This is a genomic window from Saccharothrix obliqua (assembly GCF_019375475.1).
Lineage (GTDB): Bacteria > Actinomycetota > Actinomycetes > Mycobacteriales > Pseudonocardiaceae > Actinosynnema > Actinosynnema obliqua.
In genome coordinates this window covers 287,736-345,406 of the sequence record NZ_JAHXGQ010000008.1, presented here as the reverse complement: position 1 = coordinate 345,406, position 57,671 = coordinate 287,736, and the positions used below count along the sequence as shown (strand labels likewise).

49 protein-coding genes and 1 pseudogene (2 of these 50 cut by a window edge) are annotated in these 57,671 nt (G+C 73.5%); 23 read left to right on the top strand and 27 right to left on the bottom strand.

The features are described 5' to 3' along the window. Window positions 1–448: the 5' end (the start) of a DHA2 family efflux MFS transporter permease subunit gene (locus KZQ38_RS25210; RefSeq protein ID WP_219445074.1), read on the bottom strand. Its footprint begins 1,016 nt before the window's first position; the window shows 448 of its 1,464 coding nt (coding positions 1–448); it begins with the start codon at window positions 446–448; its stop codon lies beyond the left edge, outside the window. Window positions 449–821: 373 nt separating this feature from the next. Between KZQ38_RS25210 and KZQ38_RS25205 the strand changes: the two genes are divergently transcribed. Together KZQ38_RS25205 and KZQ38_RS25200 are read left to right on the top strand one after the other, a co-directional pair. Then, a complete protein-coding gene (locus tag KZQ38_RS25205; RefSeq protein ID WP_308258584.1) occupies window positions 822–1,772 on the top strand; it encodes an Acg family FMN-binding oxidoreductase in 951 nt (316 codons plus the stop codon). A 50-nt stretch (window positions 1,773–1,822) separates the two neighbouring features. Next, window positions 1,823–2,500 carry a hypothetical protein gene (locus KZQ38_RS25200; protein ID WP_219445071.1) on the top strand — a complete coding sequence of 226 codons (678 nt, stop codon included), beginning with the start codon at window positions 1,823–1,825 and terminating at the stop codon, window positions 2,498–2,500. 4 nt (window positions 2,501–2,504) lie between these two features. Here KZQ38_RS25200 and KZQ38_RS25195 read toward each other — a convergent pair whose 3' ends face one another. The 4 genes from KZQ38_RS25195 to KZQ38_RS25180 form a co-directional block, all read right to left on the bottom strand. Beyond that, a complete protein-coding gene (locus tag KZQ38_RS25195) occupies window positions 2,505–3,092 on the bottom strand; it encodes a TMEM165/GDT1 family protein (protein WP_219445069.1) in 588 nt (195 codons plus the stop codon). Between the two features lie 457 nt (window positions 3,093–3,549). Next, window positions 3,550–4,011, bottom strand: a complete 462-nt coding sequence (locus KZQ38_RS25190; RefSeq protein ID WP_219445067.1) for an SRPBCC family protein — start codon at window positions 4,009–4,011, stop codon at window positions 3,550–3,552. 24 nt (window positions 4,012–4,035) lie between these two features. Further along, window positions 4,036–4,278 (bottom strand): hypothetical protein, encoded by a 243-nt coding sequence (locus KZQ38_RS25185; protein ID WP_219445065.1) that lies wholly within the window; start codon window positions 4,276–4,278, stop codon window positions 4,036–4,038. Beyond that, entirely contained in the window at window positions 4,275–5,645 is a 1,371-nt protein-coding gene (locus tag KZQ38_RS25180) for a HAMP domain-containing sensor histidine kinase (RefSeq protein ID WP_219445064.1), read from the bottom strand. The genes KZQ38_RS25185 and KZQ38_RS25180 overlap by 4 nt, the downstream gene beginning before the upstream one ends. Window positions 5,646–5,848: 203 nt before the next feature. On the opposite strand from KZQ38_RS25180, the gene KZQ38_RS25175 reads away from it, so the two are divergent. Beyond that, window positions 5,849–7,303 (top strand): peptide MFS transporter, encoded by a 1,455-nt coding sequence (locus KZQ38_RS25175; RefSeq protein WP_219445063.1) that lies wholly within the window; start codon window positions 5,849–5,851, stop codon window positions 7,301–7,303. On the opposite strand, the gene KZQ38_RS25170 is transcribed toward KZQ38_RS25175, so the two are convergent. From KZQ38_RS25170 to KZQ38_RS25160, 3 genes are read right to left on the bottom strand one after another with little or no spacing between them, the layout of a single operon-like run. Then, window positions 7,207–7,758 (bottom strand): SRPBCC family protein, encoded by a 552-nt coding sequence (locus KZQ38_RS25170; protein WP_219445062.1) that lies wholly within the window; start codon window positions 7,756–7,758, stop codon window positions 7,207–7,209. The genes KZQ38_RS25175 and KZQ38_RS25170 overlap by 97 nt on opposite strands. Window positions 7,759–7,768: 10 nt before the next feature. Further along, window positions 7,769–7,984: a hypothetical protein gene (locus tag KZQ38_RS25165; protein WP_219445061.1), complete on the bottom strand. Its 216-nt coding sequence runs from the start codon at window positions 7,982–7,984 to the stop codon at window positions 7,769–7,771. Window positions 7,985–8,004: 20 nt separating this feature from the next. Next, on the bottom strand, window positions 8,005–8,688 hold the full coding sequence (locus tag KZQ38_RS25160; protein WP_219445060.1) for a response regulator: 684 nt from the start codon (window positions 8,686–8,688) through the stop codon (window positions 8,005–8,007). A gap of 378 nt (window positions 8,689–9,066) precedes the next feature. On the opposite strand from KZQ38_RS25160, the gene ehuB reads away from it, so the two are divergent. The 5 genes from ehuB (at window position 9,067) to KZQ38_RS25135 (ending at window position 12,809) form a co-directional block, all read left to right on the top strand. Beyond that, window positions 9,067–9,966: an ectoine/hydroxyectoine ABC transporter substrate-binding protein EhuB gene (gene ehuB, locus KZQ38_RS25155; RefSeq protein ID WP_219445059.1), complete on the top strand. Its 900-nt coding sequence runs from the start codon at window positions 9,067–9,069 to the stop codon at window positions 9,964–9,966. A 12-nt stretch (window positions 9,967–9,978) separates the two neighbouring features. Continuing rightward, window positions 9,979–10,647 carry an ectoine/hydroxyectoine ABC transporter permease subunit EhuC gene (ehuC, locus tag KZQ38_RS25150; protein WP_219445058.1) on the top strand — a complete coding sequence of 223 codons (669 nt, stop codon included), beginning with the start codon at window positions 9,979–9,981 and terminating at the stop codon, window positions 10,645–10,647. After that, window positions 10,644–11,303, top strand: a complete 660-nt coding sequence (ehuD, locus tag KZQ38_RS25145; protein ID WP_219445057.1) for an ectoine/hydroxyectoine ABC transporter permease subunit EhuD — start codon at window positions 10,644–10,646, stop codon at window positions 11,301–11,303. Before ehuC ends, ehuD begins: the two co-directional genes overlap by 4 nt. Further along, window positions 11,300–12,079, top strand: a complete 780-nt coding sequence (gene ehuA / locus KZQ38_RS25140) for an ectoine/hydroxyectoine ABC transporter ATP-binding protein EhuA (RefSeq protein WP_219445055.1) — start codon at window positions 11,300–11,302, stop codon at window positions 12,077–12,079. The genes ehuD and ehuA overlap by 4 nt, the downstream gene beginning before the upstream one ends. A 358-nt stretch (window positions 12,080–12,437) precedes the next feature. Further along, window positions 12,438–12,809 carry an ATP-binding protein gene (locus tag KZQ38_RS25135; protein WP_219445053.1) on the top strand — a complete coding sequence of 124 codons (372 nt, stop codon included), beginning with the start codon at window positions 12,438–12,440 and terminating at the stop codon, window positions 12,807–12,809. 20 nt (window positions 12,810–12,829) lie between these two features. Here the strand turns inward: KZQ38_RS25135 and KZQ38_RS25130 are convergent, their stop codons facing one another. From KZQ38_RS25130 to tatA, 4 genes are all read right to left on the bottom strand, one after another. Beyond that, a complete protein-coding gene (locus tag KZQ38_RS25130; RefSeq protein ID WP_219445051.1) occupies window positions 12,830–13,621 on the bottom strand; it encodes a GNAT family N-acetyltransferase in 792 nt (263 codons plus the stop codon). Window positions 13,622–13,634: 13 nt separating this feature from the next. Further along, window positions 13,635–14,036, bottom strand: coding sequence for a DUF6010 family protein (locus tag KZQ38_RS25125; RefSeq protein WP_219445049.1), 402 nt, complete (start codon window positions 14,034–14,036; stop codon window positions 13,635–13,637). A gap of 248 nt (window positions 14,037–14,284) precedes the next feature. Further along, the gene (locus tag KZQ38_RS25120; RefSeq protein WP_219445047.1) at window positions 14,285–15,883 is read right to left on the bottom strand and encodes an LCP family protein; all 1,599 of its coding nucleotides are present in this window, start codon (window positions 15,881–15,883) and stop codon (window positions 14,285–14,287) included. An 82-nt stretch (window positions 15,884–15,965) separates the two neighbouring features. Then, a complete protein-coding gene (gene tatA / locus KZQ38_RS25115; protein ID WP_219445045.1) occupies window positions 15,966–16,154 on the bottom strand; it encodes a Sec-independent protein translocase subunit TatA in 189 nt (62 codons plus the stop codon). Between the two features lie 466 nt (window positions 16,155–16,620). Here tatA and KZQ38_RS25110 point away from each other — a divergent pair, with 466 nt between their 5' ends. Then, window positions 16,621–17,292, top strand: a complete 672-nt coding sequence (locus KZQ38_RS25110) for a papain-like cysteine protease family protein (protein WP_372452280.1) — start codon at window positions 16,621–16,623, stop codon at window positions 17,290–17,292. Window positions 17,293–17,306: 14 nt separating this feature from the next. Beyond that, window positions 17,307–18,086 (top strand): hypothetical protein, encoded by a 780-nt coding sequence (locus tag KZQ38_RS25105; RefSeq protein ID WP_219445043.1) that lies wholly within the window; start codon window positions 17,307–17,309, stop codon window positions 18,084–18,086. A gap of 145 nt (window positions 18,087–18,231) precedes the next feature. Here KZQ38_RS25105 and KZQ38_RS25100 read toward each other — a convergent pair whose 3' ends face one another. The 4 genes from KZQ38_RS25100 to KZQ38_RS25085 all read right to left on the bottom strand — a co-directional run bounded on the left by KZQ38_RS25100 (window position 18,232) and on the right by KZQ38_RS25085 (window position 23,546). Next, window positions 18,232–19,203 (bottom strand): XRE family transcriptional regulator, encoded by a 972-nt coding sequence (locus tag KZQ38_RS25100; RefSeq protein WP_219445042.1) that lies wholly within the window; start codon window positions 19,201–19,203, stop codon window positions 18,232–18,234. 99 nt (window positions 19,204–19,302) lie between these two features. Further along, window positions 19,303–20,160, bottom strand: coding sequence for an SDR family oxidoreductase (locus tag KZQ38_RS25095; RefSeq protein WP_219445041.1), 858 nt, complete (start codon window positions 20,158–20,160; stop codon window positions 19,303–19,305). 285 nt (window positions 20,161–20,445) lie between these two features. Further along, the gene (locus tag KZQ38_RS25090; RefSeq protein ID WP_219445040.1) at window positions 20,446–22,329 is read right to left on the bottom strand and encodes a multicopper oxidase family protein; all 1,884 of its coding nucleotides are present in this window, start codon (window positions 22,327–22,329) and stop codon (window positions 20,446–20,448) included. 317 nt (window positions 22,330–22,646) lie between these two features. Further along, window positions 22,647–23,546 carry an SDR family oxidoreductase gene (locus KZQ38_RS25085; RefSeq protein ID WP_219445039.1) on the bottom strand — a complete coding sequence of 300 codons (900 nt, stop codon included), beginning with the start codon at window positions 23,544–23,546 and terminating at the stop codon, window positions 22,647–22,649. Window positions 23,547–23,765: 219 nt separating this feature from the next. Here KZQ38_RS25085 and KZQ38_RS25080 point away from each other — a divergent pair, with 219 nt between their 5' ends. Next, a complete protein-coding gene (locus tag KZQ38_RS25080) occupies window positions 23,766–25,217 on the top strand; it encodes a PP2C family protein-serine/threonine phosphatase (RefSeq protein ID WP_219445038.1) in 1,452 nt (483 codons plus the stop codon). Between the two features lie 6 nt (window positions 25,218–25,223). Here KZQ38_RS25080 and KZQ38_RS25075 read toward each other — a convergent pair whose 3' ends face one another. Further along, window positions 25,224–25,922 carry a GntR family transcriptional regulator gene (locus KZQ38_RS25075; RefSeq protein ID WP_219445037.1) on the bottom strand — a complete coding sequence of 233 codons (699 nt, stop codon included), beginning with the start codon at window positions 25,920–25,922 and terminating at the stop codon, window positions 25,224–25,226. A 282-nt stretch (window positions 25,923–26,204) separates the two neighbouring features. Here KZQ38_RS25075 and KZQ38_RS25070 point away from each other — a divergent pair. From KZQ38_RS25070 to KZQ38_RS25060, 3 genes and pseudogenes are all read left to right on the top strand, one after another. Continuing rightward, window positions 26,205–26,738 (top strand): annotated as a pseudogene (locus KZQ38_RS25070) (iron-containing alcohol dehydrogenase); the annotation flags it as partial. 32 nt (window positions 26,739–26,770) lie between these two features. Continuing rightward, entirely contained in the window at window positions 26,771–29,647 is a 2,877-nt protein-coding gene (locus tag KZQ38_RS25065; protein ID WP_308258583.1) for an FAD-binding and (Fe-S)-binding domain-containing protein, read from the top strand. Window positions 29,648–29,771: 124 nt separating this feature from the next. Further along, window positions 29,772–34,949, top strand: a complete 5,178-nt coding sequence (locus tag KZQ38_RS25060) for an NACHT domain-containing protein (RefSeq protein WP_219445035.1) — start codon at window positions 29,772–29,774, stop codon at window positions 34,947–34,949. A 7-nt stretch (window positions 34,950–34,956) separates the two neighbouring features. Here KZQ38_RS25060 and KZQ38_RS25055 read toward each other — a convergent pair whose 3' ends face one another. Further along, window positions 34,957–35,625, bottom strand: coding sequence for a hypothetical protein (locus tag KZQ38_RS25055; protein ID WP_219445034.1), 669 nt, complete (start codon window positions 35,623–35,625; stop codon window positions 34,957–34,959). Between the two features lie 768 nt (window positions 35,626–36,393). On the opposite strand from KZQ38_RS25055, the gene KZQ38_RS25050 reads away from it, so the two are divergent. Together KZQ38_RS25050 and KZQ38_RS25045 are read left to right on the top strand one after the other, a co-directional pair. After that, a complete protein-coding gene (locus KZQ38_RS25050) occupies window positions 36,394–36,591 on the top strand; it encodes a hypothetical protein (RefSeq protein WP_219445033.1) in 198 nt (65 codons plus the stop codon). A 146-nt stretch (window positions 36,592–36,737) separates the two neighbouring features. Further along, complete coding sequence (locus tag KZQ38_RS25045) at window positions 36,738–37,892, top strand: 4-hydroxybenzoate 3-monooxygenase (RefSeq protein ID WP_308258582.1); 1,155 nt, start codon at window positions 36,738–36,740, stop codon at window positions 37,890–37,892. Window positions 37,893–38,347: 455 nt separating this feature from the next. Here KZQ38_RS25045 and KZQ38_RS25040 read toward each other — a convergent pair whose 3' ends face one another. Both KZQ38_RS25040 and KZQ38_RS25035 read right to left on the bottom strand, forming a co-directional pair. After that, a complete protein-coding gene (locus KZQ38_RS25040; protein ID WP_219445031.1) occupies window positions 38,348–39,457 on the bottom strand; it encodes a calcium:cation antiporter in 1,110 nt (369 codons plus the stop codon). A 340-nt stretch (window positions 39,458–39,797) separates the two neighbouring features. After that, complete coding sequence (locus tag KZQ38_RS25035; protein WP_219445030.1) at window positions 39,798–40,415, bottom strand: SDR family NAD(P)-dependent oxidoreductase; 618 nt, start codon at window positions 40,413–40,415, stop codon at window positions 39,798–39,800. A gap of 332 nt (window positions 40,416–40,747) precedes the next feature. Here KZQ38_RS25035 and KZQ38_RS25030 point away from each other — a divergent pair, with 332 nt between their 5' ends. Beyond that, window positions 40,748–41,929: a glycosyltransferase gene (locus KZQ38_RS25030; protein ID WP_219445029.1), complete on the top strand. Its 1,182-nt coding sequence runs from the start codon at window positions 40,748–40,750 to the stop codon at window positions 41,927–41,929. A gap of 21 nt (window positions 41,930–41,950) precedes the next feature. Here the strand turns inward: KZQ38_RS25030 and KZQ38_RS25025 are convergent, their stop codons facing one another. Beyond that, window positions 41,951–44,851, bottom strand: a complete 2,901-nt coding sequence (locus KZQ38_RS25025; RefSeq protein WP_308258581.1) for a M36 family metallopeptidase — start codon at window positions 44,849–44,851, stop codon at window positions 41,951–41,953. Between the two features lie 420 nt (window positions 44,852–45,271). On the opposite strand from KZQ38_RS25025, the gene KZQ38_RS25020 reads away from it, so the two are divergent. Further along, a complete protein-coding gene (locus KZQ38_RS25020) occupies window positions 45,272–46,012 on the top strand; it encodes an ion transporter (protein ID WP_308258580.1) in 741 nt (246 codons plus the stop codon). Between the two features lie 9 nt (window positions 46,013–46,021). Here KZQ38_RS25020 and KZQ38_RS25015 read toward each other — a convergent pair whose 3' ends face one another. After that, complete coding sequence (locus tag KZQ38_RS25015; RefSeq protein ID WP_219445026.1) at window positions 46,022–48,244, bottom strand: heavy metal translocating P-type ATPase; 2,223 nt, start codon at window positions 48,242–48,244, stop codon at window positions 46,022–46,024. Window positions 48,245–48,258: 14 nt separating this feature from the next. Further along, window positions 48,259–50,136, bottom strand: a complete 1,878-nt coding sequence (locus KZQ38_RS25010) for a cytochrome c oxidase assembly protein (RefSeq protein WP_219445024.1) — start codon at window positions 50,134–50,136, stop codon at window positions 48,259–48,261. Between the two features lie 100 nt (window positions 50,137–50,236). Here KZQ38_RS25010 and KZQ38_RS25005 point away from each other — a divergent pair, with 100 nt between their 5' ends. Continuing rightward, entirely contained in the window at window positions 50,237–50,965 is a 729-nt protein-coding gene (locus tag KZQ38_RS25005) for a DsbA family protein (protein WP_219445022.1), read from the top strand. Further along, complete coding sequence (locus KZQ38_RS25000) at window positions 50,962–51,507, top strand: vitamin K epoxide reductase family protein (RefSeq protein WP_219445020.1); 546 nt, start codon at window positions 50,962–50,964, stop codon at window positions 51,505–51,507. The genes KZQ38_RS25005 and KZQ38_RS25000 overlap by 4 nt, the downstream gene beginning before the upstream one ends. On the opposite strand, the gene KZQ38_RS24995 is transcribed toward KZQ38_RS25000, so the two are convergent. Continuing rightward, the gene (locus tag KZQ38_RS24995) at window positions 51,486–52,535 is read right to left on the bottom strand and encodes a DUF2330 domain-containing protein (protein WP_219445018.1); all 1,050 of its coding nucleotides are present in this window, start codon (window positions 52,533–52,535) and stop codon (window positions 51,486–51,488) included. The genes KZQ38_RS25000 and KZQ38_RS24995 overlap by 22 nt on opposite strands. A gap of 82 nt (window positions 52,536–52,617) precedes the next feature. Between KZQ38_RS24995 and KZQ38_RS24990 the strand changes: the two genes are divergently transcribed. Beyond that, window positions 52,618–53,520, top strand: coding sequence for a tetratricopeptide repeat protein (locus tag KZQ38_RS24990; protein ID WP_219445016.1), 903 nt, complete (start codon window positions 52,618–52,620; stop codon window positions 53,518–53,520). An 18-nt stretch (window positions 53,521–53,538) separates the two neighbouring features. Further along, complete coding sequence (locus KZQ38_RS24985; RefSeq protein WP_308258578.1) at window positions 53,539–54,021, top strand: AAA family ATPase; 483 nt, start codon at window positions 53,539–53,541, stop codon at window positions 54,019–54,021. Window positions 54,022–54,031: 10 nt separating this feature from the next. Here the strand turns inward: KZQ38_RS24985 and KZQ38_RS24980 are convergent, their stop codons facing one another. From KZQ38_RS24980 to KZQ38_RS24970, 3 genes are all read right to left on the bottom strand, one after another. Then, on the bottom strand, window positions 54,032–54,814 hold the full coding sequence (locus KZQ38_RS24980) for a maleylpyruvate isomerase family mycothiol-dependent enzyme (RefSeq protein WP_219445014.1): 783 nt from the start codon (window positions 54,812–54,814) through the stop codon (window positions 54,032–54,034). A gap of 203 nt (window positions 54,815–55,017) precedes the next feature. After that, window positions 55,018–55,245, bottom strand: coding sequence for a hypothetical protein (locus KZQ38_RS24975; RefSeq protein ID WP_219445012.1), 228 nt, complete (start codon window positions 55,243–55,245; stop codon window positions 55,018–55,020). A gap of 87 nt (window positions 55,246–55,332) precedes the next feature. Next, the gene (locus KZQ38_RS24970; RefSeq protein ID WP_219445010.1) at window positions 55,333–57,498 is read right to left on the bottom strand and encodes a glycoside hydrolase family 3 C-terminal domain-containing protein; all 2,166 of its coding nucleotides are present in this window, start codon (window positions 57,496–57,498) and stop codon (window positions 55,333–55,335) included. Between the two features lie 121 nt (window positions 57,499–57,619). Between KZQ38_RS24970 and KZQ38_RS24965 the strand changes: the two genes are divergently transcribed. Then, window positions 57,620–57,671: the 5' portion of a TetR/AcrR family transcriptional regulator gene (locus KZQ38_RS24965; protein ID WP_219445008.1), read on the top strand. It continues 557 nt past the right edge of the window; the window shows 52 of its 609 coding nt (coding positions 1–52); it begins with the start codon at window positions 57,620–57,622; the stop codon falls past the right edge of the window.

The window sequence follows — 57,671 nt, the reverse complement described above, 5'->3', positions numbered from 1 at the left end:
TGCCCATCACCGCGCCGCGCCGGGCGGGTGGCACGAGCGTCATCACCGTGGTCATCAGCAGCGGCAGCATGATGGCGGTGCCGCACGCCTGCACCACGCGGCCCGCGAGCAGCACCGCGAAGCCGGGCGCGACGGCGGCGATCAGCGTGCCCGTGCTGAACAAGGTCATCGCGACGCCGTACAGGACGCGCGTCGGCACCTGCTGGATCAGGTAGCCGGTGACCGGGATGACCACCGACATGGTGAGCAGGAAGCCGGCGGTGAGCCACTGCCCGACCGCGGCGGTCACGTGCAGCTCCTCGAGCAGCACGGGCAGGGCAACACCCATGATGGTTTCGTTGAGGATGACCACGAACGTGGCCACCAACAACACGCCGATCAGCGTCCGGTCGCTGCGGCTGAGCGCGGGTGGCGACGTCACGGCGTCGGGCACACCTACGGAAGTCATGCGAAATCCCCCAGTGGAATACGGGCGCGAAGACGGGCGACTGCGCCCTGAACGCGACAACCCTACCCGCGGTGCGCAAGCAGCGGACGTCCTTTTCCACCAAGGGCGAACGTGTCGTCACGACACCGTCACCTGTCGTGACGGATCAACTGTGGACAGACACCGTGCGGAGCCGAACCACCACACACCGCGAAGCTCCGACCCGCGTTTGTCCATTGTGGACTGTCATTCGCCGTTGGCCGGGTGTTCACCCCGCCCTCACCGGTGCCGGCCGAGAGGCCCTGCCCGGTAGGGACTTTAGGCCATGTGGCGGTGCCCTCACCCCGACCGACGATGCGGGGGACGGTGCGGGCGAGACGGGTGGGGTGACGAGGTGGCAGGGGTGACCGGCGCGTTGGGACTGGACGCGGACGAGGTGCGGGGTGTGCTGGTGGCCGCCGGGCTCGCCCCGTCCCTGAACAACGCGCAACCGTGGCGGTTCCGGGTCGAGCGGGACCGGATCGAGGTGCACGCCGACCCCGCGCGCCGCCTGCCCGCGACCGACCCGGACGACCGGGAACTCCGGCTCGCCTGCGGCGCCGCGTTGTTCGGCATCAGGTTGGCGCTGCGGGCACACGGCATCCGCCCCCTGGTGACGTTGCTGCCGGGACCGGAGTACCCCGGCGCGCTGGCCGTGGTGCGGCGCGGCGGCAGCCAGGCGCTCGACGACCGGACGCGGGCCCTGATCGCCGCGATGCCCGCGCGCCGCACGAACCGCGAGCCGTTCCGCGACGCACCCGTGCCGGTGGCGCACCGCCAGGCGCTGGTGCACGCCGCCGAGCGCGAGCGGTCCTGGTTGCACGTCGTGACCGACCGCGATGAACGCGCCCTGGTGCACCGCCTGGTCGCCAAGGCGCACGGCGTGCAGGCCGCCGACCCGGCGGTGCGCGCGGAGATGGCGGCGTGGACCGCGGACGGCGGTGTCCGGGACGAGTGGGTGCTGCGTGATTCCCACGCCGCCGAACGCCCGCCGGGCGAGGACCACGGGTCGGCTCCGCTGACCGTCGTGCTGTCTTCGTTCTACGACGGGCCGCAAGCTGGTCTACAGTCCGGACAGGCCCTCCAACGGGTGCTGCTCACCGCGACGGCGCTCGGGCTGGCCGCGTCGTTCCTCTCCCAACCGATCGAGGTGCGGCCCGTCCGGGACGAGCTGCGGCGCGCGCTCGGCGGTGGTCTGGTGCCGCAGGCCGTGCTGCGGGTCGGGTTCGGCTCGCCGGTGCCGCCCGCACCGCGGCGGCCCGTGGAGGACCTGCTGTGCGACACGGGACTTTCGACCCGGCCATGACCCCGCTCCCGGCCCTGCCGGCGGCCGGAGGGGCGCACGAAGGTGGAGACATGGACGTTCCCCGAACAGCCGACCCGGTATTCGTCGTCGTCAACGGCTCGGCGGCCGACGACGCCGCCCTGGGCTGGGCCACCGAGCACGCCCGGCTGACCGACGCGCCCCTGGAGGTCCACCGGTCCGGCCGCGACCTGTTCCCGGCCGCCGTCCGCGCCGGCGTGCTCGTGGTGGGCCAGGTGGCGGGCGCGCCCGGCGGGCCGCCCCGACTGGTGCGGTGGCTCGTGGAACGCGCGCCGTGCGACGTCGTCGTGGTGCGTGGTCCGGCGTTCGCGGTGCGTGGCGGGTACCACCGGGTCACCGCCCTGGTCACCGGGGCGCGGGACGACGACGTGGTGCTGCGCCGCGCGGCCCGGCTGGCCGCGCGGCGGGGTGCGCGACTGCGCGTGCTGCGCGCCGCCCCGCCGCTGCCGGTGCGTGCCGACGACCCGACGTGGCCGCTCGCCCACGCCGACGAGGTGTTGCGCGGGGTGCCCCACACGTCGGTGCTGGCGCGGATGCACCCGCACGAGGCGATCGCCCGGTACGCGGACACCGACGTGCTGGTGACGCCCGAAGCCGGACCGGTGGTGCGGACGGCGCTGCACCACGCCCGGTGCCCGGTGCTCGTCGTCCGCCGCACGCCGGTCGACGTGGTCGACACCCCGGCCGCCCTGGTGGGCGCCAACGCGTGAGTGCTCAGGTCAGCGCCAGCACCGCTTCCACGCCGAGCCAGATGCCGAACAGGAAGAACAACGCTGCCGCGCCGTAGCGGATGACGCGTTCCGGCAGGTTGCGGCCCAGCATCCGGCCCACCACGATGGCCAGCGCGTCGGCGGCGACCATGCCGACGGTCGAGCCGACCCACGTGCCGAACCAGCCGTAGTCCGTGGCCAGGGTGATGGTCGCCAGCATGGTCTTGTCGCCCAGCTCGGCGAGGAAGAAGGCGGTGCCGACGGCGATCACCACGGATTTGACCGGGCGGTTGGCCTTGGCCTGCTCGTCGTCGGTGAGGGTGTCGCCGCGCAGCGTCCAGAAGCCGAACCCGACGAACGCGATCGCCGCGGCGACGTTGATCCAGCCCGTCGGGAGTGCCGCGCCGAGGCCGTGACCGATGGCCACCGACGCCAGGTGGACGACCGCGGTTGCCGCGGTGATGCCCGCCAGCACCGGCCAGACCCGGTAGCGGGTCGCGAAGGTGAGGGCCATGAGCTGGGACTTGTCGCCGAGTTCGGCGACGAAGACGACCCAGAACGAGACGAATGTGCTGACGACGACCGCGTCCACGGACAAGTGCTCCTGGTCTGCTCAACCGGACCAGGCCAGGACGTGCGCGACCTCGATCCGGCATACGGGTATGCCTGGATCGAAGGTCTCGCCCGCCCCGCACCACCGCGAGGCCGCCCGGCCGGACCCGTGAACGGGTCAGTGTGTCGACCGGGACGTTGGGGGCTACTCCCCTTCGTTACGGGGACAACATACCAGGCCAGGACGAATGCCTGTGCCGTCGTGACCGGCCGCACAGCGGCAGTGCCCCGCGCCGTCCGAGCCACGCTGGCGGGCGGGGCCGGGACTCGCCGGGGCGCGGTGCGCCTGGTTCTGCGGCGCACCGCACCTGGCTCGGCGCGACTGCGACTGGCCGGGGTGGGCTGTGGCGCGCCGGAGCCCGGGCGAGCAGGGGCTTGCGTCGAGCAGCCCGAGGGTGGGCCGGGGTGGGCAGCGGGGTGGTGGGCGAGCAGGCGGGTCAGGTGAGCACGGTTCCCGCCCACCAGGCGACCACGTGGCGCTCGATCTCCACCGCCGTCACCAGCCCGGCCAACGCCTCCTCCAACCACTCGCGCGGGTGGACGCCGGCCACCGCCGACGGCCCGGCCAGCCGCGCCGTGACGGTGCTGCGCCCCGCCCCCGCCGGCCGCACCCGCACCTCACCGGAGCACCACTCGCCGTCAACCCCCCACACCAGCCGGCGCGCGTCGCGGTCCACCGACACCCGCCGGTCGACGACACGCGCCAAGTGCCCGTGCGCGACCCACAGCCGCAGGCGGCCGGGGGCGGCGTGGGCCACGTCCAGGCCCGGCGGCAGCCACGAGGGCAGCGCGTCCAGGTCGGTGAGGACCGAGAAGACGGCGTCCGGGTCGGCCGGCGCGGACGTGGTCGCCGCGTGACCTGGCCCGGTCCGCGCGCGGTCGTGGGCGCGAGCGGGCACGGTTACCCCCTGTTCCCTCCGGTGTCACTGCCATCGTCCGCGCCGCGGCGGAGACGCGACCTGACGAGTGGCTGAAGATCCGGTGACCGGTGCGGTCTCCGAAGACGGCGTGGTCGTGGTCGGGTCGGGACGCTGCGTCAACGTCGGCGTCGGCGCGAGGCTCTCCGACGACGGCAGCAACGGCTGCGGCTCGTCCTGCGCGGTCACCCCGCAGGCCGTGGCCAGCAACGCGGCCAGCGCGCACAGCAGGACGGGGAACGCTCTCACCGATCGGCCTCCGGTATCTCGACCACGAATCGCGCGCCACCGCCCGGCCGGTCCTCGGCCCGGACGGCGCCGCCGTGCACCTGGACGTGCTGCGCCACCAGCGCGAGCCCGAGGCCGCTGCCGAAGTCGCCGCCCCGGCTGCCCGCGCGCCCACCGCGGTTGAACCGCTCGAAGATCCGCTCCCGCTGCTCCACGGGCACGCCGGGCCCGGCGTCGTCCACCTCCAACCGGGCACGGCCGTCGACACCGCGCACGGTCACCAGCACCGCGCCACCGGCGTGGCGCTCGGCGTTGTCCAGCAGGTTGCTCACCACCCGGTCCAGGCGGCGGCGGTCGCCGAGGACCTGCGGCGCGGGCTCGTCGGCGACCACCGGAACGGCGTGACCGGGCCGGGCGGCGACGACGTTGCGCACCAGCGAGGCGAGGTCGATCGGCTCCAGCGCGGTGTCGTCCACCCGCTGGTCGGCGCGGGAGATCTCCAGCAGGTCCACGACCATGCGGGCGACCCGGTCCACCTCGGACGTGAGCAGGTCGAGCGCCTTGCCCGCCGTGCCGGGTATCTCGGCACGCCTGCGCTTCAGGACGGCGGCGGCGTTGACCATGGTGGTGAGCGGCGAGCGCAGCTCGTGGCTGACGTCGCCCGCGAACCGCGCGTCACGCAGCACGCGTTGCTCCAGGGCGTCGGCGGTCGCGTTGAACGTGGTGGCCAGCGGCGTCAGGTCGGGGTCGGTCTGGGCGGGCAGCCGGGAACGCAGGTCGCCGCCCGCGATCCGGGACGCCGCGTTGGTCAGCTCGGTCAGCGGGCGCAACGCCCGCCTGCTCGCCCACGAGCCGAGCGCCACGCCGACCAGGCCGCTGACGACCGTGCCCGCCACCAGCACACCGCTGAGGAACCGGAACGTGCGGTCGAGCTGCGCCAGCGGGGCCAGCTCGACGTAGGCGGCGTCGGCCGAGTCGATGGGCAGCGCCACCGCCAGCACCGGCACGCCGTCGACCACCAGCCGCTGCGCCGCCGGCACACCACCGCGCCCGTAGTCGAGCAACGCGCGCGGTAGCGCGGTGGCGGTGACCTGCCGCCCGCTGGTGAGCACCTGGCCGGGCCGGAACAACAGCACGGTGGCGTCGGGCCCGGTGGCGAGACCGGTCAGCAGCTCGCCGAGACCGGTCGAGCCGGTGGCCAGCGAGCGGTCCACCAGGCGGGCGTTGACCTGGGCCTGCCGCACCGCGCTCTGCTCACGCTGACGCAGCAGGTAGCCCGAGGTCAGGTTCCACACGGCGATCGCCAGCACGCTGGTGACCAGCAGGGAGCCCAGGCCGAGCACCAGCGCGACCCGCCAGCGCAGCGAGGGCTTGCGCAGCGGCCTCATCGGTCCACGTCCACGGCGCCGATTCTCGCGCCCGCGCCCCGACCCGCCCGCCGCCGGGTCCCCATCGCAAGAAGATCGCAACGCCGTCGGCCCACGCGACCGGGTGGCTCCCGGTGGCGCGCGGCGTCCGGTGGATCGAGCATCGTCCGAACGGAGCAACACGCGACGCGGTCAGCGAGCCGCGAGGAGCAGGAGGTCGACCCGTGCGGACCGCGCGTCACCAGCGGAAGGAGGGTTTCTTCGGACACCCCAGGGCGTTGGCGAACCTGTTCGGCGTCGAGATGTGGGAACGCTTCTCGTTCTACGGGATGCAGGGCATCCTCACGATCTACCTCTACTACTCGGCGGCCGACGGCGGGTTGGGCCTGCCCGAGGCGACCGCAGCCGGCATCGTCGGCGCGTACGGCGGCCTGGTCTACCTGTCGACCATCATCGGCGCGTGGCTCGCGGACCGGGTGCTGGGCTCCGAGCGGGTGTTGTTCTTCAGCGCCGTCCTGATCATGTTCGGGCACGTGGCGCTCGCCCTGCTCCCGGGCTTCCTCGGCGTCGGCGTCGGCCTGTGCGCGGTGGCGCTGGGCAGCGGTGGCCTCAAGGCCAACGCGACGTCCATCGTCGGCGCGCTGTACGAGGAGGGCGACGACCGGCGCGACGCCGGTTTCTCGCTGTTCTACATGGGCGTGAACATCGGCGCGTTCGTCGGTCCGCTGCTCACCGGCCTCGCGCAGAGCGAACTGGGCTTCCACTACGGCTTCGGGCTCGCCGCGATCGGCATGGCCGCGGGCCTGGTCCAATACTCGTTCGGCCGCAAGCGGCTGCCCGCCGAGGTCGGCGTGGTGCCCAACCCGCTGCCGCGCGGGCGGCGACCGCTGGTGCTGGGCGCGGCGGTCGTGGCCGTCGTCCTGGTCGTCGTGCTGGTGCTGCTGGACGTGATCCGCCCGGACAACCTGGCCAACGTCACCATCGTGGTCGTCCTGGTGGCGGCGGTGGCGTACTTCGCGGTCATCCTCGCCAGTCGCCGCATCACGGCGGTGGAGCGCAAGCGGGTGCTCGCGTTCGTGCCGATGTTCCTGGCCAGCTTCGTGTTCTTCGCCTTGTTCCAGCAGCAGTTCACGGTGGTCGCGATCTACGTCGACCAGCGCCTGGACCGGTCGATCTTCGGCTGGGTGATGCCGGTGTCGTGGGCCAACTCCATCAACCCGGTGTTCGTCATCCTGCTCGCGGGCGCGTTCGCGGCGCTGTGGACCCGGCTCGGCAGCCGGCAGCCGTCCAGCCCGGCGAAGTTCGTGCTCGGCACCGTGCTGATGGGTGTCGCGTTCCTGCTGTTCCTGCCGATGGCGGGCGGCGGGCGCAACTCCACCCCGCTGCTGATGCTCGTGCTCGTGTTGTTCGTGTTCAGCATCGCCGAGCTGATGCTGTCACCGGTCGGGCTGTCGCTGTCCACGAAGCTCGCGCCCAAGGCGTTCCACACCCAGATGGTCGCGTTGAACTTCCTGTCCATCTCGCTCGGCACCGCCACCGCCGGCGCGCTGGCGAAGTTCTACTCGGTCGACCGCGAAACGCCCTACTTCGCCGTGATCGGCGGGGTCGCCATCGGGTTCGGCCTGCTGCTGGCGCTGGTGACCCCGCTGGTGCGGCGGCTGATGGGCGGTGTCCGCTGAGCGTCGCCGCGCTGCGTCGCGGTCAGCTCGTCCATCCGGAGTGGACGGACGTCCGCGACGCGGCGTTCCGCGCCCGCCCGCACGGCCAACCGGGTCAGGGACCGCTCGACCCAGGCCACGAGGCGGTGGTGCGGCAGCCCCGCCGGGCCGGTCACGTCGAAGCACACGGCGCAGTGCCGGGGAGCCGTCCGCAGCACCTGGAGCCGCCCCGCGTAGGTGGGCGTCGTCTCGCTGCCCCACTCGACCCGCAGCCGGTCCCAGTCGACGGTGATCGCCCGTTCCACGACCTCGTCGCGGGCGGTCCAGATGCGCAGCAGGTTGGGGCCGTAGCGCTCCACCTCGACACCGGGCGGCAGCCACGCGGCGAGGTCGTCCAGGTCGGTCACGATGTCGAACACCACGTCCGCGCCCGCGGGCATCGAGCGGGTCGCGGTCGCCCGCAGGTCGCCGGTCACCCGCGGCCCCTCACGTGGCCGCGCACATGTCGGCCAGGCGGTGCTTGGCCAGGCGGTGCAGCATCTCGTCCAGCGATTCGGGCACCACCTGCCCCTCCAGGTCCGCGCGGGCCCGCAGCACGGTCCCGGTCACCGCCTCGCGGGACAGCCGGCCGCCGAACTCGGCGGTGAACCGCGCGGCGGCCTCCTGGCAGCGCCGGTCCTCGGCGAAGTCGTCCGGGGTCATGATCCTCCTGTCTTCTGCGGTCACCGGTCCGGGTCGATCCGGTAGCCGGCGCCGCGCACGGTCACCACCAGGCTGGGGTCGTCGGGATCGGGCTCGACCTTGCGGCGCAACCGCCGGATGTGCACGTCCAGCAGCCTGGTGTCGCCGAAGTAGTCGTAGCCCCACACGCGTTGCAGCAACTGCTCGCGCGTGACGATCCGACCGGCCGCCGACGCCAGTTCCACCAGCAGGCGGAACTCCGTGCGCGTCAGGTGCACCTCCACACCCGCCCGGTGCACCGTGCCCACGTCCGGGCGGACCTCCAGGTCGCCGAACCGCAGAACCTCGTCCTTGCGCCCGCCGCCACGCCTGCGCAGCAGCGCGCGGATGCGTGCCGCCAGCTCGCCCGCGACCAGCGGTTTGGTCACGTAGTCGTCCGCGCCCGACTCCAGGCCCGCGATCACGTCCGCGGTGTCGGTGCGCGCGGTGACGATGATGATCGGCAGGTCGCCACGCGCGCGCAGCGTCCGGCATACCTCCAGGCCGTCGACACCCGGCAGCATCAGGTCGAGCAGGACCACGTCGAACTCCGCGTGGTCGAGCATGTGCAGCGCGTCCTCGCCGGACGTGGCGTCCGACACCGCGAAACCCTCGTCGCCCAGCGCGAGACCCAGCGCCTGCCTGATGTGCTCGTCGTCCTCGACCAGCAGTACCGCGTAATCCATGTCCAGTTGATCCCCTTGGCCCGGTCGGCACCATTCTCCCCCATCCGGGTGGCACCCCTTTCGATCGCAAGGTGATCGCAAGGTTGTGCCACCTCCGGTGGACTGGCGGTGCGACGGCGCAAACCTCGTTGTGACATGAACAATGTCACAGGCGCCCGAGCGGGTCGCACGAAGTCCACTGTGGATTGAAAATGCCGACTGGATGAGAGAAATCCCTGTGCACCAACGCATCCACGCCTACTTGATCCTAACAGGATTCGACGTCGGCGGCGGTTGGCGTTGACGGCCAAGGACAGTCCGCCCTATGGTCGCCCCCGTCCGCCCCGCCGGCACCGACGGGGCGCACCGTCCTGTCGTCGAAGTTGGGAACCCCGCTTCGTGTCTCCCCACCACCTACCGCGCCGCCGGTTCCTGCTCGCCGCCGGTGGCCTGGGCGCCGCGCTCGTCACCGGGTGCGGCACCGTCGACCTGTCCGCCGAGCGCGACGGCGGCAACCTGCTGGACCGGCTGCGCACCGTCGGCGAGGTCCGGATCGGGTTCGCCAACGAGGCGCCCTACGGCTACGTCGACCGCGAGGGCCGGCTCACCGGCGAGGCCCCGGAGGTCGCCAAGGAGGTGTTCCGCAGGCTCGGCGTGCCCGGCTTCGTGCCGGCGCTGTCCGATTTCGGGTCGCTCATCCCCGGCCTGCGCGCCGGGCTGTTCGACGTGATCGCGGCCGGCATGTTCATCACGCCGGCGCGGTGCGCGCAGATCATCTTCTCGGACCCGGACTACAACGCGCCGGAGGCGATCCTGGTCCGCGCGGGCGACACCACGCGCATCCGCTCGCTGGACGACTTCGCGCGTGACGACCGCCTCAAGCTCGGCGTGCTGCTGGGCGCCGTGGAAGCCGACGTCGCGGCCGGGTACGGGGTGCCCGCCAACCGCACGCTCACCTTCTCCACGCAGGCGGGCGGGATCGACGGCGTGCTCGCCGGACGCGCGGACGGCCTGCTGCTGACCGCCATCTCGCTGCGGCACGCGCTCTCCACCCGGCAGGGCGCGCCGCTGGAGCTGACCGAGCCGTTCGTGCCCGTGCTGGACGGCGTCGAGCAGTACGGCGCGGGCGGCTTCGGGTTCCGGCCCGACCAGACCCGGCTGCGTGACGCGTTCAACGCCGAGCTGGCCGTGCTCAAGCGGTCCGGTCGGCTGCTGGAGATCGTGCGCCCCTTCGGGTTCACCGAAGCCGAGATGACCGACCTGACGGCGGCCCGCCTGTGCGCGGACCCCGCGGCCTGACGGGGAGGCGACGTGTCCACCGGTCTGTGGCTACTCCTGTTCGACGGCCTCTTGGTCACCCTGCAACTCACCGTATTCGGCGCGGCCCTCGGCCTGGTGTTCGCGTTCGCCGCCGGGCTCGCACGCCTGTCCGGGCGGCGGGTCGTGCGCGGCATCGCGTTCGCCTACACCGAGGGTTTCCGCGGCCTGCCCGCGCTGGTCGTGTTGTTCTGGTTGGTGTTCGCCCTGCCCGCGCTGGGCCTGCAACTGGAACCGCTGTTCGCGGGTGTGCTGGCGTTGGCGCTCAACATCGGCGCGTACGGCGCGGAGGTGGTGCGCGGCGCGGTGCTGTCCGTGCCCGCCGCGCAGCTCGAAGCCGCCGTGGCGTTGAACTTCACGCCCTGGCAGCGGATGCGGCTGGTCGTGCTGCCGCAAGCCCTGGTGGCCATGGTGCCGCCGATGGGCAACCTGCTGGTCGAGCTGCTGAAGGCGACCGCGCTGGTGTCCCTGGTGTACCTCCAGGACCTGACCTTCCAGGGCCAGATCGTGCGCGCGGCGACCGGTGAGACGGCCGCCGTGTTCGCGGGCCTGCTCGTCGGGTACGGCGTGATCGCCCTGGCGTTGACCCGCCTGGTCCGGTTGGTGGAACGGCGGGCGGCGGCCGGGCTCGGCCGGACCCCGGCGCGGGAGGTGACGAGGTGACGTTCGACTGGACGGCGGCGTGGGACGCGCTGCCGCAACTGCTCGACGGGCTCGTGGTCGCCCTGTGGGCCACCGTCCTGGGCTACGTGCTGGCCCTGGTGCTCGGCCTGGCGTTCGCGCTGCTGCGGCGCACCGAGCGGGCGTGGCTGCGCCTGCCGGTCGGGTTCGTGGTCGAGTTCATCCGCTCCACCCCCCTGCTGGTCCAGCTGTTCTTCCTGTTCTTCGTGCTGCCCGCGGTCGGCATCGAGCTGTCGCCGCTGGCGACCGGCGCGATCGGCCTGGGCGTGCACTACGCCACGTACACGTCCGAGGTGTACCGGGCGGGCATCGACGGCGTGCCCGCCGGGCAGTGGGAGGCGGCGAAATCGCTGAGCCTGTCCCGCGGCCGGACGTGGACCAGGGTGGTGCTGCCGCAGGCCGTGCCACGCGTGGTGCCCGCGCTGGGCAACTACGCCATCGCCATGTTCAAGGACACGCCGCAGCTGACCGTCGTCACGGTGGCCGAGGTGCTGAGCGTGGTGAAGGCCGTGGGCGCGCAGAACTTCCGCTACCTGGAACTGATCACCGTCGCGGGCGTGCTGTACCTGGCCGCCGCGCTGCTCATCGCCTGGCCGGTCCGGGCGTTGGAACGCCGGTACCGAAAGGAAACCGCATGACCGGGGAACGATTCATCTCCTTCGACGGCGTGAGCAAGCACTTCGGCTCGACCACCGTGCTGGACGACCTGTCGTTCGACATCCGCGCGGGCGAGCGGGTCACGCTCATCGGGCCCAGCGGGTCGGGCAAGACCACCATCCTGCGGATGCTGATGACCCTGACCCGGCCCGACAGCGGCACCATCACCGTGGACGGCGTTCCGCTGTTCCACGAGCGGCGCGGTGACGCGCTGGTGCCCGCGGGCGAGGCGCACCTGCGCCGGATGCGCCGCCACACCACCATGGTGTTCCAGCAGTACAACCTGTTCCCCAACATGCGGGTGCTGCGCAACGTCACCGAGGCACCCGTGCACGTCCTCGGGCTGTCCCGGGACGAGGCGGAGGGGCGTGGCCGGGAACTGCTGGAGCTGGTGGGGCTCGGGGACAAGGTCGACGCCTACCCGTCCCAGCTGTCCGGCGGCCAGCAGCAGCGGGTGGCGATCGCGCGTGCGCTGGCGATGCGCCCGGACGTGCTGCTGCTGGACGAGGTCACCTCGGCGCTGGACCCGGAACTCGCGGCGGAGGTGCTGGACGTGCTGCGGGACGTGGCGCGGACGTTCGACGTGACCATGCTGTGCGTCACCCACGCGATGCGCTTCGCCCGCGACGTGTCCGACCGCGTGCTGATGTTCAACGAGGGCCGGATCATCGAGTCCGCGCCGCCCGAGCAGCTGTTCGACGCGCCGGAACAGGTGCGGACCAAGGAATTCCTCCGCTCGGTGATCGACGAGACCTGACCGCCGACCACGTCCGACCGGGCGGGCTCCTCGCCCGACCGGGCAGACTCCCCCAGCCCGCGACGACGGCGCTCGACCGGTGCCCCAAGCCCGACCGGGCAGACACCCCGCACACGACGACGGCGCCCAACCGGTAACCCACGCCCGACCGGCAGACTCCCCCACCCGCGACGACGGCGCTCGGCCGGCGACCCGCGCACACCCGACTGGCCCCGGAGGGACCCGGTCGAACGCGGCGGGGCACCGCCGGGTGATCGCAAGACGATCGTCAGGTGCGGCCCGGTCGGGCGGTGGGATGCTCGGAGGTGTCCATCCACCCCGCGCGGCCCCGGGTCCGCACCGGCCCGGTGAGCCGGTCGTGACGGCGGGCAACGACCTCGTCGTCCTGGTGATGTCCGATCCCACCCCGCCCGACCCGGCGGAGGTGGACCGCTGGTTGCGCGAGCGCCTGGACGGGTGGCCCGACCACGAGGCGGCCGTCGTCGGCGTGGTGGCGGGTGAGCTGGTGCGCAACGCGTGGCGGCACGGCGCGGCGCCCTACCTGCTAGAGCTGCGCCTGGACCGGGAGCAGGACGTGCTGGTGGTCAGCGCGCTGGACCGCCCGGCCCGCCGGTCGCGCCCGTGGCGGCTCCGGGCGGGGCTGCTGCTGGTCGACGCGTTGGCGGTGCGCTGGGGCGTGGAGTCACGCGCCGACCGCACGCGGGTGTGGGCGGAACTGCGGTTCGACTGACCGTCCACAGTGGACCCGAGTCAGGTCGCGGCGTGCTCCACGAACCGCCCCGACACCCGGAAACCCAGCCGGCGGTACACCGGTTCGCCCTCTGCCGACGCCTGGAGCACCGCGTACCGGTGGCCGTCCGCGCGGGCCAGGTGCAACGCCGCCGCGGTGATCGCGCCGCCGTGACCCCGGCGGCGCGAGTCCGCCAGGGTGCAGATGTTGTAGACGCCGGCGACCCCGCCGTGCGCGAACACCTCGGCCGAGCACACCGCGCGACCGGCCACGTAGCCGACCAGGTAACGCGCCGCGCAGTCCGGTGCCAGCGCGTGCGGCGCGGCTTCGGCGAAGAACCGCCGCACGGTCGCGGCCGGCGGGTCCCAGTTCGCGGCGAGCACCGCGGCGTAGTCCGCGAGATCGGCCGCGGTCGCCGCCACGCGCACGTCCAGTGCGGACGCCGGGACGTCCGGCGCGTCGCGGAGGTCGAGCCACATGGCCGCCTCGCGCTCCGCGACCGGCAACCCGGCGGCCGACAGCCGCTCGCTCAGGCCGGGCGTGGACGCCGGTCCCACCCACCACGAGAACGGGCGGCCCGTCGCGGTCAGCGCGCGCACGGTCTCAGCGATGCGCGCATCGGCCACGTCGGCGGCGAACCGGGCCGCCGCGACGATGTTGAACGTGTCGTCGGCGAGACCGCTGTCCGCGACCAGCAGGTCGTCGGTCTCGGTGACGGTCGCGCCCGGCAGTCGCCGGTGCAGGTGGCAGGCGTGCTCGGCGAGGTTCGCCTCGGCCCGCGCGGACAGGTCCAGTGGCTCCACGGGACCCATCCCACCACAGCCGTCAGGTACTGGCGCGCACCGCGGGACGCAGCCGGTCCACCACCGAGCGCCCGCCGAGCAGGCACCACACCGCGATCACCGGGTCGCAGATCGCGCAGCCGAACGACGACAGCTCGGCGAACGGGATGATCGGGTTGCCCTGGAGGTGGTGCACGACGTCCCAGGCGGTGTGCAGCAACCAGCCGACACCGATGAACCGCCACGACTCCAGGCCGCGGTAGGCGCAGTACGTGACGGCGGCGGTGAAGGCGAACTCCCACCCACCGAGCCCGCCGCCGCTGAGGTAGGCGGCACCGGCTCCGGCGACCATCACGGCGTTGAACCGACGCCTGTTCGGTTCCCGGATGAAGGAGGAGATCAACACGTAGGCGAGGCCGATGAGGATCGGGGCGAGCACGGTCACGGGAGGTCTCTTTCTGCGGGGAAGTGGCCACCCGGAACGCTAGGAGCCCGCACGTGCCGGCGGGAGTCGCACGCCGGCCAACCACCACCGGGTTCCCGCCACCACTCGCTGCCACGCGACGGCGCAGTGCCCACGACAGCGCGGTGCTGACAGCGGGCGGTGCCCACATCGGCGCGGTGCTGACAGCGGCGCGGTGCTGACAGCGGCGCGGTGCCACCGACAGCGCGGTGCCACCGGCGGCCGGCGCGTCAGTTGACGCAGCGCACGCCGTCGGCGGTGATGGTCGGTTCCTCGGCGACGGGTTGGCGGTGCGCACCGTCCAGCCCCACGGCACCGGGCGCGGTGAAACCACGCGGCCCCTGGTAGTCCTGCCCGAGGAACACCCGCACGTACCCGGCGGGCACCACCGCGTCGGCCCGCGTCGGCAGGCCGCCCAGGTCCTTCGCGACGGCCTGCGCGCCCGCCTGGGCACCCGTCCCGTACAGCACGACCGAAGACGCCAGCGGGTTCTCCGCGTTGGCCGCGGTGCCCTCCTGGTAACCGCGCGCCACCACGGCCTTCAGCACCGCGGCGGCCAGACCGGCCTCACCGGAACCGTTGCGCACGTCCACCGTCACGCCCGGCGTGGTGGTGGCCGTGGTGGTCGGCGTGGTGCGGGCTTCACCCGGGTCGTGGGTGAGCGACTGCACGAACGCCCGCACCTGCCCGGGATCGACCTCGACCGCCATGCCGTCACCCGGGGTCGCCAGGTCGAGCCGCCCGGTGGGGATGGTGGTGAACTCGATCGCGCCGCCCGTCAGGTCCTGCATCCGGCCGGCGAAGCCGAGGACGTCCCAGTCCTTGTCCAGCACGACGGACTTGGTGACCGCGTCGATGAGGCCGCGCAGCTTGGCCTGGTCGGTGAGCACACCCGCGGACAGCACCTTGCGCGCCAGTCCCGCCAGGAACACCTGCTGCCGCACGATCCGGTCCAGGTCGCCACGCGGCAGGTCGTAGCGCTGCCGCACGAACGCCAGCGCGTCGCGTCCCTGCACGGTGTGCCTGCCCGCGGTGAACCGCGCGCCGGACATGGGTTCGTCGACATCGGCCACCAGGCAGACGTCGACACCGCCGACCGCCTTGGTGATCTCGTAGAACCCGGCGAGGTTGACCTCCGCGTAGTGGTCGACCGTGACACCGGTCAGGTCCTGCACGGTGGCGATCAGGTTCTTCGCGCCCGCCTGGCGCGACCGCGTCTCCACCTCCGCCGGGTCGCGCACGCCCTGCCTGCCCAGCTCCGCCGCCGCGTCGTTCTTCGCCGCCGCGTAGGCGGAGTTGAGCTTGTGCTTCCCGTAACCGCCCGCGACCTCCACATAGGAATCGCGGGGGAACGAGATCGCGACCGCTTTGCCGCCGTCGTTGGGCATGTGCAGCAGGATCATCGTGTCGGTGTTGAGACCGCCGTCCTCCGTGCCGCCCGCCTGCAACTCGTCCAACACCTGCGCCGGCAACGGGTTGCCCTTCGCGTCGGTGCGGCTGTCCATGCCCACCAACAGGATGTCCACCGCGCCGTCACGCGGCTTCTCGCCACCCGCGTCGCTGTCGATGACGTCGGTGGTGGCCAGCTTGTCCTGGAACGACTTGAGGTTCACGTACCCGTAGCCGCAGCCGAGCAGCACGGTCGCCGACAGCAGCACCGCCAGCACGCGCCCGGTGTGGCGCCAACCACGCGCGCCCCGGCTCGGCGCGGCGTGTCGCGCCGCCCCCGCCCGACCGGCGGGCGTGGTGCGGACGGTCGGCGCTTCGGACAACGGCCGCCGTCGCACTCGATCACCCGGCGTCCCCCGCCGCCGCGACTCCTCCCGCACCCCGCTCCTCCTTCGCGCCACGCCCCGGAAGAGCCCGCCACCGGGCCGGGCTCCCCCGCCACAGTACGTAGCCGGTGGGCGGTCAGTCCGCCTGCCGCCGCTCGGAGGGGTTCGACGTCGTCGGGTCGTCGTGCAGGTCCCGGGTCTCCGCCTTCAGGATGCGTGCCGAGCGCCCCAGCGAACGCGCCATCTCCGGCAGCTTCTTCGAGCCGAACAGCAGCACGACCACCACGGCGATGATCAGCAGTTCGGTCGCCCCGAGGTTTCCCATGGTGCTCCTCCCAGCGGACGTTGTCATCCCGATCGCAGCGTACGCCCCGTTCTCCGGCGTGCCGCCACCCCCCGCACTCCAATTCGGACAAAGAGGAGGACGACAACGGTCCATAACGGACTTACGGCACCGCGGGAGCAGTGGAACCGATCACACCGCGGGCCGGAATGCCGCCCACGCCTGGAATGCCCGTTTCCGCACGAGCGGTCACCGGTGGTTCACACCACGTGAACGAGGGGTGAATGTTCTCGTCGCCACCACCACGCCGGGGTCGCCACGCGCCGGATGCGCTGCTGTGGCCGCCGTACGACCGGTCCCGGAGCGGTGAACGATCACAGCGCGGTCACCCGGGGCGGGCCGGCCGTTGTCCGGTCCGGGCCCGACCGCGCACGGTGGTGACGGCCGGCCACCCCTCCTGCACGGGTGCCGGCACGCATCCGTCCTCACCCTGCCCAGGAGGATTCCCGTGGACTGGAAACGCATCCGACGCGGCCTGCCCGGTCTGGTCGCCGTCGCCGTCACCGCCTCGGTGCTCGTGCCCGCACCGGCGATGGCGGCCGGCGACCAGGGCACGCCCCACGGTCTGATCAAGACCGAGGAGCACCGCCAGGTCGTGGAGGTCGCGCCGGTCGGCGCGACCACGCGCGCCGTCGCGCCGCTGGCGTCGAAGCGGCTCAACTACACCCAGCAGGTGCAGCAGCAGAACCAGTGGTGCTGGGCCGCGACCGGCTCCAGCATCGAGCAGCTGCTCGGCGGAACCGCCAACCAGCAGGCGTTCTGCGCCGCGGGCAAGGGCACGTCACCCGGCTACTGCCCGAACCAGCCCGCGCAGATCCCGGAGATCGTGCGTGGTTTCCGGGGCACCGGCTTCAACGCCCAGGACGCGCGCGGCCCGATCAGCTTCGCGTCCATCACCAAGCAGATCGACGCCGGCATCCCCAACCTCACCGGCATCTACTGGACCTCCGGCGGCGGCCACGCCGAGGTGATCTACGGGTACGACACGGCGAACCAGTCGCTCTTGATCGGCGACCCCTGGCCCACGTACCAGCGGTACCAGACCTGGTCCTACAGCCAGTACCTGAACAACAGCCGGTTCCGCTGGAACGACACCATCGTCAACATCGCGAAGGCGTAGCGGGGGTCGTGGCCGTGACCTGTCGGAAGTCGCTCCTCATCGCACTGGTCGCCCTGACAACGGTGTGCCCGGTCTCCCCGGCCTCGGCGCGGGAGGCGGTGCCGCTCCCCTCTCCGGCGGACGTCGCCGCCGCGCTCCACGCCGCCCGGGCGCCGGCGGCGATCAGCTTCGTGAAGACCAACTTCCGGCAGGTCCACGGTGTGGAGCCGAAAGCGGTGACGGTCGCCGACCACGGCGTGCCCGCGTACGTGCTCAACCCGGACTTCGTGCGGGGCAGGACCGACGCGCCCGCCGGGGTCCTCCAGTACATCGCCGTCACCGCCACCGCCGACACCGGTGTGCGCGCCACGGTGCGCGCCGACCCGGCGGGCGACGGCAGGTGGGCGGTCGGCAGCGTGTTCTCCGGTGACGACGAGGAAGCGCTGAGCAAGCGGATCGCACCGGGCTCCGTCCTGCTGAACGAACCCCAGATCAACGGCTGGTACGAGCTGACACCGGCGGGCGTGGTGCTGCTCCGGGCCAGCCTGCCGCAGACACCGGTCGGCGAGTTCGTCCCGCTCGCCGAGTACCAGGAGCAGGTGCACGCGCGGTACGCGGACAAGCTGCCCGGTTCCGACTACCAGGAGGACCGCGGCATCGGCTTCACGCAGCCCGACGCCACGCGTGCCGAGCCGGAGCCGACGCCCGCGGTGCCCGCCTGGTCGCTCGGCGCGAGCGCGGTGCTGCTCCTCGTCGTCGGACTGCTGTGGTGGCAACGCTCCCGTCGCAAGTCCCGTTCCACACCAAGCACCTGAACCACGCTCATCCCACCGGTGCCGCACCCGGGCTGCCGAGCGCGAGCACCGCCGCGTCGCTGTGCGGCCGGACGTCGGAGGCCCCGATGCGCTCGGAGAAGGGCTCCTCGGCCACAACGGGGTGCCGCGGTGGTGGGCGGGTCGGTCACTCCCACAGGAAGTCGACACCCGCGAGCGACGGCTCCAGCCCTTCGAAGTAGGCGCTGGCGAACCCGTCCGACCCGCACAGCAGCGGTTCGCTGGCCGTGGGCACGGCGCCCTCGCGGGCCCGTTCCACGCGCGTGCAGCGCACCGGCCGCATCGCCGGGTCGAAGTGCAGGCGCAGCAGGTAGGTCTGCGTCCAGCCGCGAATGACGCGGTAGAACGTGGGCGAGCGCACGGGAGCCGTGCACGCCATGCTGAAGCTGAAGCTGTGCACGTCCCCCTCGGTGAGCTTGCGGTCGAACAGCAGCTCGGTCACCATGCCCGCCGACACGGGCTGCCGGCGGACCCGACCCACCCGGCACCCGTCGCCCGCGGTGATCCGCGCGCTCTCGATGTCGGCTCCCGGCTCGCTCTGGTGGATCACCACGAAACCGTCCGGCCCGGACCGCCGCGCCCGCACCACCATGGTCGACGACATCTCGGTGATCTCGCCGATCGGGCCGAACCGCACGTCGTCGATCGCCATCACCACGTGCACGTCGGAGTTGCACGGGCTGCCGGACACGCCGTCGAACTCCTCCAGCAGCGCGCCGGTGCGCGCCCAGCTCTGGCTCAGCTCCGGGATGGACCGCACCCGCTGGTCGGGTTCGGGCGCGCGCTGGTGCGGGCCGATCAACGTCACCAGGCTGTCGTCGGGGACCTGGAGGACGCGTTCGAGGGCACGCACGGCGTCCAGGGCGCGTGGCACCGCCGGGTGCCGCAGCCCGCGCTGCCAGTAGCTCAGCGTGGACTGGGCGATCGCGATGTCCTGGGACCGCAGGTGCGCGCTCAGCCTCGACAACGACAGCCCGCGCCTGCGGATCGCCGCGGCCAACGCGCGCGAGAACGGCCCGTACCGCAGCGCCTGGGCCAGGTCGCCCGGCGGAGCGGCGGCGGGCCGGTCGCCCGCGGACACCCGGGCCTCATGACGCATGGCGTCACCTCACGCTGCCGCACGACCCCGGTCGGTGACCGGGCCCCACGCACTGTAGGCGTGCGTCCGGGGGCCGACCACCTACCAAAGTCGGGACGCTCAGCGGGCCGCGCGCACCACCTCGGCCAGCGGTGTGGCGGGGTGCCCGGTGAGCCGTCGCACGTCGTCGGTCACGCCGGCCAACTGCCCCTCGGCGATGGCCGTGTAGGTGGAGACCCACGCGTCGAGCAGCCAGTCCGGCGCGTTGTACGGGGCACGCGACCGGTACGCCTCGTCCACCGTCTCCCGGTGGTAGCTCACCGCGCGGCCGGTGGCGTCGGACAGCACCGCCGCGACCTCGTCCAGGGTGAGCGCCCGCGGGCCGGTCAGCTCGTAGGTGGCCCCGACGTGCGGCGCGGTGTCCCGCAGCACCGCCACGGCGGCGTCCGCGATGTCGTCCAGCGCGACCGCCGCCACCCGGCCGTCACCCGCCGGGCCGCGGATCACGCCGTCCTCGCCGGCCAGCATCGGCATGAAGTCGGCGTACATGTTGTCCCGCAGGAAGGTGTGCGGCAGACCGCTCGCGCGGATGTGCTCCTCGGTGGTGAAGTGGTCGCGGGCGAGCGTGAACACCGCGTCCGGCGCGGCGCCGTAGAACGAGATGTAGACCAGGTGGCCCACCCCGGCCTCGGCGGCGGCGTCCACGAACGACCGGTGCAGGTCCACCCGGTCCGCGGTCTCCGGCGCGGACACCATCAACACCCGCTCCGCACCCGCCAACGCGGCCCGCACCGCCTCCCGGTCGCCGTAGTCGGCGACCACGGCCGTCGCGCCCGGCAGTTCCGGCGCACGCGTGGTGTCCCGCACCAGCAGCCGCTGCGCGACACCACCCGCCGCGAGCCGACGGGCCACGCGCCCGCCCAGGTTGCCGGTCGAGCCGGTGACCGCGATCGCGGCACCGGACGGCTGTTCGGTCATGCGAGGACTCCCTGGCGCTCAGGACGGCGAACCGCCCGCTGATCACACGGGGAGGCTAACCGCCCGACGCGACCCGGGCAGCGCCGCGCGGCGCACCGGGGAACCCCGCCGAGGACGCGGTCCGGCTCGACGCCCCGCGCCCGGCCACGCGTCGTCGTGCTGAACAGGATCGACGTCCTGGAGGAGCGCGGCCTCGGGGAGATCGTCCGCGGCCTGCCGGGGACCTCCGCGTGGTAGGCCGAGGCGCTCGGCGGCTCTCCCGCGGGAGAGCCGCCGAGCGGCGGGTCACGCGCCCGCGACCCGCGTGTCGTTCGCCGACGCGCCGTGGTGGTGGCCGCCGCCGAACCGGTGGATGTGGAAGCGCGCCGCCTCGGCCGGCATGACCACGTACGGCCGCATCATGCCCTCGTCCTCGTGGTCGAGGATGTGGCAGTGGTACATGAACTCGCCCGTCGCGCCGTCGAACCGGCCCGCGATGGCCAGCCACTCACCGGCCTCCACCTGGTAGGTGTCCTTCCAGCCCTCCTCCTGCGGGTCCAGGGGGCGGCCGGGGCCGGGTGCGGGCAGCGGGGCCGTGGTGCCGCCCACCGCGACGTCGAACCCGGGCACCGCGCCGCTCACCGGGTCCAACTCGTAGCGGTGGCGGGCCAGGGCCTGGAACCGGCTCAGGTGGACGTGCATCGGGTGCGTCGGGCCGCCGAGGTGGATGAAGTTCCAGATCGCCCAGCGGTCGTGGTCGATGAACACGCTCGTCGTGTCGTCGAACAGGCTCGCCACGCGCTGGAACGTCCGCAACGCGCCGGTCGCCGGGTCGGTGACCTGGAGGATGCCCGGCGCGGGCAGCTCGGCGGGCACCTGCGCGGGATCGGTGATCTCCACCAGTTCCCACATTTGCGGGTGGCCCTCGCCCGCGGTGCCCGGCGGCACCAGGCCGATGAAGATGTGGTCGTGGTCATCGGGGATCGTGGTGCCGTGGTGCAGCCGCACGTACGACGGCGACAGCACCTCGGGCAGCCGGAACCGGTCCCGGACGTCCCGGTCGCGCACCCGGAACTGCATGATGTCCGGCTCGGGCGCGGCCGTGCCATGTGCGTTGGTCAACCGCACCCGGCGACCACGCAGCTCCCGGAAGTCGATCAGCAGGTCGGCCCGCTCGGCGGGCGCGACGGTCAGGCCGCCCGCGGGCAGACCGGCCGGGCGGGGCAGCAGCCCGCTGTCCGTGCCGATCTGGTGCACGTGGTGGTCCAGTGACTCCTTGGTGTCCTCGTCCACCAGGTGCAGCTGGTAGAAGCGGGCGTTGGAGGCGTTCACCACGCGGAACCGGTACCACCGGGCGTCCACGTCCATGTGCGGCCAGATCACGCCGTTGACCAACGTGAACGGCCCGGAGAACGGCAGGTGCAGCACCTGGCCGGCGGGCGTGGTGACGTACGGGACCTTGTACAGCAGTTGGCCCGTCAGGTTGCCCTCGGCGTCGGTGTCCAGGTTGCGGTCGGTGATCACCAGCGGCACCTCGTGCTCGCCGGACGGCAGGCGCAGGGCCGCCTCCTCGCGGTCCCGGATCAGGTACACGCCGGCGAGGCCCGCGTTGACGTTGAACCGGGTGATCGCCATGGCGTGGTCGTGGTACCAAAGCGTCATCGCCGGCTGTTCGTTCGGGTACTCCGCGAGCTGCGAAGCACCCTTGAGCACCGAATTGTGCGCCCAGCCGTCGTTGCCGCCGCCCGTGCGCGCGCCGTGCAGGTGCACGACGTTCCACGACGGCAGGTCGGCCACGCCTTCGATCGGCGTCACGCCGGGCGGCAGCGAACCGTCCGGGTTGCGGAAACCGGGGCTGTTCTGCGGCGCCGACTCGATCGGGGCCTGCACCGCGACCAGCGGAATCCTGCCCTCGATCTCGTTGGTCCAGGTGACCCGCAGCCGACGACCGCTGCGCACCTCGATCGTCGGTCCCGGGAAATACCCGTCGTAAGCCCACACGGTGGTCGGCGGCAACTGCGAGTGCAGCCGGACCTCCGTGCTGATCATGCCGACGGTCAACGCGTCCTGGTGCCACGACAGGTGCGGTCGGATCACCGGCATGACCCGCAACGGGTCCAGGAATTTGGTCAGCCCGAACGTCGGGCCCGTCGGCGCGGCGGTCGCGGGCCTGCTGATGACTTCGGTCATCGGTGTTCCCCCTGATTTCAGTTGTCCGGGCACGCCGCCGCCCGACAGCGGCGGCAATTCGCCCGTTTCCCCCGGTACCGCGGAAACCGGTCCCCCGACCGACCCGCGGCACACCCCACAGGTGCGCGGCCGGCGCCCGTGGATACATCGCCGGTAAAACGATTTATCCTCAGCGGACGGGCCACCACCCGCGCAAAACCGACACTACACCTTTCGCCGGTGGATTTCCGCTATTTCACCGGCGGCGACCGCGCGATTACCGAACGTGGATTTCGGCAACCTATTCAATTCCAACCGGACGCGCATTTTCCGATCACTCACGAGAGCGGTCGGCCACCGGTGACGCCCAGGACCTCGCCGGTGATGTAACTGGACTCCTGGGACGCGAAGAACACGTACGCGGGCGCGACCTCCGCGGGCTGACCGGCCCGGCCGAGCGGGGTGTCCCCGCCGAACGACTCCAACGCCTCCGGCGGCATGGTGGCCGGGATCAGCGGCGTCCAGATCGGCCCCGGCGCGACGGCGTTCACGCGCAGCCCCTTGTCCGCCAGGTCCTCCGCCAACGACTTGGTGAGGTTGACGATGCCCGCCTTGGTGGCGGCGTAGTCCATCAGGTGCGGCGAGGGCTGGTACGCCTGGATGGACGTCGTGGCGATCACGCACCCGCCGGGCGGCATGTGGGGCACGGCCGCCTTGCACAGCCAGAACATCGAGTAGAGGTTCGTCTTGAACACGCGGTCGAACTGCTCCGTGGTGATGCCGAGCAGACCTTCCGGCTGCGACATCTGGTAGCCCGCGTTGTCCACGAGGACGTCGATGCGGCCGAACTCCTCCACGGCCCGCGTGACGAGTTCCCGGCACGCCTCCTCGGTGCGCAGGTCGCCGGGCACCAGGACGGCACGCCTGCCCGCCGCGCGCACGTGCTCCGCGGACTGCTCGGCGTCGGCCTGCTCCTCGGGCAGGTAGGACAGCACGACGTCCGCGCCCTCCCGCGCGTACGCGATCGTCACCGCCCGCCCGATGCCGGAGTCCGCGCCGGTCACGACGGCGACCGCGTCGGTGAGCCGCCCACTGCCCTCGTAGGTGTGCTCCCCGTGGTCGGGACGCGGCGTCATGTCCCGGTCGGTGCCGGGGTGCTCCTGCTCGCGGCGCTCCTGGTGCTCCGTGCCCGGGTACTGGTGGCGGGGGTCCTGGCGCGTGTGCTGGTTCATGGTCATCCCTTCCCGATCAACGGGTGGGTATCCGGTTCTCGACCGAAGTAACGCGGGCCGATCGGCCGACACCGATCCGGTTGAACGGCCGCGGCGCGGGTAAACCGGGTGGGCAGGGGCCGCTGTGCGCCCGACCGACCTCGACCCGCTACGAGGGAGCAGCATTCCGTGGACGTGCAGGTGGGCATGACGGTGTACGCGTTCCCCGACGGGACCTGAGCCGCGATGCGATCCCCTTACGAGGACGCGCAGTGGCAGGCGATCGCGCGTGCCGCCAAGCAGGCCGACCTCCCGCTCGAAGAGCTGTGGATGAGGTACCTCACGCTGGGCGGCAACACCGGGTTCCTGGAGGTGGAGGCGTACCTCAACGGGATGCTGGCGTTGCCCGACCTCGACGCCGACGTGCTCGCGCACGCCGCGAACGAGCGGTTGGACGAGGTGGCGAGGCTGCACCACGCGCCGTACAGCCGCCCGGTGCGCGGGCCGGGCCCGGCGCGGCACCCGACGTCCGCGCTGGTGGGCCTGTTGCGCGGCGCGGAGTCCGCGCCCGCCGAACGGCTCGCGGCGCTGGCCGAGGCGGCGGGGCAGCCGTTGCAGGTGCGGATCGCGGTGCACCTGGTCGACTACGAGCAGCGCGCGTTGCACCGCCTGCCCGCGAGGGCGAGCGACGAGTCCTCACCGCTGCCCGTGGAGCACACGCCCGCCGGCGAGGCTTTTCGGACCGTGCGCGTGCAGGCGGTGGCCGACGGTGCGGACTCCCGGCTGTGGGTGCCGCTGGTGGACGGCGTGGAGCGGTTGGGCGTGCTGGAGGTCGGGTGCGCGGAGGGCGCGCTGGAGGATCCCGACCTGCGGGCGCACTGCCGGTGGATCTCGGCGCTGCTGGGCCACCTGGTGACCATCCTGTCCCAGTACGGCGACGCGCTCCAGACCCGCCGCCTGTCCAAGGCGCGCACGGCCGCCGAGGAACTGGTGTGGTCCCTGCTGCCGCCGTTGACCGCCGCGACCGATTCGTTCGTGGTGAGCGGGCTGGTGGAGCCCGCCGAGGCGGCGGGCGGCGACCTGTTCGACTACGCGCTCTCGGAGAACACCGCGCACCTCGCCGTGTTCGACGCGGCGGGCGCGGACCCGGGCAGCGAGTTGGTCGCGGCGACGGCCGTGGCGGCGTACCGGGCGGCCCGCCGCGCGGGTCACGACCTGGTCGGGCAGGCGCGCGAGGTGGACGAGGCGATCACGGCCCGGTTCGGCGGCAACGCGTACGCGACCGCCGTGCTGACCGAGGTGGACCTGGCCACCGGCCGGTTGCGCTACCTCAACGCGGGTCACCCCCACCCGCTGCTGCTGCGCCCGGGTCGGGTGGTGACGTCCCTGGGCGACGGCGGGCGCCCGCCGCTGGGCCGGGCCGGTGGCGGCCGGGTGGCGGCCGAGTCGCTGAACCCGGACGACTGCCTGGTGCTGTACACCGACGGCCTGGTGGGCGCCCGGGACGCGGCGGGTCGCGAGTTCGGCGTGGCACGCCTGGCGGACTTCCTGCGGCACGCGGCGTCGGCCGGCTACCCGCCACCGGAGGCGACGCGTCGCCTGGTGCACGAGGTCCTGGCCCACCGCGACGGCCCGCTGCACGACGACGTGACCGTTCTGCTGAGCCGGTGGACCGCCGCACAGGTGGTCGACGCGTGACCGACGTCAGTCGAGGAGTTCGGTCTGGCGTGGGGTGAGAGGCACGCCGGTCTCGGCGGTGAGTTGGGCGAGGAGCAGTTCGGCGGTGTGCGCGATGTGGGTGCGCAGTGCCCGCATCGCGCCCTCGGGGTCGCGTGCGATCACCGCGCGGAGGACGGGTTCGTGTTCCGCCACGATCTCGTCCAGGGTCCGGGACCGGCCCGCGGTCGAGGTGCCGAGGGTCGTGGTCGTGTCGCGCAACCCGTCCACGGTCGCGGCGAGCCGGGCGTTGCCGCCCGCCAGCAGCAGGTGGTGGTGGAACCGGCGGTCGTGGTGCATGAACCGGGCGTCGTCGCCGGTCGCGGCCATCGCGCGCATGGCGTCGAGTTCGTCCGTCAAGGCGGCCACGAGCGCGGCATCGGCATGACGCGCGGCCAGCCCCGCCGCCGGTACCTCCAGCAGCAGGCGCAGGTGGAAGACCTCCACCACCTCGCGCGGGTCGCGCTTGAGGACCCGGAAGCCGCGGTTGCGCTCGAACCGCACCATGCCCGCCTCCGCCAGGCGCAGCAACGCCTCGCGGACCGGGGTGCGGGAGACGTTCAGGCGTTCCGCCAGGCCGTAGGCGGAGTACAACTCGCCCGCCACCAGCTCACCGTCCAGGACCGCGGCCCGGATCGCGGCGACCACCTGGTCGGTCAGGCTCGACGTGCCGACGACTTCGCGCACCGGTCCTCCCCCGTGCCGAACTGCCCGTGCGGACCCGGGCTGCGCCACGCCCCGCGACCCCGGGTGTCGATCTCACCACGCCCGCCGTTCACACCCGACCCGACCACGCCGCACCAGCCCGCGCCGGCTCCACCGCGTCCACCCGACCGCTCCGCCTGCCCACGCACGTTCTTCTCTCGACGCGTCGCCCGCGCGACGCGGTGAGCTGCGGGTTCTCGATGGCTTGACGAGTAGCATGTCACATGCGAGTCTCGGCGCGACCGGTCGACACCAGGAGTGCGCATGAGTCCGAGCACGCCCGAAACCGTGTTCACCCGCGGCGCGCCCGCCCTGGAGTCCGGACCGGGCGCGGCCGATGAGGCCGGGTTCGACCTGGCGCGGTGGGGCGTCGGCCGCGCGTTGGTGGTCACCGACCCGGCCGTGGCCGCGACCGGCGCGCCGCGACGCGCCGCCGAGCGCATGGCGGAGTCCGGCGCCGAAGCCCGCGCGTTCGCCGTGCCCACCACCACCGGGACCGGTGCCGAGAGCACCACCGTCTGCGTGCTCGACGTGCTGGACCTCAAGGTGAAGACGGGCATCAGCCACGTCCGCCTGCGCCCGACCCTCGCCGTGGTCGACCCGGCGCTCACGGCCACTCGGCCGCCGGAGGTGACCGCCGCCGGCATGGACGTCCTCTGCCACGCCTACGACCGCGAGCACACCGGACAACGCGTCCCCTACTGCGGTGCCAACCCGATCTCCGACGTCTGGTCGGAACGCGCCCTCGAACCGCTCGCCCGCTCGTTCCGCGCGGCGGTCCGGGACGGTGACGACCTGGCCGACGTCTTCCGCCGCTCGCCGGAGCTGTGGTGAGCCGGGCCGCCGCGGACCTGGCCGACCGGTTGCGCCGCGCGGGTGTCGCCGAGGTCGACGTGTCGGCGCGCCGGCGGGCCGAGTTCTCCGGCGACGCCTCCCTGTACCGGGTGGTGCCGCGGGCCGTGGTGTTCCCCCGCCACGTGGACGAGGTGGCCGCCGTGCTGGAGGTGTGCCGGGCGACGGGCGTGCCGCTCACCTCGCGCGGCGCGGGCACGTCGATCGCGGGCAACGCGGTCGGTCCCGGCGTCGTGCTCGACTTCTCCCGCCACCTCAACGCCGTGCGATCGGTGGACGCGGAGGCGCGGACGGCCGTCGTGGAGCCCGGTGTCGTGCTGGCGGCGCTGCAGCGGGTCGCCGCACCGCACGGGCTGCGGTTCGGACCCGACCCGTCGACGCACAACCGGTGCACGATCGGCGGGATGATCGGCAACAACGCGTGCGGCTCGCGAGCGCTCGCGTACGGGCGGACCGCCGACAACGTGGTGGCGCTGGACGTGCTGACCGGCGGCGGGGAACGGCTCGCGGTGGGTGGCCCGGACCGGGCGCCCTCGCCGGTGCTGGACCGGCTGGCGGAGATCACGCGGGCCAACCTGCCGGTCATCCGCACCGAACTCGGCCGGTTCTCCCGGCAGGTGTCCGGCTACTCGCTGGAGCACCTGCTGCCGGAACGCGGTTTCGACGTGGCCCGGATGCTGGTCGGCACCGAGGGGACGTGCGCGGTGACGCTCGGCGCGACCGTGCGGCTGGTCGAGGCGCCCGCCGCGACGGTGCTGGTCGTGCTCGGCTACCCCGGCATGGCGGAGGCGGCGGACGCGGTGCCCGCCGTGCTGCCGCACGCGCCGGTCGCGCTGGAGGGCATGGACTCCCGCATCGTGCAGGTGGTGCGGGACCGGCGCGGCCCGGCCGCCGTGCCGCCGCTGCCCGCGGGCTCCGGCTGGCTGTTCGCCGAGGTGCCGGGCGCGACGCCCGCCGCGGCGGCGGAAGCGGCGCGGGCCCTGGTCGCCGACGCCGGCGCGGTGGACAGCGCGGTGGTCACCGACGCCGCGCAGGCCGCCGCGTTGTGGCGGATCCGGGAGGACGGCGCGGGGCTGGCCTCGCGGACACCGGCGGGCGCGCCCGCGCACGCCGGGTGGGAGGACTCCGCCGTGCCGCCGGAGCGGCTCGGCGCGTACCTGCGGGAGTTCGACGCGCTGCTCACCGACCGGGGGCTGTTCGGCGTGCCGTACGGGCACTTCGGCGACGGCTGCCTGCACGTCCGCATCGACTTCCCGTTCGACCGGTCCGACGGCACCGCCGTGTTCCGCGGGTTCCTGCGTGACGCGGCGGAACTGGTCGCCTCGTACGGCGGTTCGCTGTCCGGGGAGCACGGCGACGGCCGCGCCCGCGGCGAACTCCTGCCGCTGATGTACTCCGAGCACGCGATCGCGGCGTTCGCCGCCGTGAAGCACGCCTTCGACCCGGACGACCTGCTGAACCCCGGTGTGATCGTCCGGCCGCGGCCGGTGGACGCGGATCTGCGGCCCGCCGACGCCGGGTCGCGCCTGCCGCGCCGCGTGCTCGGTCTCGCGCACGCGCACGACCGCGGCGACTTCGCCGCCGCCGTGCACCGCTGCACGGGTGTCGGCAAGTGCCGGGCCGACACGACGGCGACCGGTGGCGTGATGTGCCCGTCGTACCTGGCGACCCGCGACGAGAAGGACTCCACCCGGGGTCGGGCGCGCGTGCTCCAGGAGGCCGTGTCGGGTTCGCTCACGGCCGGGGGCTGGGGTTCGCCCGAGGTGCTGGAGTCGCTGGACCTGTGCCTGGCGTGCAAGGGCTGCGCGGTGGACTGCCCCACCGGGATCGACATGGCCTCGTACAAGGCGGAGGTGCTGCACCAGACGTACCGGCGCAGGCTGCGCCCGAGGTCCCACTACGCGCTGGGCGCGCTGCCCCGGTGGGCGCGTTGGGCGTCGCGGCTGCCGCGGCTGGTGAACGGCCTGCTGGCGCTGCGCCCCGTGGCGACCGCGGTGCGGTTCCTGGGCGGGATGGACCAGCGGCGGGAGCTGCCGCGCTTCGCGGACCACACGTTCCGCCGGTGGTTCGCCGACCACGTCGCGCCGGGTGGTGACCGGCAGCCGGTGCTGCTGTGGGTCGACACGTTCACCGACCACTTCTCCCCCGAGGTGGGCATCGCCGCCGTGCGCGTCCTGGAGGCGGCGGGTTTCGCGGTGCGCGTCACCGACCGCCCGGAGTGCTGCGGCCTCACGTGGATCAGCACCGGGCAGCTCGACGCCGCGCGCCGCGTGGTCGGCCGGGGCGTGGCCGCGCTCGCGCCGCACGTCGCGGAGGGCGTGCCGGTGGTGGCGCTGGAACCGTCGTGCGCCGCCGTGCTGCGGTCGGACGCCGTGGAGCTGGTCGGCCCCGAAGCCGAACCCGTCGCCGCCGCGACCCACACGCTGGCCGAACTCCTCGCCCGCCACCGCCCCGACTGGGTGCCGCCGCGGCTGGACGACGTGTCGGCGGTGGCGCAGCCGCACTGCCACCACCACGCGGTGCTGGGCTGGCGCGCCGACGAGGAGCTGCTGCGCGCGGCGGGCGCGTCGGTCCGCCGGCTCGGCGGGTGCTGCGGGCTGGCGGGCAACTTCGGCGTCGAGCGGGGCCACTACGACGTGTCGGTGCGGGTCGCGGAGACCGCTCTGCTGCCCGCCGTGCGCGACCTGCCCGACGACGGGGTGGTGCTGGCGGACGGCTTCTCCTGCCGCACCCAGTTGGACCACCTCACCTCGCGCCGCGGCACGCACCTGGCCGAACTCCTCGCCGACCGCCTGCCCACGCACCCCGCACCCGCCGGCGAGCGCCCGGACGCCGACCAGCCGCCCACCCGTTGACCGGTTCCCCACCGATCCCGAGGCGCCCTCAACCGTCCACTGTGGACGCTCCAACGGTTCCGGGCACACCTCGGCCCCCGGCGTGGGATCATGCGTCCCGGCACGGCGGCGATGAGGAGGTTCCGTGGAACCCGACCACCGGACGATTCCCTCGAACCAGGTGGCGGGCCCGGTGCGCGGCCACGCCGTGCAGGTCGGCATCGTCCACGGCGGCGTGCACATCGTCGGCGCGGAGAACGGCCGGTCGGCCGACGAGGAGATCACGTCGCTGCTGCGCGCCCAGGTGCGGGCCGCCCAGGACCTGCCCCGGCTGCTGCCCGGCGCGCGCCGCCCCGCGCTCGCCGACGTCTACGTGCGCCAGCACCTCGGCGGCGACGTCGCGGACCCCCGACCCGAACCCCCGCAGCCGACGCCGATCCTGGACGGGCACGGTCAGTTCGTCGAGGTGCCGGCCGCCCCGGTGGTCCGGGTCGCCGTGCGGCCACCGGTCCGCACCGCGTGGGAGGCGCTGGACGGCACCGACCACCTGATCGTCACCGGCGGCGCGGGGCAGGGCAAGTCGACGTTGTCGCTGCGGCTGGCCGCGGACGTGGCGACGCGCTTCCTGGACGGCGACGGCGGTCCGCTCAGCGAACCCGTCGTGCCGCTCCGGTTGACCGCCCGCGAGCTGGCCGCCCGGCTCGACCTGCCGTTCCCGGAAGCGCTGGCGGACAGCGCCCGCGCCGACTACGGGGCGCTGCTGCGCGTGCCGGTGTCGGCGGACGTGCTCGGCAGGCGCGTGGCGGGCCACCGGTGGCTGCTGCTGGTCGACGGGCTGGACGAGGTCGCCGACGCCAACGACCGGGACCGGCTGGTCAAGGTGCTCGCGGCCGGCGCGGCCGAGCCGGTGCACCGGGTGGTGCTGACGACCCGGCCGATCGAGGGCGTGGTGCTCGCTCCCCTGCACCGGGTGGGCGCGGTGCGCTACCAGCTCCAGGCGTTCGACGACGCGACGCTGCGCCGGTTCGCGGAGAACTGGTTCGCCGACGACGGTCCCGGGCCTGCCGAGCGGTTCCTCCGCCAGATCAAGACCGCGCACCTGGAGGAACTGGTGCGCGTGCCGCTGCTGGCGACCATCGCCGCCATCGTCTTCCGGCAGCGCAGCGACCTCCCGCTGCCGGACAACCAGTACGAGCTGTACGAGGCGTACTTCTCGTTCCTCCGCTCGACCCGACCCGCCGACAGCCCGTTCGAGCCACACCGCGCACGCCTGCTGGAGCACCTGGGCCTGGTCCGCGTGGAGTCCGACACGTCGCCGTTGTCCGCCGCCCGCGACTGGGTCCGCCGCCACGTGCCGCCCGAGCACCTGCCGCCCGACTGGTCCGAGCACCTGACGGACTTCCTGGTCGGCGTCGGCCCGCTGGTGATCCGCGGCGACGACCTGACGTTCCTGCACCACAGCTTCGCCGAGCACCTCGCCGCGACGGCCGCCGCGGGCGAGTTGCCCGCCGACTTCGCCGCCGACCACCCGGACTTCGCACGCCTGCTGCACGCCGCACGCCCCGAGGAGCGCGGCCGGTACGCGCGGGCCGTCGCGCTGCACTACACCCACCTGCGCCCGGACCAGGCGGACCCGCTGCTGCGGTCGCTGCACGCGGGCGGCGCGGAGCAGCACCTGCTCGCGGCCCGGCTGCTGGCCAAGCGGTTACCCGCCTCCCCGGCCGCGGTGGACGAGTTCCTGGACACCGTCCGGGGCTGGGCCGCCACGACGCACCACCTGGCCGGCGAGATCCTGTCGCACGCCTGCCGCGCCACCCAGCACCCCGGCCTGTCGCCGTGGCTGGTGCGGCTCATGCGGGACGGGACCGCGCCCTGGCCGTCGCGGACCGCCGCGGCGGCGGCGCTGGCGGTCCGGCTGCGTGACGGGCACCTCGCGGAGGCCGTCGGGTTCCTGCGTGCCCTGGTGGACGACGCGCACGCCGCCGTGGAGGTGCGGCTGGCCGCCGCGGAGGCGCTGGCGGACACCGGTGCCGCCGAGCGGGACGCGGCGGCGCGGGGCCTGCGGTCCGTGCTCGACGACCCGCTCCGGTCCGACACCGGGCACCGCGCCGCGGCGGTGATCCTGTCCGCGTTCGGCGACGAAGCCCGCGATGTCGCGGTGACCGCGATGACCCGGTTGCTGGACGACCGGGACACCCCGCCCGCGGTCGTCGTGGAGGCGGCCACGGCGTTGATCGAGATCGACACCGAGTTCCACCCGCGCGCCGCCGAGGCGTTCCGGGTGGTGCTGCACGACCGCGTGCACGACGAGACGGCCCGCGAGGACGCCGCGCTCGGCATGGCGTCGCTCGGCCCGGAGCACACGGACGAGGCGGTGGCGGCGCTGACCGCGGTGGTCGGCGACCGCCGGCGGAGCCGCGCGCACCGCGTGTCGGCGGCCGAGGTGCTGGGCAGGCTCAACCAGCAGCACCGGCAGGCGGCGGGTGACGCGGTGCGCGCGATGCCGGCGGAACCGGACACCACGGCGTACGACACCCGCTATTGCGCGGCCCGGCTCGCCGCGTTCGGGCCGGCGGCCCGCGACGAGGCCGAGCGCCTGCTGCGCACGGTGATCACCGACCCCGGGACGCCGGTGGACGACGTGCTGTGGGCGTTGCACGCGCTGGGCGAACTCGGCGCGGAGCACCTGCCGGAGGTCGCCCGCCGGTCGTGGGAGCTGCTGGCCGAGGTGCGGCCCGGCGTGGTCGCGCACGCCACCCTCCTCGGCCACCTCGCGGCCATGGGCGAACCACACCGCTCGGCCGCCGTGGAACGCCTGCTCGCGCACCTCGCCGACGGCACGGCCGACCCCGCCGGTCGCTGCCGCGCCGCGGCGGAGCTGATCGGCGCCGGACCCGAGTTCCACGCCGACGTGGCACGTCACCTGCGGTCCATCGCGGATTCCGGTGGCGCGCCCATCGAGGCGTGGCGCGAGCTGGTGAAGCTCGGTCCGCAGTACCAGCCGCGCGCGCTCCGGGCGCTGCACGACGCGATCGCACGCACGAACGCCGGGCCGGTCGTGTGGTACGGCTCGGTGGACTCGTTCTGGTCGACACCGGCCGAGCGCGACGGGTTGGCCGACGCCCTGATGACGGCGCTGACCGACCGCGAACGGAGCTACCACGAGCGGCTGTCCGCGTTGAACAGCCTGGTGACGATGGGTTTCCGCTACCACCACCGAGCGGTGGGGGCGCTGTGCGAACTCCTGCGGGAGGTGCGCACCCAGCATTTCGACTTCCGCTACGTCGCGGGCATGATCGCGGAACTCGGGGTCGGGTTGCGGGAACGGGTCGCGCGGGTGCTGTGCGACCTGCTGACCGACCCGCGTGCCAACCCGCGGCGTCGAGACGCGGTCCTCGAAGGCTTGGAAGTGCTCGGCTTCCTCCACCTGCCGGAGGCGCGTGCCGCGTTGCACGCGGTCATCGCCAACACCACGTTGTCGAGCTTCCGGCTCAACGCGCAGGGCATGTTGGTGGCGGTCGACCCGACGACGGCCCCGGACATCGCGGACGACGTGTTCGCCCCCGAGGGCGACCTGCCGCCTTCGACCTGGATCCGCCTGGTCGACCAGTTGTCCCTCCACGGGGTCGACGTGGCGGACCGGTTGCGGCGGCTGGTCGGGAACATCGACGTCGACCGGCGCGTGCGCTGGTACGGCGCGGTGTACGGGTACGAGTCCTTCCCCGCCGTCCGGGCGGAAGCGGCGGCGGAGATCGCCCGACAGCTCGATTCCGCCCACATGCGGCCCACGATCCTCGCCGGGGCGCTGTACAACGCCGTCCGGGTCGCGGCGCTCACGTCGCAGGAGGCCGTGGACCGCCTTGAGGCCCAGGTCGGCGACGAGCGGCTGAACATCGGGGAACGCGCCGAGAGCGCCACCTCCCTGGTCTGGCTGGACCGCGCCGCCGCGCCCAAAGTGCTCGCGTTGCTGACGCGGCTGGCCGACGACCCCGGTGCGCGGCCGGTGGATCGAGCACGGGCGGTGCGCTCCATGGTCGACCTGGGGTCCCACTACGTCGTTCCGCACCCGCGACTGGTCGCGGGTGCGGCCCAGGACGCGACAGCCGACGACCTGCGCACGTCCCTGGTCCGCGCATTGCCCAGAGACCTGCGCACCAACGTGGAGCGCGCGGTCCTCGACGACCGCGTGTTGCCGCCCAGAGAACGGGTTCCGCAGCCCGACATCTGGGACGACATGCCGCTGGCGCTCGACGCGGCGGCAGCTCTGCGGGAGGTGCTGGCCGGCCCGGAGTTCCGGCACGGCGAGCTGCTCCAGGCGGCGTTCAAGCTCACCTACCTCGACATCCGGACTGTGCCGGGAGTTGTCGCGCAACTGGCCGCGGTGCCTGCTGACGGTCCGTCGGCGGGGCCGGCGACCCTGGGGTTGATCATGCTTGGCGGTGAGCGGGAGTGGCAGCGGTGGGAGCGGACCGCGCTCGACCCGGGTCTGCCGCCACGCGTGCGGTGGTCCGCCGCGCACCTGCTGCTGACGGTGGCGTCCCGAACCCCACCGGCGTTGGCCGGGATGCTCCGCGAGGTCGCGACCGATCCGCGCACGCCCATGCGGCGACGCGCTCTCGCGTTACTCGCCCTCGGGCGGTTCGACGGCCTGACGCGGCTGCGCGCGGTGCGGGACGACCCGCGGACCACGTCGGCCACGCGCTGGGCGGTGGCTCGCGACCTGCTCGATTACGACGCCGCGGACCTGGCCGCGGCTGCCGCGGTGATGGCCGGCATCGCGGGCGACCCGGCAGAACGACCGGCGCTGCGCACACGTGCGGCGTACAGCCTCGCGTACCGGGGTGTCGAGGGGCGGGACCGGGCGGTCGAACTGCTCGGCGCGATGGCGCGTGACGTCCGGCTGCCGGTGGGCGCGCGGGCGGACGCGGCGTCCTGGCTCGGCGAGCACGCGCCGAGCCTGCGTGGTGAGGCGCTGGCGTTGCTGCGGGGTATGCGGTCGGTGGAACGGCCGTTGACGCGCCGGAAGGTGCTGCTCGCGATCGGCGAGCTACGCCCGGAGGAGGCGGCGGTGGAGCTGCTGGCCATGGCGCGGGACGTGCGGCACGGCGTGGTCGCGCGGGTGCGGTGTGCCGAGGGCGCCGTGCGGCTCTGGCGCGGGTGCCGGGACGAGGCGGCGGTGGTCGTGCGCGGCGTGGCGCTGGACGTGGGCGTCGCCCGCCACGTCCGCCGCACCGCCGCCCGCCACCTCGCCCGGTGGAGCGCCGTGTGCCGGGACGAGGCGCGGGCCGTGCTCCGCGCACTCGACCCCGGCGTGACGCGGTGACCCGGCGTCAGATCAGGTGCCGCGAGCCCGTGGTGGCGGGCTGGGTGCCCTCCGGCATCCCGTCGTGCACCGCGCGCCAGTAGCCGGACGCGGGCTCGGCGGTCACCGCCCGGTAGCCGTACCAGCCGTTCATCAGGTAGTCGGCCGTGGTCGTCGTGCGGTCGGACCACGTGGCGTTGTCGGGTGAGAACTGGAGCCTGATCACGATCGGCACGCGCGGCAGGATCTTGCTCGGGATGGCCACCGCGCCGGACAGGCGCACGGCGCCGTCGGCCTGCCGGACGGGGTTGTCGAAGGCCAGTTGCAGCACCTGCCGCACGCCCAGGAGGCCGGTCGTGACGCTCGCGCCCGCGCTCTGGAACCGCCAGTAGCCGCTGCGGTAGGGCGTGACGCCGACGCTGAACCAGCCGTCCGCGCCCGTCGTGGTGGAGGTGCCGCCCCACCGGTCGGTGCAGGCCGGGTCCAGGCAGAGGTCGGCGCTCACGGACCGGCCGGCGAGACCGGTCCACACGCCGGGCGAGGTCTCCTCGGTGAGGCGGCCGGAGATGGTGGTGCTCTGGCCCGCGTCCACGACCGGGGTGGCCGGGGTGGCGGTGATCTGCGTGAGCGGTGACGCCGCGGCGGGTGGCGCGGTGGCGGCTACGAGCAGCACGGCGAGGGCGATGGCGCGGAACACTGTCGGCACCCACTTCCGGTCGGTGACTCCCGTGACACCTGTTTCGGGCGGTGCGGACGGGCCGTTACCGATCTCCGCGCACAGTCCTCTGTGGAGAGTCGGCGCGTTCCCCCGTTGGGCGGCCGACCGCTGGGCCGGGTGCGGAGGGCGTCGAGACCTCCCGTACACGTAGCTGAGGCCGAGCTGTCACGCACCGGCTCCGCGGGACGACCAGACTGGGAACGACAGCCACGGGCCGCCCCGGTGGCGGGGCGACGGGAGCGCGAGGAGCGACGACATCGACACCAAGAGGACGTCGCAACTGCTGCCGGGCGACCGCGCCACGGCACCCGACAACAGCCGCACCGGCATCGTCCGCAGACTCCACCGGTGGGGTTCGGACGGCGAGCCGTGGAAGGTCCAGTTCCAGCGCGGCAGCGTCGAACTGCACCTGCCCCTGCCCGCGGGCCGCCCCCGCCACTGGTTCACCGCCGATGGCGACGACTGCTGGCGCATCACCGACGACGACATCGAACAGGCCGGTGCCGAACACGCGGGTGCCGGTCAGGACGGCACGCCCTGACCCTTCGTCGGCTGCGGCCGTGGCCGCCGTTGGGGTGAACGCACTCGTGTTCGGCACCGCGTTGGTCGCGCACGGCCCCTCGTCCGGGCGACGGTGTCCGCCGCCGTGATCACCGTGCGCCGCGCACGGCGGTAGCGCAGGCACTACCCCGTATCCGGCCACAGGCGGGATCGCCCACCGCGAATAGCGGAAATAGCTTGGTCCGCATGAACACGCACCAGACGAACAAGCGAAACTCAGGCCCGGCGAAAGGGCTGCTGTGGGCAGTGCTGCTGCTGACCGCCGCCGGGAACGCGACCGGGTCGTTCATCGGCGTCGGCGAGACCCCGCGGATGATTCTGGGCGGCGTGGCCGTGCTGTGCATCGTGCTGCTGGTGGTGCTCGCCGTGCGTGACCGGAATTGACGCTCCCGCGGCGCGCGGGGTCGTCCGCCACCCGCCCGGGACCACCGGTTTGCCCTGATGGACGGTCCGGAACCAGCGACGCGGGCCTACCGTGGTGACGGGGACGGGAGGTCTCGGTGGCCGGTGGGCGTGGTGGGAGCACGACCGTGGTGGTCGTCGGTGCTGGTGTGGCGGGGTTGACGGTGGCGAACCTGTTGCACCGCAACGGCGTCGACTGCGTGGTGCTGGAACGGCGCAGCCGGGAGCACGTGGAGCGGCGGCAGCGCGCGGGCGTGCTGGACCACACCGCCGAGCAGGTGTACGTGCGGGCCGGTCTCGACGACCTGCTGACCGGCGTGCCGCGGTCGGGGCTGCTGGAGTTCCGCGTGGACGGCGTGTCCCGCCTGTTCGACGCCGACCGGCACACCGGCGGCCGGACCGGCAAGCTGATGCCGCAGCAGGTGCTCGTGCGGCGGCTGATGGCGGCGTTCGCGGACGGCGGTGGCGACCTGCGGTTCGAGGCGGGTGAGGTGGCCCTGCACGACGTCGACGGCGACCGGCCGCACGTCACCTACCGGACGGCTGACGGCGTGGCGCACCGGCTGGACGCGCGGTACGTGGCCGGGTGCGACGGCTTCCAAGGCGTCAGCCGGGCCGCGGTCCCGCCCGACGCGGTCACCACCTACCGGCACGCCGAGGACGTCGGCTGGTTCACCGTGCTCACCGACTCGCCGCCGCCACGCCACCCGCTGATGGCGCTGAGCAGGCACGGGTTCGCCGCGCACTTCGGCCGCGGGCCGGGCGCGAGCCGCTTCTACCTCCAGTGCCCGCCGGGTGACGACCTCGCGTCGTGGACCGACGAACGGGTGTGGCGCGAGCTGCGGCTGCGGCTGGCCGACCCCGACCTGCCCACCGGGCCGGTGGTGGAGAAGGCGTTGATCGACGCGCGCAGCTTCGTGGTCGACCCGATGGCGCACGGCAGGCTGTTCCTGGTCGGGGACGCGGCGCACATCGTGCCCCCGATGGGCGGCAAGGGCATGAACCTGGCCATCGCCGACGCCGACGTGCTGGCCGGCGCGTTGACCGCCGCGGTGCGCGACGGCGACGACGGCCCGTTGCGCGACTACTCCGCCACCTGCCTGCGCCGGGTGTGGAACGACCAGGAGTTCTCCCGGTGGCTGGGCGAGGTGGTGTTCCACGGCGCGGACCCGCGGACGGCGGGCGAGTTCCGGTGGCGGCTGGCCCGGGCCCGCATCGACCGGATCTTCACCTCCCCGGCCGCCGCGCGGGCGTTCGCGGAGCTGATGGCGGGCACGGTGTAGGGCGGTCGGCAACGCTGGTGCGGTTGATCTGCTGTGATCTCGGGTCTGTGGTGCGAATGCCGGGGTTGACCGACGAGCGGCGGCACGGGGTGAACTGTCGCCTCGCGAAACTTTCAGGAAGCCTGCCTGAAAATTAACGCCCCACCCCACCGCCATCTCCCCGCACCAGCCGGTCCGGTCCTGGAAGCCGCCCCCACGAAACTTTCAGGAAGCCTGCCTGAAAATTAACGCCCCACCCCACCGCCATCTCCCCGCACCAGCCGGTCCGGTCCTGGAAGCCGCCCCCACGAAACTTTCAGGGAGCCTGCCTGATAATTACGCCCCACCCGACCGCCGTCCTCCCCGCGCCGGCGGAGGGTGGGGCGGAGGAGCGAGGACGCCCCCGGCTCGGTGTCGCCCCCCGCCGGCGAGGTGGTCCGGGCCGGGTTCCGGCTTCGAGGACAGCTTCCCGGGGCTCAGGGGTTGACGGCGAGGAACAGGAACGCGGCCATCAGCACCAGGTGGACGCTGCCCTGGAGCCGGGTCGCCCGACCGGGCACCACGGTCAGCACGCTCACCACGACGGTCAGCGCCAGCAGCACCATGTGGGTCGAGCTGAGGCCCAGCAGCAGCGGACCCTCCAGCCAGATCGACGCCACCGCGATCACCGGGATGGTCAGGCCGATGCTCGCCATCGCCGACCCGTAGCCCAGGTTCAGGCTGATCTGGATCCGCTGCCGCAGCGCGGCGCGGCTCGCGGCCAGCGTCTCCGGCAGCAGCACCAGCATCGCGATCACCACGCCCACGAACGACGGCGGGAACCCGGCGGCGCGGACGCCGTCCTCGATGGCGGGCGACTCCACCTTCGCGAGGCCCACCACGACGACCAGCGCGAGCAGCAGCAGGCACAGGCTGGTGATCGCGGCGCGCTTGGTCGGCGGAGAAGCGTGCTCGTCGTTCTCGTCGTCGACCTCTTTGACGCCTTCCGGGGTCACCGGCAGGAAGAAGTCGCGGTGGCGGACGGTCTGGGTGAACACGAACACCCCGTACAGCGTGAGCGACGCCAGCGCCGCGAACGCCAGTTGCGGCCCGGAGAACTCGGGGCCGGGCTGGCTGGAGGTGAACGTCGGCAGCACCAGGCTGAGCGTCGCGAGCGTGGCGACCGTGGCCAGCGCCGCGCCGCTGCCCTCCGAGTTGAACAGCGTGACCCCGTAACGCAGGGCGCCGAGGAGGAGGGACAGCCCCACTATCCCGTTGGTCGTGATCATCACCGCGGCGAACACCGTGTCCCGCGCCAGCGACGCGGCGTCGTCCCCACCGGAGATCATCATGGTCACGATCAACGCGACCTCGATCACGGTCACCGCGACCGCGAGCACCAGCGACCCGAACGGCTCGCCGACGCGCAGCGCGACCACCTCGGCGTGGTGCACGGCGGCCAGCACCGTGGCGGCGAGGACGACCCCGACCACGGTCACCAGCAGCGCCCCGAGGTCGCGTCCCCAGGCCAGCGCGAGCACCACCGCACCCAGCACCGGCACCACGGTCGTCCAGGACAACTGCCGAAGGCGTGACACAGCGATCATGCGGACACCCTGACACACCGGGGGCGACCTCGCGCACCACGGGTAGCCGCGTACCGTCCCGGTTCACCCGGGACCCATGACCGCCGAAGGTACCAAATCACCGGAGCGGGTTCGCAGCGACCCCTTGATCGGTGATCCGCGCCGCCCGACCGCGATCCGGCCAACGGTGGGTGACCTGCGCCGTTGCCGATTCAGCCGCCCGAAGTAGCGGAACGACCCGTCCGAACGAGCACGATGGACACGATTCGACCAGAAAAGTGGCGGCACCGCCCATTTCCCGGTCTCGTTCGGGCGAACACGAAACGCATCCCGGACGTCGAGCGAGGCCGGGCGGACGCGGTCAACGAGCGGTGAGGCACCGCTTGATCTCGCCCGCGATCCCGCGCGGCGTCAGGGTTTCCGCGGCGCCCGCCCACGACCACAGCCCCGCACCACCCGGTGCGCCACCACCCGCGCGGAGCAGGTGGACGCGCAGACCACGCGGCGCGCTGCCGTCCACGAGGTCGTGCACACCGGCCTTCGTCGCCGTGTACCGGGACAACGGCGGCGACGCGCCCGCCAACGACGACAACAGCACCACGCAGCCGTGGTCGGCCATGTGCGGCAACACCAACCGGGTCAGGTCCAGCGCGTGCGCGGCCGACCGCTCGGCTTCCGGCGCGGCGAGCTGCACGAGTCGGCCGATGCGGGTCGGCGGCGCGACGTTGACCAGGGCGTCGATCCGGGCGCAGCACCGGGTGACGGTGCGCACCAGCAGCGCGCGGTCGGCGGCGTCGACCAGGTCGCAGCGCAACCCCAGCCCGCCCGGCAGCGCGGCCACGGCGCCGGCCAGCCGCTGCTGGTCACGACCGCACACCACCACCCGCGCGCCGCGACCGGCCAACCACTCGGCGACGACGAGCCCGATGCCCGCCGTGCCACCGGTGACGACGACGACCTTGCCGCGCAAGGAGTCCACTGAGGAGTCACCCTCTTCCTCCACCGCGGAACGCCCGGAAGAGGTGAATGTGCCACCCACAAGGGTCACGACCGTGGCAGCCGTCGGGCGGCAGCCACAACCATGGACGTCAGGGCCTCGCCAGTCGGCGCCACTTCCCGGGTGGTCGGCCCACGCGCGGACCGGCTGCCCAGCCCGCCGTCCCGACGCTACCGCTGCCCGGTGGCGAGCACAACCGCCCGCGACGGTGTTTCAAAAGCGTCCCGGGTGCACAGGTAATACAACGAGCCTCGACCGCGCGTCGACCCGCACCGGGTCGGCGCGACCGGTCCTGGAACGGCTGGAGGAACCTCGTGCGCGTCGCAATGGTGTCGTTGGAAGAGCAGCCGGCGTCCACCCCGGTGGGTGGCGCCTGCCGCGGCCAGTCCTACCTGGCCGACGTACCGCGCGCGCTGGCCGAACTGGGCCACCGCGTCACCGTCTACACCCTCGACCGACCCGATCCGGTGCCCGACGGCGGGGTGGACGTCGTCCCGGTCGGACCGGGACCCCTGCCGCACAACGGCTTCCGCCCCTCGGCGGCGGTGGTGGCGGCGTTGCGGGAGCGGTGGCGGGAGGACGGCGTCGAGATCGTGCACGCCCACTCGTGGCCCTCCGGCCTGACCGCGATCACCGCGGCCGAGGAGCTGCCCGTCGTGCAGACGTTCCACTCCCTCGGCCCGCACGGCGAGCACCCGCGCGACCCGGCGTCGTCCACGCGGCTGACCGCCGAGCGCCTCCTCAGCCGCAAGGTGGCCCACGTCCTGGCGGACAGCGCCGACCAGTTGGGCGCCCTGATCCGGCTCGGCGGCAACCGGGCCGACATGTCGGTGGTGCCCCAGGGCGTCGACGTCGAGGTGTTCACCCCCGCCGGGCGGGCCGACCGCAAGCACGTGCCGCACCGCATCGCCGTCGTCGGGCCGCTGTGCCCCGAGGAGGGGCTGGACGTGCCGATCGGCCTCCTGCGCGTCCTGCCGGACACCGAGCTGGTGGTCGTCGGCGGCCCCGCGCCGGGCGCCGAGGCCGAGGTGGAGCGCCTGCGGCAGGTCGTCCGGTCGCACGGCATGACGGGACGGGTGCACCTGGCCACCGACGTGCCCAGGTCCGCGCTGGCCGCGCTGCTGCGCTCCTGCGACGTGGTGGTGTGCACGCCGCGCGAAGCACCGGCCGGCACCGGCGCGCTGGAGGCGATGGCCTGCGGTGTGCCCGTGGTCGGCTTCGCGCAGGGCACGCTGACCGACCTCGTGGTCAACGGCGTGACCGGCGTCCTGGTGCCGCCGCAGGACGTGCGGGCGCTGGCACGCGCGTTGCGGGCGCTGCTGTCCGACGCCACGCGCCGCGACGCGTACGGGATCGCCGGCACCGACCGCGCCCGCGTCCGCTACGGCCTCGACCGCATCGCCGCCGAGACGACGCAGGTCTACGAGCGGGTGACGAACCACTCGGCGGTCGACGCCTTCGACCTCACCCCGGCCGCCGACGTCACGCCGGGCTGACACGGCGGTCCGATGTGGAGGTCAGCCGCCGAACGCCTGGAACTCGGCGATGCGGACCGTCCGCGCCACGACCGGGTCGCCCGTGGTGCAGTCGCTGGTGGAGCGCGGGTCGTCGTGGTGCCTGCCCGCGTACGCCGGAGCGCCCGTGCACTGGTTGGTCAGCACCCGGACGGCCAGGTGGGTGGCCGTGGTCGGCGGCAGGGGGAACGACCGCAGGGTCAGGTCCGGTGCGCTGGGCCGGGGCCCGTCGGCCGGGAACGCGTCCGCCCGGCTGGTGTGCACCACGCGGAAGTCGGCGGGCGTGGCACACGTGGCGCCGGTGGTCGTGTCGCAGGCCAGCACCTCGAACCGGCGCAGGGCGGTGAACCGGTTCTGACCGCCGGCGTCGGGGTCCTGGGCGAGCGCGGGCCGCAGCAACGCGCTCACCTGCACCCGGCGGACGACCTGCGGCCGGTCGCCCGCGAGCCGCACGGTGACCGACCTGCCGCTGACCGGAGCCCCGGTGGACGCCCAGCCGGTGGCCTCGGTGTCGTCGATCAGCCGGTCCAGGTTGACGCCGTCGCCGGTGGCGGTCGCGCCGAGCGCGCGGGAGGCGAGGTTCGGCTGCTGGTTCGGCCGGACCGCGGTGCGCTCGTCGGCGGCGACGGTGCGGTGGAACCTCGTCGCGCCATAGCCGTTCGCGACGGCGATGAAGTCGTACGTCCCGGGCACGACCTCCACCGAGTCGGGTAACGGCGTCGTGGGGTCGGTGTCCGCCACCGGTCGCGTGCGGGCCTCGTAGTCGCCGATGTACAGGCGTGTGCCCGGCACGGCGGACAAGCGCACGGTCGCGTTGCGCGCATGGGGAGAGGCGAAGCTCGGTGTCGGGTCTTCGTCGTCCGGTCCCGCGGAGGCCGCGTCCCGGCCCAGACCGCGCTTGGCGAACGCGTTCCACAGCTCGGGCACGTCCGCGCCGCCGAAGCGGACCTCGTCGGCGGCCAGCAGGGCGTCCCGCATGTCCACGAAGCTCACCGCGCCCGAGGCGCTGAGCAGGAGCGCGTCGAACAGCAGCTGCACCCACCGCCGGTTGCCGGGGCAGTCCTCGACGGGCCGCCGCCCCTCCGCGCACGCGCGTTGCACCGCCGGGTTGCCGTGACCGTACTTGGCGATCAGGGCCTGACGGACGTCGAAGTTGGTGGCGCTCCAGATCTCGCCGTCCGCGTGCACCTGCCGGCCGACCAGGTCGTAGGCGACGTTGCTGTAGTTGAGCGGGCTGCGGCTCATGTCGTGGTTGCGGATACCGGTGCGGGCGTCGCCCGTGACGTAGCCGCCGACGACGTAGGGCGAGTCGCCGCGTGGCCGGAAACCGTTCTCGTACAGGTATTCCACGGCGATCAGGTCCGAGGTGGACTCGTTCATCGCGTTGGCCTGCGCGCCGGACCAACCGCTGTCCGGACCGGCGATCAACCGGCCGCTGATCGCGTGGCCGTACTCGTGGGCGATGACCGACATGTCGTAGTCGCCGTCGACGCACGGGCCGTAGAACGCGGCGGGCGTCGCCTGCCACAGGTACATGTTGGTGGTCGGCGGCACGCCGTCGGGCGGGGTGATCTGGTTGGCGTTGTTGCGTGCCGGGAACGACGGCGGAGCGCCGCCCGCCCGTCCACCCGCCTGCGCGTTGCCGCGCTCGGCGTCGCCGCCGAGACCGCCCCGGCCGCCGTTGTCGGCCTGCATGTTCCAGGTCTCCTCGGTGAAGCCGAGGTGGTAGGACCAGTCGTGCATCCGGTTGTGCATGGCGAACAGGTTGGCCAACGCGGCGTCGACGTCGTTCTGCCGCGGCGAGTCGAACACGGCCGGGTCGCAACGCTGGTCGTGCCACTGGTTGGTCCACGGGTAGGTGTAGCGCCGGTCGGCGGCCTCCGCCGCGGTCCGGGTGCCCACCGTGCCGCCGGCCAGGTCGTCCCACTTCTCGGTGGCACGTGCCGAGTTCCCCGCGGACGTGTGGCTGCCGCGCCCGCCGACGAGGTCCCAGGCGGCACCGCGGTCGGCGGTGCCCACGGCCCGCTCGCAACCCCGCACCCGGACCGAGCACCACCGCACGCGGCTGTCCCGCGACGAGTAGTCGGCGGGCGGGTTGGCCGGGAACACGTCCCACTCGGCGTGGTCCGCCGGGTCGTCCGCGCTGTGGTCCACCAGGTCCTCCCGGACCAGCAGCCCACCGGTCCGCGCGTCGAGGTAGCTGGTGTGGCCGGTCTCCGCGCCCACCCGCACGACCTGGTACGCCGCCCGCGCCGGACCGCCCGGCACCGGCACCGCGCCGAGCCGGACCCGCGCGGCCCCGTCCGGCCCGGCCGCCTGCTCCGGCGTGAGCGCAGCGGGTTCCGGGTCGGCCTCGACCGGGCTCAGCGACGAGCCGACGTGCACCACCGCCCCGTCGCGGACGCCGAACGCCGCCAGGCCGTCCAGCAACGCGGGCGCCGTGCCGAACCGCTGGCGCAGCAGCACGTACGAGCCTCGCCCCATCGGGCGGCTCACCAGCACGTCCATCGCGTCGACCCGCTGGGGCGACAGGCCGAACACGTCGCTGTTGGCGACCAGGTAGGCACGCGCCACGGCCACCGGGTCACCGTCGACCCGGGTCCGCGTCGACGCGTGCGGCACCAGGGTCGCCGGGGTCCCGTACCGGTTCCACCGGACCACCGCGCCGCGCTCCGCCGCCAGCGCCCGCTGCCGCTCGGTCGGCCGGACCGCGCCCGGCCGGTGGTCCACGTCGCCGTGGTCGGTCGTGTCGCCCTGCACGACCGGTGTGCCGCCGACGACCGGCGCGGCCACCGCCGTGCCCGGGTAGTCCAACAGGCTCAGCGCCAACGCACCGGTCGCGGCGAGCGCGCTCGCCCGCCGGAAAGCCCGTCCCCGCATCAGCACGCCTCTCTGCGAACCCACCTCGTGGTTCGAGCTTTCCGTTCGCCCGCAACGGGAAGCTAGGCCCGTTCGTACGGGCCGCCCACGGCCGGCCGGTCCCGGGCCGATCGGCCGTCCGGGATGCCGTCGACCACGTCCTGGATTTCACCGGTACGGGATCAGCCCACCCGTACGGCCGCCGCCTCGCTGCTCGTTCGGCCTCGGCACGTGGCGGTTGTGTCATCGGTCCGCCGGACAGGTGACCTCCGATGGGCACAGGCGCTGACGTGGTGTCACCGACCGGGCTGGAGGTGGCCGCCGGCGTCGTGCACCGGAAACCGGCGTGTGCTTGGGTTGCGCGCCGTGATCACGCATCGAGGTGTGCAGTCCTCCGCACGACAGGGAACGACATGGTTTCGCGCCCGCGTCCGCAGAGCGGTGGACAGCGAGCGGTTCCAATCGGTGGTCATCGCCGTCATCGTGGTGAACGCGGTGGTGCTCGGCTGCCAGACGTCCGACGCGTTGACCGCCCGCTTCGGCGACGTCCTCGACCTGCTCGACCGCGTGGCGCTGGCCGTGTTCGCCGCGGAACTGGCCGCCCGCGTCTACGCGCACGGACCGCGGTTCTTCCGCAGCTCGTGGAACTGGTTCGACTTCGTGGTGGTCGGCGTCTCGCTGCTGCCGCTGGGCGACGGCATCTCGATCCTGCGCGCGCTGCGCATCCTGCGCGCGCTGCGGATCGTGTCACTGGTCCCGAGTATGCGCCGGGTGGTGACGGCGTTGGCGAAGGCGATCCCCGGCATCTGCGCGTTGGCCGGCCTCCTGGCGTTGCTGCTCTACGTCGGCGGTGTCATGGCCACGACGTTGTTCGGCGAGCACAGCGCGCGGTTCGCCGACCTCGGCACGACCGCCCTCACGCTGCTCCAGATCACCACGGGCGACAGCTGGTCGGAGGTGATGCGCGAGGTCATGCAGGACTACCCGCTGGCGTGGGTGTTCTTCCTCGGCTACCTGCTCGTGGGCACGTTCACCATGCTCAACCTGTTCATCGCCGTGGTGTGCAGCGCGATGGACGCCGAGCGCGGCGAGGACCGCGTGCCGCCGCAACGCGCCGAACGGGACTCCATGACCACCGCCCTGCTGGACGAGGTGCGCGCCCTCCGCGAGGACGTCCGGTCGCTGCGCGGCTCCGAGCACACCTGAGGTGCCGCGTCACCGATCGCCCGGACGGCGGGCGAGCACGCCACGCAACCGGAGGCTGTTCGTGACCACGAGCACCGACGACAACGCCATGGCCGCCCCCGCCACCAGGGGGTTGAGCAACCCGAACGCCGCCAGCGGCAGCGCCGCCGCGTTGTAGCCGAACGCCCACCAGAGGTTGCCCCGGATCACCGCCAGGGTGCGGTTGGCCAGCACCACGGCGTCCGGCACGGCGTGCAGGTCGTCACGCACGATCACGACGTCCGCCGCCTGCGCCGCGACGTCGCTGCCACGCGCGAGCGCCATGCCCAGGTCGGCCGCCGCCAGCGCCGGGCCGTCGTTGACGCCGTCACCCACCATCGCGACCCGGTGCCCCCGCTCACGCAGGTCCCGCACGGCCGCCGCCTTGTCCGCCGGCCGCACCTCCGCCAGCACCTCGCGGACGCCCACCTCGTCGGCCACCGCGCGGGCCGCCGACCACCGGTCCCCGGTCAGCAGCACCGTCCGCAGGCCGAGGTCGTGCAGGCGGCGCACCGCGGCGGCGGCCGACGGCCGGACCTCGTCACGCACGGCGATGCCGCCGACCACCGCGTCCCCGCGCGCCACCAGCACACCGGTCGCCGTGCCGATCCCGGCCAGCCAGTCCAGCGCCGCGCCCGGCACCGCCACCCCGAGTTCGGCGAGCAGCACCGGCGTGCCGACGACGACCGGCACACCGTCCACCTCACCTCGCGCGCCCGCGCCGACCAGCGCCCGGAACCCGACGACCGGCGGCAACGGGCCGTCCGCGACCGCCACGACCGCGGCCGCCACCGGGTGCTCGGACGCCGCCTCCACCGCGCCCGCCCACCGCAGCACGTCCGCCTCGTCCGCGCCGAAGCCCACCACCGCCACGACGGCCATCCGGCCCGTGGTGACCGTGCCCGTCTTGTCCAGCACAACGGTGTCCACCGCGCGCGTGGCCTCCAACGCCTCCGGTCCCTTCACCAGCACGCCGAGGGATGCCGCGCGGGCCACGCCCACCATGAGCGCGGTCGGCGTCGCCAGACCCAGGGCACACGGGCACGCGATGATCAGCACCGCCACGGCGGCCGTGAACGCGTCCCGCGCGCCGTGCCCGGTCACCAGCCACCCCGCGAGCGTGAGCGCCGACAGCACCAGCACGACCGGCACGAACACCGCGCACACCCGGTCCACCACCCGCTGCACGTCGGCCTTGCGCTGTGCCGCCTGCTCCGCCAACGCGCTCATCCGCGCGAGCTGCGTGTTCGCCCCGACCTCGGTGGCACGCACGACGATCCGCCCGGCGACGGCGACCGTGCCGCCCACCACCCGGTCACCCGGTCCGACGTCGACCGGCACCGGTTCCCCGGTCACCGTCGCGGTGTCCACGGCGGACGCGCCGTCCACCACGACGCCGTCCGCGGGCAGGGCCTCCCCCGGTTTCACCACGAACCGGTCGCCGACACGCAGCTCCACCGCCGGGACGGGTGTCTCCACACCGTCCCGCAGCACGCGCGCGTCCTTCGCGGCCAGCCGTCCCAACGCCGTCAGCAGGCCCACCGCGCTGCGTCGCGACCGGGTCTCGAAGTACCGCCCGGCCAGCAGGAACGTCGTCACGCCCGCCGCCACGTCCAGGTAGATCGCGTCCGCGCCCGCCGCCGTGGCGCCGAACCCCAGCCAGTAGCCCGGCCCGGACGCGCCCGCCACCAGCGACCACACCGCCCAGCCGAACGACGCCAGCACGCCCAGCGACACCAGCGTGTCCATGCTCGCCGAACCGTGCCGCAGCGTGCGTGCCGCGGCGCGGTGGAACGGCCAGGCCGAGTACGCGACCACAGGTGCCGCGAGCAACGCGCACAACACGTCCCAGCCGGGGAACCGCAGCGACGGCACCAGGGCCAGGCTGATCGACAGGTTGCCCAGCGGCACCGCGAGGACCGCCGCCACGACGAGCCGCCGGCGCAGGTCCGCCACGGCGGCGGTGTGCGCGGCGTGGTCGTCCTCGGCGCGGTGACGCACCCGCGCGTCGTACCCGGCGCGCCGCACCTCCGCCACGGCATCGCCCGGTGCCATACCCGGCGGCAGGTGCACGATGGCGCGTTGGGTCGCGTAGTTCACCGACGCTCGCACGCCCGCCATCCGGTTCAGCTTGCGCTCCACGCGCGTGGCGCAGGCCGCGCACGTCATGCCGGACACGGCCAGTTCCACCGGTTCGGCCACCACGACGCTCATCCGTTCCCCTCGGTTCAATCCCGCCGACCGGACAACTCGGCGAGCATCGCGTTGTAGGCGGCCAGCCGATCGTCCTCACCACTGTCCAACCGGCGGTCCAGCCGAACCGCCTCCCGCCGGTCCGCCGACGCCCACTGCGCGAGCAACGCGACCACCACGACGAGCATCGGCACCTCGCCGGTCGCCCACGCGATGCCGCCGCCGAGCCGTTGGTCGGTCAGCAGGTCCGGCACCCACGTGAGTGACAGGCGCCGGTAGAAGGTCTCGGCGATCACCGTTCCGCTGCTCATGAGGATCACGCCGAAGAACGCGTGGAACGGCATGACCGCGAACAGCAGACCGAGCTTCGCGAGGTGCGGCAACGGACGTGGTGGGCGGTCCACACCGACCACGAGCCAGTAGAAGACGTAGCCGGACACCAGGAAGTGCAGGTTCATCACCTGGTGCGCCCAGTGCTGCCCCATGGCCGTGCCGAACAGGTCGGAGAAGTACAGGACGTAGAACGAACCCACGAACACGACGGCGGCCACCGCCGGATGCGTCACCAGACGGGAAGCACGGCAGTGCAACAACGCCACCAACCATCCACGTGGCCCAGACGGCAGCACACGCAGGGCAAGCGTCACCGCACCTCCCAACACGAGCAGCACGGGCGCGAGCATGTTCAACGACATGTGGGCGACCATGTGCATGCTGAACGTGCCGGGTGCGTACTTGCCGACGCCGGATGACGTCACGACGACCACCACCGCGCAACCGGCGAGCCACGCCGCGACGCGCCGTGCGGGCCACGCGTCCCCTCGGCGGCGCAACACCCGCACGCCCGCGACGTACAACACCGCCGCGAACACCGCACCGAGGCCGAACACCAGGTCCGGGCGCCACTCCAGCAGCAGGCGCGTCGCCGAGGGCGGTTCCGCCAGGTCGTACCCGAGGATCGTTTCCCGGATGGACGGTCGCAGCTCCCGCCACGACGGCGGCACGAGGTGGGTCAGCCCGACCGAAGCGCCGAACGCGACACCCAACGCGAGCAGTTCCACGGTGAACGGCGCGCCGCGGAGACGACGCAGCAACGGGACCACCAAGCACACCGACGCCTTCAGCGCCAGCAACGCACCGTAGCCGGACAGCAACCCGCCCGACCCCGCCAGCACCACGGCCACGACCACACCCGACAACACCAGCACGGCCAGGCACCCGCCGGTCAGCAGGCGGAACCGGCGCACCACCCGGTCGCGGTCCGCACCGGGCCGCCGCAGGAACCCGCGCAACGCGACGAGGGCGCCGACCCACACCGCCGCCGCGGGCATGTGCCACACCATCGCGTTGGTGGTGATGTCGTGCCCCGCGCCCACGGACACGTGCCCGAACACCACCGGGGGCAACAACCCGACCACCGACAGCACCAGCCACAGCACGGCGGTCGGCCACGTGAGCGTCACCCGCGCGCCCAGCGCGACGACGCCGGCGACCAGCGCCACCGCCAGCCACGCCTTCGGTTCGTCGGTCGCCGCGACCAGGTCCGGCAGGTGCTCCCACACCACCGACGGCGGCTGCCCGGACGCGTCACCCGCCGCCAACGGCACCGCCGCGAACGCCGAGACCGCCCACACCGCCGCCGCACCGGACGCCAACCGCACGGCCGCGTAGGCGTCCGCCGTGAAACCGCCTCGGACCGAGGGCACCACGAGGACGGCGAACGCCGCCGCGCCCGCCGCCACGCTCCCGGCCGCGAACGCCACCAGCCGCACCACGCCGAACACCAGCGACGCCACCCGGCCGGGATCGGTGTCGCCGAGCGGCGCGTGCACGTCACCGGCGAGGACGACCACCACGGCGACGCACGCCAACGCTGTGACAACCGCGACAACAGCGGCCCTGTCCACCTTCACATCCACCAGGTCGGGTGAACCACCACAGTGGTTCCCGGAACTACTCGGGCTGTGGTCCGACCAACTGGACGGACGTGTTCCCGAGACAGAGGCCCCTCCGATGCCACGCACCTCCCGCCCGAAGCGCAATCCCGTCACCGCACGTCGCGGTCCGTCGCTCAACGTCGTCCTGACGGCCGTCGTCGTCCTCGTCGCCGCCGCCGTGCTCGGCGGTGTGCTGGTGACCAACCGGTCCGACGAGAGCGCGGCGGCCACTCAGGACACGCTGGTGCCCAACGGCGCCCACACCCTGTCCAAGGTGGAGGGTGACCGGGTCACCCTCGTGGAGTTCCTGGACTTCCAGTGCCCCGCGTGCGCGACCTACTACGCGAACGTGACCAAGCAGATCGAGCAGGACTACCAGGGGCGCATCACGTTCGTGCCACGCAACTTCCCGCTGCGGATGCACCCGCTGGCGGTCCCCGCGGCGCTCGCCGCCGAAGCCGCCGGGAAGCAGGGCAAGTACCGCGAGATGTACCACGCCCTCTACGAGGGCTACGACCAGTGGGCGGTCGAGGGTGAGCGCATCGGCGCCGACACCGACCGGGCCACCGCGTGGTTCGAGCGGTCCGCCGCGGACATCGGGCTGGACCTGGCGCGGTTCCGGGCCGACGTGCGGTCGCCCGAGACGCGGGCCGCCGTGGACAGGGACCTGGCCGACGGCGCGAAGCTCGGCGTCTCGGGCACACCGACGTTCTTCGTCGACGGCGAGCGGTTCGAGGCGGGCGGCACGGTCGCCGACGTCGGCCGCGCGTTGCGGGCCCGGCTCGACGCGGCGCTCGCCCGGTGAGCCGCCGCCTCGCCTGGCTGCTGGTGCTCGGTGGCGGCGCGGGCCTGGTCGCCGCCGTCGTGCTGACGCTGGAGAAGATCGCCCGGCTGCGTGACCCGACCTACGTGCCGACGTGCTCGCTCAACCCCGTGGTGTCGTGCGGGTCCGTGATGGACAGTCCTCAGGCGGCGGCGTTCGGCTTCCCCAACCCGTTGCTGGGCATCGCGGCGTTCGCGGTCGTGGTGACCACCGGTGTCGCCGTGCTGGCCGGGTTCCACCCACCGCGCTGGTACCGGGTGGCGTTCCACGTGGGCACGGTGTTCGGGGTCGTGTTCGTGCACTGGCTGATCGCGGCCAGTCTGTACGACATCCGCGCTTTGTGCCCGTACTGCACGGTGGTGTGGGTCGTGACCATCCCGGTGTTCTGGTACACGACGCTCGACACGTGGCCGGCGCTCGCCCCGTTGCGGCGCGTGCACAGCGCGGTGCTCGTCCTCTGGTACGCCGTGATCGCCGCGTTGGTGCTGTCGGCGTTCTGGGACTACTGGTCGAGCCTGCTGTGATCGGTGGCCCTGCCCCGCTTGCGCCACCGCAGCAGCAGTACCGCCCCGACGATCAACACGGCCGCACCGACCGCGTAGACGACCGGGGAGCGCCACGGCGACCGGACGTACTTCGTGACCACCACGACGGCTTGGTAGGGCTCGTCCGTAGCCGCACGGGTGATGCGGATGTCGTCGGTGATGTGCTGCGGCCGGAACTCCCCGTCGTAGCGGGTGAGGAAGCGCGGCCCGGACAACAACGCCGACAGCTCCGGGTACCGCGCGTCCGGCCGCACCTCGCCGGCGAAGGTCAGCTCCGGGGCGTTCCCGCGCGGTGCGGGGTTGCCGACGTCCACGCGGTGGTCGGCCAGCACGTACAGGCGCAGGGGCTGGACGCGGTCGGCCACCGCGGACAACCGCATCGGGTACACCGGGGTGTCGGTCTCGAAGGTCAAGCGCATCGGCGGCAGCCCGGCGGAGAGGCTGCCGGACGTCGGCGCCAACCGGACCGCGACGACCAACCAGCCGTCCGCCAGGTACGGCGCGAGCGCGCCGCCGAGGTCGGGGGGCAGGGTGAAGTCGTTGTCCCCCAACCACTCGGTCACCGCGGTGACGTCGGTCCCGCTGAGCTGCGCCACGTCGTACGGCCCCACCTCGACCCGGTCCACCACCGTCGCACCGGCACCGGGTGGCGCGCCGCCGACGCCGTCGCCGTCCGCGACGACCTCGCGCACCTCCACCCGCGGCCGGCTGACCTCGTCGAGTTCGCCGAACAACGCCCCGTTCGCCACCTCGAAGCGGGCACGCGCGGGCACCGGCATCAGGAACGCCGCCCGGTCCGCTGTGGACCGGGTCAGCACGGACAGCGTGATGGCCTCCGTGCGCCCGGTCAGCTCGACCAACGCCGTCTCCCGCTGCGTGCTCAGCTTGTCGTTGGCGACGAACGCACCACACGCGCACGCCCCTGACACGGCGGGGTTGACGATGACGAGGGCGACGGCCGCGGCCACCACGGCCGCCACCCGGGTCGCGATCCGGACTCTGCGCACGGCCGTGGGACGTGGCGGATGCCCGCGGGGTTCCCGGGACCCGGCGTCGAGTCGACCCGACCGGGAATGGCAAGGTGGTGCGATGGGCGCATCGAGCTACGAAACCCTGTCCCGGCTGCTCGCGGAGGAGAACAGCGGCGGCGCGGAGCTGTTCACCGCGGCGTGCGCGCTGCGGGACGCCTTCGTCCGCAACGAACACCTCATCGGACTGCTGCCCGGGGACGCGCCCGCGCTGCTGGTCGCCGGCCTGGAACGCGCGGGCCACGCGGGCGTCGTGGACGCCTGGCTGGAACTCGGCAGGCTCCGCGCGCACGGGGCCGCGCCCTGGGCGCCGTACCCGGACCAGGACCTGGACGCCGCCATCACCGCGTACCGCAACGCCGACCGGGCCGGTTCGGCGGCGGGCGCGCTCGGCTGGATCCGGGTCGCCTACTTCGCGCGCAGCGCCGTGCACGCGACCGACGCCGCCGAGCGGCTGGACCAGCTCCTCGCCGCCGACCCGGAGAACGCGGACGCACTCGTGCTCGCGGGTTACCTGGCGCACCAGGGTTACGGTCGCCCCGCCGACCCGGCCGCCGCGGTGCGGTACCAGCTCGCGGCGGCCGAGCGCGGGCACGCCGACGCGGCGTTCGAGCTGAGCGTCCTGCACTCGACCGGCGACGGCGTGCCCGCCGACGAGGACGAGTCGATGCGCTGGACCACCCGGGCCGCCGAACTGGGCAGCGCGCGGGCCATGGCGAACCTCGCCGGCATGCACGCGACGGGCCGCGGCGTGCCGCACGACCCGGCGATCGCGCTCGACTGGTACGCCAGGGCCGCCGAGGCGGGCCACGCGAAGGCCGCGTACACGGCCGGTGTCATGTGCCTGGTCGGCGACGGCGGCCTGCCCGTCGACCGGGACCAGGCGGAGGGCTTCCTCGTCCTGGCCGAGGAACTGGGCTTCGACGTGGACGGCACGCTGGGGGCCATGGGCCTGACCCGCTGACCCGGGTACGGTGCGCGGGTGGCGGTGATCTTCGTGACGGGCATGTCCGGCACCGGGAAGTCGACCGCGCTGGACGGCCTGGCGCGGCGTGGCTACCGCGTGGTGGACACGGATTACGGCGACTGGGTGGAGGTGGCGCACGGCGGGGAACGCCAGTGGCGGGCCGACCTGGTCGACGCGTTGATCGCGGAGCACGAGCGGTCCGGCGAGCCGCTGTTCATCGCGGGCACGGTGTGGAACCAGGGCGCCTTCTACCCCCGGTTCGCCGAGGTCGTCCTCCTCAGCGCGCCCCTGGACGTGCTGCTGGACCGGGTCGCCACCCGCGACACCAACCCCTTCGGCAGGACCGCCGCCGACCGGGACCGGATCACGCGGGACACCGCCGAGGTCGAACCACTGCTCCGCGCGTCGGCGACGGCCGAGATCGACACCAGGCGGCCGGTCGCCGAGGTGGTGGACCGGTTGGCGGCGCTCGCCGGGCCACCACCGGCCCGGCGCTGACCCGCCGCGGTCAGTCCGGGATCCGCAGCCAGAACCCGGTGCTGTCCAACCACCGTTCGAGCAGGTCCGCGTCGCCGGTGACCTCGACACCCGCGGCCGGCCGCCGGTAGAGCAGGAGCAGCAGGTCGACCAGCGGCCCGCGCGCGGTCGCCGCCGCCTCCCCCGCGCCACGCCGCCACACCGGCGCGGAACCCGTGAGGTCGACGAACCACGACGCGTCGTCGTCCGAAGCGCGGAAGCACAGGGACCGACCCGGGCCCAGCAGGTCCGGCACGCCCTCGTACGCCTCGGGGACGCTGCCGTTGACCATCCACTCGTCCACGCCGTCCCGCGCGACGTCCGGGTCCAGCGCGTAGTCGCGGCCCAGCGCGAAGGCGGCGTCCGCGCGGTGCAGGGCGGTCTCGTGCATCGCCCGCCGGGCCCAGAAGACCGGCGTGGTCTCGGTTTCACCGTCCACGACCGACCACACGCGCTCGTCCGGCCCGACCTCGCGCAGCGCGTCGGCCAGCCGCGCGGCGCCGGCCGCCAGCACGCCGTCCACCACCGCCAGGTCCTCGTTCGCGTAGGCGTCGAGGTCGTTCACCACGTCGTCGGACACCGGCTCGGTGGACCTGGTGCCGACGATCGTCCCGATCCACGTCTGGACGCCGACGACGTGGCGGAGCAGCTGGCCGACGTTCCAGTCCGGGCAGGTCGGCACCCGGACCGCCGGGTCCCCACCACGCGTGGTCGCCCGGAGCAGTTCGGTCTGCGCGAGGATTTCGGTGCGGTAGCGGTCGAAGCCCACAGCCATGCCGCCACCGTACTGAAGCGCCGCAACAGGTTTTCGGCGCGCCGACGCGCCGGACCCGCTCGGGACGACCACCGGCCGACCGACGGGGCACGACGGCCGTCTCAGGACACAGGCCGCGCCGCCGCCATCGAGCCGCGACCGCCCGGCTCCCGCCCCGCCGTCTCAGGACGCGGGGGCGGCCCGACACGAGCCGACCGCGTGGCTCAGGACAGGCGGCGGGCCAGGAGCGCCTTGCCCTGCTCCGCGCCCTTGCGGCTCTCCTCCTGCGCCCGGCGGAAGAAGTCCGACAGCTCGTGGTCGCCGGCGCGGTCCGCGTCGGCGATGTAGGTCTCCAACCGCAGCACGTTGCTCAGGCACGCCTCGACGAACCAGATGATGTTGTAGTCCTTGTCCTGCGTACCCGTCACATGACCGGTCTCGGTGCTGGACACTGGTAACCCTCCTCCGTCTCGAAGCTTCGCCCCTGTGCGTACCCGTCGCGGCGCGCTCAACACATCACCCGCGGGTGACAGGGGCGGTCAGGAGTTCACCGCGGCCACCAGCCTGGCCACCGCCGCCGGGTCCAGCGGGCCGCCGGGGAACATCTTCGCCAGCCGGTCGAGCGGCATCGCGGCGGCGAGGGTGAGCAGGGCCGGGTCGATCGCGGGCCCGTCGAGCGCCGACCCGAGCACGCGCGCGCCACGCGGGTCGGCGAACCACTCGGCGAGGCTGGACTGCCCGGTCAGCGGCACGCGCACGTCGTCGCCGTCCACCTCCACCACAGCCGTGGTGCGCAGGTCGCGCGAGGACGCGCCGACCGCCACGTGGTGCGGCCCGCCCTCCACCACCCACCGGGACAGCCGCACGTCCCAGTGCGCGAGGTCGTCGCGGGCGATCTCCAGCACCACCTCGGCGGTCTCCCCGGCCGCGATCGGCACGTTCGCGAACGCCTTCAGCTCGCGCGGCGCGCGGCGGACCCGTGAACCGGGCCGGCTCACGTACGCCTGCACGACCTCGCGCCCGTCGCGGTCGCCGGTGTTGGTCACCGGCACCCGGACGCGTATCCCGTGCTGGTCCGCCGTCGCGGTCGCGGCGCCGTACGCGAAGGTCGTGTACGACAGCCCGAAGCCGAAGGCGTAGGACACCTCCTGCTCCCGCGCGTCGAAACCCCGGTACCCGACGTGCACGCCCTCGCCGTAACGCAGGTGGCCGTCACCGCCCGGGAAGTCCAGGTGCGACGGGTGGTCGACGAGGCGGCGCGGGATGGTCTCGGCCAGCCGACCGGACGGGTTGACGCGCCCGAACAGGACGTCCGCGATCGCGCCCCCGCCCGCCTGGCCGGGCAGCCAGCACTCCACCAGGCCGGGCACGGCCGCGTCCCACGGCGCCGTGCGCACCACGCCGCCGTTGCAGAGCAGGACCACGGTGCGCGGGTTGGCCGCCACCACCTGCTGGACCAGTTCCAGGTGCGCCACGGGCAGGTCGAGCGACGCCCGGTCCACGCCCTCGGTCTCCGCCGGCGTGCCGACGAACACGAGCGCGACGTCACTGGTCCGCGCCAGCTCGGCGGCCTCGGCCAGCAGCGCCGGATCGGGTTCGGCGGAGTCGTAGCCGGGCGCGAACGCCACCCGGGCCGAGGTGGCGGCGGTGATCTCGCTCAGCGCGTCGTCCAGGCGGGTAGGCGTGATGGCGGAACTGCCGCCGCCCTGGTAGCGGGGCGTGCGCGCGTACTCGCCCAGCACGGCGATCGAGCCCGCGCCGAGCGGCAGGACGCCGTCGTTCTTGAGCAGCACGATGCCACGCGCGGCGATCTCACGGGCGAGCGCGTGGTGCGCGTCCACGTCGTACCCGGCGGTCGCGTGGGCGGCGCACCGCCCCACCAGCGCACGCACGCGGTCGGCGGACCGGGTGAGCACCTGCTGGTCCAAGCGGCCGGTGCGGACGGCGTCGACCAGCGCGCGGTCACCCGCGGCGTCGGGTCCGGGCATGGTCAGGTCGAGCCCGGCGGCCACGGAGGCGACCCGGTCCACCACCGCGCCCCAGTCGGAGACGACCACGCCGTCGAAGCCCCACTCGCCACGCAGCACCTCGGTGAGCAACCAGCGGTGCTGCGCGACGTGCACGCCGTTGAGCCGGTTGTACGAGCACATCACGGTCCACGGCCGTGCCTTCCGGACCACGCAGGCGAACGCGCGCAGGTACAACTCGCGCAACGTCCGCTCGTCCACGTCGGAGCTGACCCGCATCCGATCGGTCTCCTGGCTGTTGGCCGCGAAGTGCTTGAGCGACGCGCCCACACCCCGGCTCTGCACACCGCACACCCACGCGACACCCAGCGCGGCGGTCAGCAGCGGGTCCTCCGAGAAGTATTCGAAGTTGCGCCCGCACAGCGGGCTGCGCTTGAGGTTCACGGCCGGCCCGAGCAGGACGGACACGCCCATGGCGCGTGCTTCGTCCCCCAACGCCTCGCCCATGCGCCGCACCAGGTCCGGGTCCCACGTGGACGCCGCGGTGACCGCGGGCGGGAAGCACGTGGCGGGCTGCCCGGTGAGCGGGTCACCGGGCGTGACCGCCAAGCGCACGCCGTGCGGGCCGTCGGTCAGCGTGATGGCGGGTATCCCGGCCGACCCGACCGCCGTGGTGTGCCAGAAGTCGGCGCCGCTGGTGAGCGCGGCCTGCTCCGCCGCGGTGAGGTGCGCATTCATCTGTCGGAGCCCCTTCGCCCGTGACCGCACGTAACGTAGCGCCGCTCTGTCGTAAGCGCACGGTGTCCGCCGACCGCCGAGCGCGCACAGTCGCGTTTCGGTAACGTCGGGTGACACCCGAATGGCAACGAGCGGACGAGGACAGGGCGGTGGTGTCGTGGAGCTGGACCCGA

Bases quoted from the DNA above. Each gene is read 5' to 3' on its own strand.
- KZQ38_RS24970 (WP_219445010.1), bottom strand. From the start codon at position 57,498: ATGAATGCGCACCTCACCGCGGCGGAGCAGGCCGCGCTCACCAGCGGC.
- KZQ38_RS25095 (WP_219445041.1), bottom strand. From the start codon at position 20,160: ATGACCGAACAGCCGTCCGGTGCCGCGATCGCGGTCACCGGCTCGACC.
- KZQ38_RS25100 (WP_219445042.1), bottom strand. From the start codon at position 19,203: ATGCGTCATGAGGCCCGGGTGTCCGCGGGCGACCGGCCCGCCGCCGCT.
- KZQ38_RS25090 (WP_219445040.1), bottom strand. From the start codon at position 22,329: ATGACCGAAGTCATCAGCAGGCCCGCGACCGCCGCGCCGACGGGCCCG.
- KZQ38_RS25085 (WP_219445039.1), bottom strand. From the start codon at position 23,546: ATGACCATGAACCAGCACACGCGCCAGGACCCCCGCCACCAGTACCCG.
- KZQ38_RS25180 (WP_219445064.1), bottom strand. From the start codon at position 5,645: ATGAGGCCGCTGCGCAAGCCCTCGCTGCGCTGGCGGGTCGCGCTGGTG.
- tatA (WP_219445045.1), bottom strand. From the start codon at position 16,154: ATGGGAAACCTCGGGGCGACCGAACTGCTGATCATCGCCGTGGTGGTC.
- KZQ38_RS24980 (WP_219445014.1), bottom strand. From the start codon at position 54,814: ATGGCTGTGGGCTTCGACCGCTACCGCACCGAAATCCTCGCGCAGACC.
- KZQ38_RS25005 (WP_219445022.1), top strand. From the start codon at position 50,237: ATGCCACGCACCTCCCGCCCGAAGCGCAATCCCGTCACCGCACGTCGC.
- KZQ38_RS25200 (WP_219445071.1), top strand. From the start codon at position 1,823: ATGGACGTTCCCCGAACAGCCGACCCGGTATTCGTCGTCGTCAACGGC.
- KZQ38_RS25040 (WP_219445031.1), bottom strand. From the start codon at position 39,457: ATGATCGCTGTGTCACGCCTTCGGCAGTTGTCCTGGACGACCGTGGTG.
- KZQ38_RS25015 (WP_219445026.1), bottom strand. From the start codon at position 48,244: ATGAGCGTCGTGGTGGCCGAACCGGTGGAACTGGCCGTGTCCGGCATG.
- KZQ38_RS25130 (WP_219445051.1), bottom strand. From the start codon at position 13,621: ATGGGTCCCGTGGAGCCACTGGACCTGTCCGCGCGGGCCGAGGCGAAC.
- ehuA (WP_219445055.1), top strand. From the start codon at position 11,300: ATGACCGGGGAACGATTCATCTCCTTCGACGGCGTGAGCAAGCACTTC.
- KZQ38_RS24990 (WP_219445016.1), top strand. From the start codon at position 52,618: ATGGGCGCATCGAGCTACGAAACCCTGTCCCGGCTGCTCGCGGAGGAG.
- KZQ38_RS25050 (WP_219445033.1), top strand. From the start codon at position 36,394: ATGAACACGCACCAGACGAACAAGCGAAACTCAGGCCCGGCGAAAGGG.
- KZQ38_RS25080 (WP_219445038.1), top strand. From the start codon at position 23,766: ATGCGATCCCCTTACGAGGACGCGCAGTGGCAGGCGATCGCGCGTGCC.
- KZQ38_RS25165 (WP_219445061.1), bottom strand. From the start codon at position 7,984: ATGACCCCGGACGACTTCGCCGAGGACCGGCGCTGCCAGGAGGCCGCC.
- KZQ38_RS25160 (WP_219445060.1), bottom strand. From the start codon at position 8,688: ATGGATTACGCGGTACTGCTGGTCGAGGACGACGAGCACATCAGGCAG.